The organism is Bdellovibrionota bacterium, from assembly GCA_035292885.1.
GTDB lineage: Bacteria > Bdellovibrionota_G > JALEGL01 > JALEGL01 > DATDPG01 > DATDPG01.
Genome location: DATDPG010000014.1, coordinates 1 through 41,797, shown reverse-complemented (window position 1 = coordinate 41,797; position 41,797 = coordinate 1). Strand labels below are relative to the sequence as shown.

Genomic DNA, 41,797 nt, shown 5'->3' with positions numbered 1-41,797 from the left:
AAACCGAAGCGAACTGATCGGACACGGATATTCCCCTGCTCCCCATCCCCGCGATTGGAGAAATTCTTACGGCCTCCGTGGACCGCCTCGCTTACGGCGGCGACGGAGTCACCCATCCCGGAGGATTCACCGTTTTCGTCCCTCGAACCGCTCCGGGAGATCTCGTCAGGTTGCAAATCACGGACGTTCGAAAGCGGTACGGCCGGGGTCTGGCTCTGGAAGTTCTTCGGCCTTCCGCGCATCGTATCGAATCGAAGTGCCCGCACTTTGACCGTTGCGGCGGATGCCACTATCAACACCTTCCATCGAATTTCGCCGCAGAACAAAAAGTCGATCACATTCGCGACGCTCTCGAAAGAATCGGCCCCGGGAGGCTCGACGTCCGACCGATTCTCTCTCCGAAAAAACTCTGGAACTATCGCAATCGCGTCACGTACCACCGCTCGGCCCGGGGATCTCAGGGATACATTTCGTTTCGGAACCGCCGGGAGGTCCTCGACATCGATTCCTGCCCGATCGCCCAAGACGAACTCAATGATCTGTGGCGTTCCGTTCGGCATGCGCTTGAGGATTTTTCCGCCGACAAATTGCCCTACGTTACGCTCCGCCGCGCGACGACCGGGGCATGCGCTGTTATCCTCAGCACGACGGTCGATTCGTCGGATTCAGACTTGGCAAAAAGGCTGTCGACGATACCCAATATCCGTTCGCTTTATGTCACGCGGATAAAGGCAGGGAGCTATTCGCCCTTCGGCGATGAAATGATCCTCGTACATGGGAAAGAAGGCATCACCGAAGAAATCGGAGACGTACAGTACTTGGTGCGACCCGACCTTTTCTTTCAGATCCATTCAGAAATCACCGAACAGCTCGTCGCACATGCCATCGAATGGGCCGGCGAACGAGCGATCGACTCTATATTGGATGTCTACTGTGGCGCGGGTCTGTTTACTTTGGCGCTCGCACGGAAAGGAGTTCGAACGTTGGGCGTAGAAATCGCCCATCACTCTATCCGCAGTGCACAAACGAGCGCACAGGCCAACGATCTTTCCGATCGGGCACGCTTTCGAGCGGGACGAGCGGATACGATCCTTCTCCGTCTGCATCGGGAAGGCGAACGATTTCCGGCGGCCATTGTCGATCCCCCCCGAAAGGGCCTTCACCCCAACCTTATCGCCTCGTTTCCCTCCCTCGGCATTCGGAATCTTCTTTATGTCTCTTGCTCGCCGGCCACAATGGCGAGAGATCTCAAGGTGTTGCTCCAATCGGGATTTCAGGTTCGATGGATTCAACCGTTCGATATGTTTCCCCAGACGTACCATGTCGAAATCTTGACGGCCCTCGAAGCGCGCTGAAAAGAACGGCAACGTCACGGTTCTTGAATCCACGGCACCCCCTCGTTCATTCAAAACAAACCTTGCCCCCTCGGAAGGAAAGGATAAGAACGCGCACGTGAGCCGGCTTTTTGAAGACCTTCCTCTCGATTCCCGTCTCCTGGATGGGATCCGCGACATGGGATACCGGGAAATGACTCCGATCCAGGAACAGGTCATCCCCCTTGCCCTGGAAGGTCACGATCTTTTCGGCGCGTCGCAGACCGGGACGGGAAAGACCGCGGCCTTTTTGATTCCGTTGATCGACCGACTGTTGCGCCTTCCTGAAGGCGTGACCCGGGCGCTGATCGTGACTCCCACGCGTGAATTGGCCATACAAATCGACGAACAGCTGACCGGCCTGGCTTATTACACAGGTGTGTCGTCCGCGTGCGTCGTCGGAGGTTTGTCGTTCGGTTACCAGGAACGCGTGATCCGCGAGAAGGTCGAAGTGCTGATCGTCACGCCGGGACGGATGCTCGATCATCTTCGTTTCGACCACGTCGACTTCGGTTCGGTCGAGGTGCTGGTTCTCGACGAAGCCGACCGGATGCTCGACATGGGTTTTTTGCCCGACGTTCAAACCATTCTTTCGAAACTCCCGACGGAGCGCCAAACGCTGCTCTTTTCCGCCACGCTCAGTCCCGAGGTAAAAAAACTGGCCCGGCAATTCATGCGCCATCCGAAGGAAATTCAGATCGGCCGGCAGATGCCTGTCGCGTCCGTCCGGCAAAGATTCTTCGAGGTATCGCCGACCGGCAAAGAAAGTCTCCTGCTCCGCCTCCTCCGAGCGGAAAGGATGGAATCGGTCTTGGTGTTCGCCCGGACCAAAAACGAGGTGCGCCGTCTGGATCGAAAACTGCACAACGCGGGCGTGGCTTGCGATGCGCTTCACGGGGACCGGCCGCAGGAAGAACGCGTGGAAGCGCTGGAACGCTTTCGGCGCGGCGAAATCGGAGTTTTGGTGGCCACCGATATCGCCTCGCGTGGTTTAGACATCAACGACGTCTCGCATGTGGTCAACTTCGACATTCCCCGAGACCCGGACGATTACCTCCATCGGATCGGCCGGACGGCCCGCGCAAAAAAGGAGGGAGACGCGATCACATTTGTGACGCAGTACGATCTTGAACTGCTGCAGAAAATCGAGAAGGCCATACATCAAAGAGTCGAGTTGGAACGCGCACCCACCCCGGGTCCACGGGACAACCGGAGACGCCGCTGGCGCTAACCCTCGTGTCCCGAGTCCGAGATAGCTTGATAACAAAGGACGCCGATGCGACCGGGGGGCCGGGCGGAAGGTTGGCCCTTTTCTTTTTACATAGAGGCATCCGCTTGCCTAAAGTCTTGAAATACAGCATAATTGCTGTATACATGCCGAATGCCCATCTCGGGAAAGAAGGTCATCAAAATCCTGAGAAAGCGAGGATGGGTCGTGAAAAGCCAGCGAGGTTCTCATGTCAAACTGGTTAAGGAGGGAAAAATGACGGAGGTGCCTGTCCACGCCAACCACGATTTGGGAATTGGATTGGTGCGCGCGATAGAAAAACAGACGGGAGAGAAACTCTTATGATTCGGTATCAAGCAAAGATCTATAAAGATGGCACTCGTTACTCCGTTGAATTTCCGGATCTCCCGGGGTGCTTTAGTGACGGAGCGACCAGGGATGAAGCTCGCCGAAATGCGCGGGAAGCAATGAGCCTATATCTGGAGGAAGCGCGTGATCCGAAATGGGATCTGCCTCGTTCGAAGGTTCGACGAAGCAAGCGGTATGAGTGGGTTACTCCCTATGAAGATGTATTAATCCCGTTGCTGATACGCCAGGAACGCCGGAGGCATGGACTTACGCAGAAGGAGCTTGCTAAACGGATCGGCATCACGTTTCAACAACTTCAGAAGTTGGAAACTCCGGGTAAATCAAACCCGACCGTCAAGACTCTTGTTACGATCAGCGAAGCTCTGGGAGAGAATATCGATATCCGCCTTGCGGCATGAAAAACCTTCTGGATCGAGTCGGGACGTAGCGGCGACTGACTATCAAGGCATGTCGGACTCGCGATAGTATCCCCCATGGCCTCCTATGATGTCGTCATCATCGGCGCCGGCGCAGCCGGAATGATGTGTGCCATTGAAGCTGGTAAGCGCGGGAGATCCGTAGTTCTCCTCGAACACTCCGGCCGGCCGGGCCGCAAAATCATTATTTCCGGAGGCGGACGGTGCAACTTCACGAACACCGGCACGGTGCCCCAGCGGTTCGTCTCTCAAAATCCTCGATTCATGATCTCCGCCCTTTCCCGTTATACGCCGGCCGATTTCATTCAGCTGGTCCGGAGGCACAAAATCGCCTTTCACGAGAAACATTTGGGACAGCTCTTTTGCGACGGCCTCGCCGATCAAATCGTAAACATGCTCATCCGCGAATGTGATACCGCCCACGTCGAGCTCTTTCTCGATTGCCGCGTGGAAAGTGTCACAAAAACATCCACGTTCCATTGCGTGACGAGTCGAGATGAATTTGATTCGTATTCCTTGGTGATCGCCACCGGCGGCCTCTCCTTTCAACGGATCGGCGCCGGCGATTTCGGGTATCGCATCGCCCGCCAGTTTGGACTCAACATCGTGGACACCGCCCCGGCGCTTGACGGTTTTGTTTTCGCCGAACCGGAACGGACGCAATTCGGATCGTTGGCCGGCGTTTCCCTCAATGCCGAAATTCAATGCGACAAATCCTCTTTTCGTGAAAGTCTTCTTTTCACTCACGTCGGTTTCAGCGGCCCCGCCGCTCTGCAAGCTTCTCTGTATTGGCACACCGGTGACGTTGTCAGCGTCAATTTCCTGCCCAAGATCCGCGCCTCCGCCTGGTTGATCGACCAAAAGCGCAGAAATCCGGACGCACGGGTGAAACGTTTGCTTGTCCCTCTCCTTCCCAACCGTTTTGCGGATCTCTTTTCCAACCAGTATCTGGCCGACTCGGGGCCGATCGGATCCATCGCTGACTCCAAACTAGAGGCTTTCGGTCGAATGCTGAATCGATGGGAATTCATTCCCAAACGAACCGTCGGTTACAACAAGGCGGAGGTCACTCGAGGCGGCGTCGATACGAACGAACTTTCGTCCAAGACGATGGAATCCAAGAAGGTGCCGGGACTCTATTTTATAGGCGAAGTCGTGGATGTGACCGGCTGGTTGGGCGGGTACAATTTCCAGTGGGCCTGGGCATCCGGCTGGGCGGCGGGTCAAGTCGTGTAGGTCAACTCTCTCACCGGTTTTTCTTCTTAAGCCGCGCCAGCATTTCCGAAACAAGGCCTTTCTCGGATGGCTCCGCTCGAGATCGATACGATTCCAAGGCCCTCACGGATGCGGCTCCTCCGATCCGGCCGAGCGCCTCGACGGCAAACCGCCGAAGCTCGGGCGACTTCGACTTTTGGAGAAACCTCCCGAGGGCCGGCGCCCCTTTTTCACCCCCCCGAGCCAGCCCCTTGATGGCGGAGGCCACGATAGCGTGGTCATCCGAATCCAAAAAGCGGATCAAGGCTTTCGTCGATGCCTCATCATGAATTCGCCCAAGAACAAGCAGTGCGCGCGATTGTCGGGCGCCCGTAGAGTTTTTCGCGACCTCTGCGAGGATCTCGCTCGCTTTAGTTTTTCGCCAAAGCTCGAAATTTTCGTGTGAAGATTCACGTTCGCTCCACAAGGAGAGAACGGCCAAAATCATCTTGCGCTGGATTCTTTCGTCGATCTCCGGTTGGACAGCCGCCTGGACAAATGGGGCAACCAATTGCCGGTCGTCGATTTCCAAAAACGCATCGATGATCGAAGTGAGCTCAAGCAATGTGCTGGAAAGCGGCCGTAAAACGGGGCGAAAGCGTTCGGGGGACCGTAACGCCAGAAAAGCCTTCAGCGCCTCTCGACGCACCTCTTGACCGAACGACTCCGTCAACGCCACGCTCGCCAAGAACGGTATGGATTCCTCGGATTGAAGCAGCCCCACGTGCCGAAGAATTTTCTGCTGAACATCGGACGTCTGATTCTCAAATCCACTGGTGAGGACGTTTAAAGGATCCGGAGAGGAAGCGGATTGGGTTTGGCCCGGCAGTTCCACGATCAGTACCGCCGCCAAAACCCAAAGACCGATTTTCATTCTCAAGGGGAGCACTTCAGATCTTGTACGATTCACGGCTGCGACAAAAATACCATAGATTTTAGCAAGATAGAGTTTTAGCTGTTTGGCACCCGGCTTGCGCTAACGCGCTCTCGATGCAACACCAACTTCATATCCTTCGATTCCTTCTCAGCGCCGGCCTGGCCGCTTGGAGTTCGAGCGTTTTTGCCGGGCGCCCGATCTCCATATCTCCAGGTCACCAACAGGTGATTCAGGCTCCGGGAGTCGTTCGCGTCGCCATCGGAAATCCGGCCGTCGCGGACGTCAAAGCGTTGCCGGAGGCCAAACAGGTCATCGTGACCGGTTTAACCGATGGGACAACCGACCTCATTATCTGGTCCGAAGGAAACAAGAAAGAGACTTACTCGATCCAGGTGAAGAGCGGCGTCCGTAACTTGGAGCCTGAGGTCGGTGCGCTTCTGAAAGGGATTGAAGGCATCCGCCTTCGAGTAAATGGCGGTCGCCTGATCATTGACGGACAGGTCTTTCGTGGCGAGGACCTCGACCGGATTCATAAAGTTCTCCAAATGTATCCCGCCGTCGTCAACCTCACGCGCGTAAACCAGAATGCTCTCAAATATCTCGGCCAAGAAGCCGACTCGGCGCTCGATGCGGCCGGTTTTGAACATGTAAAGATTCGCGCTGCCGGCGACACGCTCTACCTCGAAGGTGAAGTATCCAAGAAATCGGATGCCGAGCGGGCGGAGCGAGTGGTCTCTTCGATCTATTCACGCGTCTCTAATCAACTGACCGTCGGCGTTAACAGTGTTCCGCTCGTACTCATTGATCTCAAAATGATGGAAGTCCGGAGCAATTCGCTCGGCGAAGTGGGGGTTCGATGGCCCGATCAGATCAATCTAAAAGGGAGTGGCTCGATCGGCACGGGGTCGATGTCGAGTACAACGCTCGGGTTCCAGGCCGAGGGCTCTCTTCGCATGCTCATGGAAAAGGGATACGCCCGAATGCTGGCTAACCCGAAGCTTCTCTGCCGAAGCGGGACACCGGCATCGTTCATGGCCGGCGGAGAAATTCCGATTCGCTTGGTTTCTGAACGGACCGCCAACATTATCTTTAAACAATACGGCGTCAGCTTAAATGTCACTGCACAGGCGGACCAATCGCGAAAAGTTTCTCTGGATATTGAGGCGAAAGTGAGTGATCTCGACTCGGCCACAGCCATCGACAACATTCCCGGCATCGTCGAAAACAACGTCAAGACTGCGGCAAATCTCCGCCTCGGTGACACCATTGTCCTCGGAGGTCTTATCGGAAACCGGGCGCGAAAAAACATTAAGAAGGTTCCCCTCCTCGGACACATCCCGATCCTGGGAGAGCTGTTCAAGAGCCGCTCCTTTCAGAAGAACGAAACGGAATTCCTCGTCTTCCTCACACCCCTTCCCGCCGACCCCGGAAGCTTTACGCACGAAAAACAACTTCGTCACATGGACGAAGGGATGCAAAAGAAGAACAAAGAACTCGAACTGTCGATCCTGGACTGACATGTCGTCAACGATTCCCCAAGAGATTCGCGACCGCGCCCGCGCTTTTCTCCACGAACACCTTTTGGAGATCATCGATCTCCGTCGGGCCGATTACACCCAACTTCGCGGCGCTTCCCTTCGTCGAAAAGTGGAAAATCTCGTCCGGCAATGTCTGGAGAAAATGCATCAGGATTATCGACTGGCGGATGACGCCGCTCTCGTCCAGGATATCGTGGACGAAGCGGTGGGCCTGGGACCCCTGGAAAATCTTCTCCGAGATCCGAGCGTGACCGAAGTGATGGTGAACGGTCGAACCGCAATTTACGTTGAACGAGGCGGAAAAATCGAGCGAACGCCGTTTCAGTTTATTTCCGACAGCTCGCTTCGCTCCGTCATCGATCGGATCGTCTCTCCGCTGGGCCGGCGAATTGACGAGTCTTCCCCGATGGTCGATGCGCGCCTGGCGGACGGATCACGCGTCAATGCGGTCATTCCTCCTTTAGCGCTCAACGGCCCGACGATCACGATTCGAAAATTTTCGAAGGTCCCCCTCTCCGTCTCCCGATTGATCGAGTTCGGATCGTTGACGGATCAGGCGGCATCGTTTCTGAGCGAATCCGTCCGCATCCGGAAAAATATCCTCATCGCCGGAGGGACCGGTTCCGGAAAAACAACATTACTGAACGCTCTGTCCGGATTTATTCCGCGGCACGAGCGCATCGTGACGATCGAGGACGCCGCCGAGTTGAAGCTTCCCCAAGATCATGTCGTCTCGCTTGAAACACGACCCGCAAACGTCGAGGGCAAGGGCGAAGTGGCCATCCGCGATCTGGTTCGCAATGCGTTGCGTATGCGACCCGACCGAATTGTGGTGGGTGAATGCCGGGGAGGCGAGGCCCTCGACATGTTGCAGGCGATGAACACCGGTCACGACGGCTCCCTCACCACCGCTCACGCGAACTCTCCCCGAGACGCCCTGCTTCGACTGGAAACCATGGTCTTGATGGCCGGATTCGATCTGCCCTTACGGGCGATTCGGGAACAGATCGCGAGCGCTCTCGATCTCATCGTATTTCAGGCCCGCCTGGCGGACGGCACGCGCCGCGTAACGCATGTTACGGAGGTGTGCGGGGCCGAAGAAGGAACGATCCTCACACAGGATCTCTTTCTCCGGCAGCACGGCGACACGACGCTTCGCTGCACCGGCCGCGTCCCCCGTTTTCTCGGTCTCGTGGGGTCAAATGACCGCGAGATTTTTCTGAAGATTCTGGACCCCCTAGGGAAGGCCGCATGATTCCTCTCGGTTCTGTCTGTTTGTTCTTCGCGATTTTCCTGGTCCTGCCGCCGGTGATTCGCCGCCATGAAACGAACTTTCGGCGAATGGAGTCCGAATGGCTGAAAATGGTCCGACAGGGATTGGCCAACGAATTTCTTTTCATCGAACCGCACACGTTCCGGCAGCGAACTCGATGGATCGCTTTCGCAGGTCTATTGGCGACGCTGCTCTTCCGTTCGCTTCTCCCCTTAGCCGTCTGCCTGGCGTCTGCGTGGCTCTTGCCTTATCTCTTCCTGCGGCTGCTCCAGCGACGGCGTCGTGCGCTCTTTCATAAACAGTTCTCGGTCGTGTTGCCGCAGCTTTCCTCGATTCTGCGCGCAGGACACACGTTCGAGCGCGCCGTTGAGGCTCTGACGCGCACGCAACCCCCGCCCCTTAATCAAGAACTGGAACTGGTTTTGAAGGAGTTGCGCCTAGGCGTATCCATGGAAAGCGCCCTGGAAAGCCTTCTCGAACGTTTTCCGAGCCGCGATCTTGAGATCGTAGTTCGGGCGGTCGGCATTTCCCGCCGAGTCGGTTCGAACCTGGCGGAAGCCTTTGACCGTGTGGCGGAGATGATTCGCGCGCGATCGGCCCTTCGCGACCGCCTCTCAGCGCTCACCGCACAAGGGAAAGTACAAACGTGGGTCGCGATCGCCATGCCGATCGTTATGACCGGGGCCTTGCAGATGATTGCGCCCGGTTATCTTAAGCCTTTATTGACCACGACAACCGGCCACCTGCTTCTCGCGCTCTGCGCGATCGCCATGACGCTGGGTGGATTTTGGATCCATCGAATTTGCCGAGCGGAGCTCTTGCGATGATGGAATGGGTCGGAATAGGCTGCATTTTCTTTGCGCTGCGGTATCTCTCCGTACCTACCTCAGGTTTTCTCACGAACTTTTATCGGTCGGTGGAGATCCACAAGGAACGCAAAGAGAAACCTCGCTCCGTCTCCGCTTTCCTTCCCGCGCTCTATGCTTGGGCCGTCCATAACGTTCATCAACGATTTCCGAAATCATCCTTGGAGACGATCGGTAAGACCCTTGAGCGGGCTGGACTATCCTCCTCCTCGGCCGGATCATTTGTCACAACAAAGATTCTCTTCTGTCTCGGCGGAATGATTCTCGGCTTTTGCCTTTGGCTCGCAACGGATCTCCCCGTTTTGCTAGTTGTGCTTCCTTTGGCCGGCTTCATCTGGCCGTCCATGCGAATTCAGGCGGCGATCCGAAAACGACAGCGGGAGATCGTCCTCGCTCTTCCTTATTATCTCGACCTACTGACTTTAGCTCTGGAGGCCGGACTCGATCTCGTGGCAGCCGTGGAAGAAATCATTCTTCGAGACTCGAATCATCCCTTGCGCGACGAACTTGCGATGACGCTGAAGCACGTGAAAATGGGCAACACTCGATCGCAAGCGTTCACGCGCCTTTCGGACCGAACCGGTGTGGAATCGCTAACGTTATGGGCTTCCGCGATCCGGCAATCGGAAGAATTGGGGTCGAGTCTGGGCAGCCTGCTTCGTCTTCAAAGCGAAGCGCTCCGAAAAGATTTGGTGCGTCAAGCCGAAGAACAGGCGCAGAAAGCTCCGGTCAAAATGCTCCTTCCTCTGATTGGATTGATCTTCCCCGTGGTCTTTATTTTGCTCTTTGCCCCCATCGGAATGCGTTTATTTTCAGGGTCTTAACCCGCCCCCTAGCCAAGACCCGACTAATCCGCTATATTATTGATATTATTCGCCTTTCGTAGAATCAAATCATGGATAGCAAAACCCTGCACTTCGTCGATCCGGTCAGTCATTTGCCTCACTACGTAGCCCTCCTGCCGGACCTCGAGCAGTGGCTACGGGACGACCTTGCGATCGGGATGCTCTATCTCAACATCAACGGCCTCGACCGGGTTGAAGAAGCTCACGGCCCGAAGGTGTTCGACAAAATTCTTCGCGACATCACGAAATTATTGAAGCGAATGCAGGGATCCATCGTCCGGAAAAACGACCTGCTTGCGATTTCGGACATCGGCGGCACCGGCTTCATGATCTTTCTCTCCGAAAAAAGAGATAAACGGGAGACGGGCAAACTTCAAAAGCACGATGTGGAAATGGTCGCCGACCGCGTCCAGGAATATCTTTTCCCGCAGGTTTTCGCTTTGCTTTATCACTACACGAAGGAAAAGCCGCGACTCCTGATCGGCTATTCGTTTGTTGTTCACAACCCGTTGATTCGGATTCGGCGGCTGCTGCATCGGTTGATCGATGAGGCACGGGAAATGGCTTATCTGCAATCTCCGCGTACGGAAATACGGAACAAAGAGAGACTACAGCGATTGATTCTGTCCGAGGAGGTGACGACGCTTTTTCAGCCGATTGTGAATCTCAATACCGGCACAATCATGGGATACGAAGCCTTAAGCCGGGGTCCCGCCGGGACCGTTTTTGAATCCCCCACCCTCTTGTTCACCCTGGCGCGGGACGCCGGACTGGTGTTCGAACTCGATCGCCTCTGCCGGAAGATGGCGCTCCGATCAGCGGCTCCGCTTCCCTCCGACTGCAAACTTTTCATCAACACGATTCCCCATACGATTCACGACCCCGAGTTTCGAGGAAAATACCTGGAAGATCTTCTCCGGGACGTGGACAAAAAACCCTCCAATATCGTATTCGAGTTAACGGAGCGGGCCGCCATCGAGAATTTTTCATCGTTCCGCGAAGCGATGCGCTATTACACCGATATCGGCATGGCGATCGCCATTGACGACGCCGGGACCGGCTATTCGACGCTGGAAGCGATTGTGGAACTTAATCCGCGGTACCTTAAATTCGATCTGTCCATGGTCCGCGGAATCAACCGAAGTCCAATCAAACAAGAAATGCTCCGCCTGCTTTGCGCTCTGGCCAAAAAAATAGATGCCATCATTATCGCAGAAGGGATCGAGAGCCGTGAGGAACTCGCTTTTTTGATGAAAACAGGCGTCGCCTTTGGGCAGGGATTTTATTTTTCCAAATCGATGACGGCTGCGGATCTTGTAAAAGACGGTTCGCAGAGTCAGGTTCGCCGAAACCGCTCCTTGCTTTCAGACAAGATTCGGATGGACGCTTAGACATTAGGACCCGTGACAAAATAAGGTAGACAATTTTTGCGCAACGGATTTTGAATCAGATCGAGGCGTGAGGACGAAGCGCTAGCCAGAGGCACTAACGCGAGGACGAACAACGAAGAGCTGGTTCAAAAGACCAAGCAAAAATGTCTAGGTTATTTTGTCACGGGTCCTTACTTCGGCGCGGGAAGATCTCGGCTTTCGCGCAGAAACCAATCCCTCTGCCGTGAATCCCACGCCCAGTTTTGAACTTCTTGGCGATATTTCAGGTCCTGATCGGATATTCCGTAATAGCTGAACTCGACCAGGATGCTCGCTTTGATCTCTTCGGGATCCACACCAAGGTCGACTATCGAGTAGTCCACGATTCGATTCCGGCCGATCTTTTGCAGCAAGTCCTGAATCACCGATCGACGAACATCTTCGGCGATTAACGTGCTTGCCGCCGTGATGCTGGACCACCGAAGCGCCCGATTGTAGGAATCGGCCCGCTCGGATAATTTCTGAACCCTCGGCTTTCCGCAACTCGCGGCAAAAACGAAAAGAACGACCAGGAATAGAAACGATTGCCGCATCACGAACTTCACGGCGCTATTTTACGCAATATTAGTAACCTAAGTGACGAAAAACATCGCCCACTTGGGAATACGAGGATCCCCGGAGCTGCTGACCAAATCGGTTACAAGCGAATTGCTGGAACGGTCTTAACACTTGGCCGCCGGACCGGGTGAGACCCCGTTTATACCGATCGGCCACCGAAAGATACGAATCGATCTTCGTCCGACCTAGGACGGCTGCGACCGCTTTCATCCCCAGCGGCTTCAAAAGGCCTTGTTTCCAGAAATTCGTCCAACGGTCGGCAAACGTCCCGCTGTCACCCAGGAAAAGATCGAAAACATTGCTGATCAAGTTAGCGGTCGTCGGTTGCTGCAGGCTGTATCGGGCCAGGAGGTAGCTATACATACCGGTGTCCGGGTAGTAATTGCGAGGCAACATTCCCGAGGAAAAGTTGTCGTACCTGTCGTAGTAGGGATCGTATCCACGCGACCCACCGAACTGCAACGATGAACGCGGACCAAAATCGAAGCCACCGTTGACTGATCCGCGGTTGATCCCTAATCCCGAAAAATCCCGTGTCGAGACGTGAGTAGAGGATGGAGGAAGTGCCAGCGCCGGCCGGGCGATAACCCCTGCAAGGCCGATAACCAAAAAGAATGTTCTTGCCTGATATCTGGGGTCCATTAAATTCATTCTACCGCAACGAGCGTGCCAACAACGCCTACGAAAAACTGACGGTAACTTCTTGATATCATTTAATATTCTGGTCACGCCGGAATTCGATCTATGCCTTTCTTGGCGCATGAGAAATCTTTCGGCATTCACCCAGCAATTCTTCTGCCGCGTGGAGGGAAGGGTTGATGGCCTTGGCTTTCTCCAAGGCGTGTATTGCTTGATCGACCTTACCTAATTTAAGAAGCGTTTTCCCTAGTCCGAGTTGAGCATCGGCGAACTGCGGTCGCAGCCGAACCGCTTCGGAAAACTGTTCCTCGGCTCCCTCTAGGTCTTCTAAGCCGTAGAGCAGATCGGCCAGGCCCAGACGGGCCTCGACGTAGTTTTGGTTGAGGCGAATCGATGTCTGCCAAGCCCGACGAGCGTCCTCGAAACGGCCGCTTGCCCGTAACAAAACGGCTACATGGTGCTGAAGATCGGGATATTCCGGATGCTCACGTACCAGGCCTTCCATTTTCTTTAGGGCCTGGCCGACATCTCCGCTTTGGACAAGCGCCGCGATTAAACTCTTGTCCAGGTCGGGAACTGTAGGAAGGGTCCCTTCGGCACTCCTTTCCTTAAGAGCGCGGATCAGCCCGATTGCAAACGCAACCACGATCCCACACAACAGACCCGGGAAGAGATAGATCACGGCCCATGATGGCCAGATCACGATCGACGCACCCAGATTCCGCTGCGGCCCCCTCGTTTCTCCGCAAGTTCCAATCGCTCGAGGGTAATCCCCCGCTCCAGCGACTTGCACATATCGTAGATCGTGAGCGCGGCCGCCGCCGCCGCGGCCAAGGCTTCCATTTCAACCCCTGTTTTCCAGGTCGCGCGAGCTGTCGTCCTCACTTCGATTTCCGTCGGACGATGGCGAAGCGTGAATTCCACATCGACCGATTCCAACGGGATCGGATGGCAGAGCGGAAGGATCCTGGACGTTTCTTTGGCCGCCATGATTCCGGCCACGCGCGCCACCGCGAGGACGTCCCCTTTCGGCACCTCGCCCCTTTCAATGGATCGGAGAGTTTTCTCGGAGAGCCTCACGACACCGTGGGCCTTCGCCACTCTCTCGGTCACCTTCTTAGGCGCGATATCGATCATTCGTACCGTGGATAGCTGCGAACGTGAGGATCGGGAAGATTTCACGGGGACGTATAAATTACCATGCTGTAAACAAAAGCCCAACGTGCTGCGGCCGGGCCTCTTTTCTAGTGCGTACGGCCCAGTTCGATAAACGCTGCATAACCCTGTCGAATTTTGGACTCAGACTCAGACACCGAGGCGATGACATCTTTCCTCACGTCATCCGCGCTCTTAACGATGCCATCGTCTCTAATTCGAAATGACGCCGGGCCCGTATCCGGACCCATGATCGACACGCGAGCTTTTCCGCTGGAATCCTTACGCGAAGAGCCGATGTCCACTTCGATCCGATACTCGATATCCGCATTCTGATCGCCGGCGAACAACCCGCCGACGGCATAAGTGTTGAAATCCGCCAAAACCACACCGTCTTTTTCGTCCAAGTTTTCCAGCAGAACGACATTTGCGGGGGATCGGAAGCCGGAAGAACATTCTTCATCGGCGCTTGAGACCGTACGACTTACGGATTTTCCTCCCTTTCGAGTCTTTGCTTGAGGAGGCGTTTTGTCCGGCTCTTCCGTCCCGTTATCCTTTCCGTTATCAAACTCATCTCGCGGAATGTCTTCGCGAGTCCGGCACGCATAAGTTCCTTCCAGAACTTCGTTTGGATTTAAGGCCTTGGTAAAATGCAGAACGACCATGTCTTGCGGCCAGATGGGGTCTTCTCGGACGATCAACTCCGCTTGAACCGGTTTCCCCGGCGCCGCAAAACTGAACGAGGAGCTGGATTCGGTGGTAAACGTCGTGCTGCCGGTCAGGGCCTCGTTTCCGCCTTCATCCTTCACCGTACCGGCCACTTCGAAACAGTAATCCGTCCCCTCCTTCAGCGGGGAGCGGGAACCGGGGGGGCCATAGGGAATAAAGTACACTTCGGTAACAACCCCTTTCTGCGTACCGTTGCTCGAGGGTTCATCGGAAGGAAGCGTCCGCCACCAAAGTCTTCCGGGAGTGGCGGATCCCGCAGTGGATTGTGTTTTGGTCTTCTCCTTCGAGTCACCGCTCTGCGAACCGGAACTGTCATTCGAAGAATCGGACGAGGATGACGAATTCTGTGAATCGCCCCCAGATCCGTTCTGGTCCGCGCATTCCGTAAATCGGAAATTGTCCGTGTTGATGTCGCTGTCTCGAATCGCGGAGTCTCCCGTAAAGGAAACAAACCCTACGGCATTCAGGGGCACATCAATCTCTCCGCTCTTCGGCAAGAACTGAGGATTCAGCGTCTTTCGACAACCACTCATCGAGAGAAGAACCGATGCGAATACGATCCATCTTCTGATCTGTCCCAGGGTCCTCATCCGGATCTATTCTAGTGGCAAAGACCATGCCCTTGGAACACAAGTCTTTTCAGTAAGTTAGCTCTGGCGAAGTCCCGGCCATGAGGCGGGAAACGAGGGCATCCGCGCCCCACCCGAAACGAACCTAAGGGTTTGAAATCGCCTGCCGGATCGCGTCTAGGGTGGGAGGACCTGAATAAAGTTTGCCGTTGATGAAGAGCGCCGGCGTTCCGCGAATCTTGAGCTGATGCCCCTCTTGAATATCCTTCCTGATCTCCTTTCGAGAGAGGTCGTCGTTCATGCAGCGATCAAACTTCGAAAGGTCGAGCCCCAGCTCCTTTGCGAAGGCGTAAAGCTGCCGATCGGGAAGATCCTCCTGTTTCGAAAACAGGAGTTCGCTGTACTCCCAAAACCGATCCTGAAGACTGGCGCAAAAAGCCGCGAACGCAGCGTGACACGCATATAGATGCATGCCTCCCGACGGGTTGCAGCTCTTGTCGAGGGGAAAAAACTTATAGACCAGGCGTACCCGCCCGCGCATTTCAGACTCAAGCTGCCGCAAAAACTCCCCCACGACTTTGCAAAAGGGGCATTGAAAATCAGCAAATTCCACTACGGTGATGGGGGATTCTTTTAGTCCCAGAGAGCGGCGATCTTCAGACGCGATCGAATGCTGTTCCTCGGACAACAACGAGGGTTTCGGAAACAGACGAGGCAACGCGATGATCACGAAAAGAAAGGCGGCCCCTGGAATCCAGAGCCACGGACTCTTGTGCGCTCTGCGCAGATCGTAGCGCACGAGATGCCCCCAGGGCTGGCCGATCCCCTTCATCCACCGCCACGTGACGATCCAAAGAGCGATGTTCACCGCATAAAGCAGCGTGCAAAACGGGCAAATTGCCTTCAACACAAAAGCCGAGAGCGATGCAAAGTATACGGTCACGAAAAGTCCGCCCCACGACATTAATCTCAAATAAGCCGCGGGACGGGTGGCATCGGCTTCTGCGCGCTTCCAAGCCGCCAAGACCACGGTGAGCATCCAGGAATAGAAAATAATGCTGAAGGCGGGCACCGGAACGGAGAGAACTTCCGAGTACGCACTAAAGTGCAAAAGGTCGCAATTGATGAATGAACTGACGGCGCAGGCGTTGGAAAGAGACCCGGTCGAAAGATGCAGAACAAGCAGCCAGATCGAGTCGAGGATTCCGACGGCCGACAGTGCCAGAATCCAACGGATATTCTTCTTTGTCGTAGCCGGCGCGATCATGATTCTCTATTTGTTCTCCAGCGGTCTTATTTTGGCAAGTTGTTTGGAAAAGACTTCCGGTTCGGACGTGGGGAGTGAACAGATCTGTTTTTCGCACACATACGCCATTGCTCGCTTCCCCTCCGTTGTGCGATTTCGGGACCAAGGAACTATCTTACCTAGGTCGCTTTGGCGCTGTCCTTCTTCCGTATTCGCAATCACGCGATTCGGGATGTAGGTCTTGCGGAGGCGGTCGATCAGCGGGTTGTCTAAGGCCCCCGTCGACGAAGAAACGATCAAAATCTCTTTGGGAAGATCGTAATGATAATCGAGCACCGTCAACAAGAGGGGTGCGACGTGGGGCGCATTTTCGAGGATTCGAGACATCGCCTGCAAGACCTTCCGGGCGTGCTCCCCGTACCGCGCCTCCGTCGCGAAAGATTCCAATCGCAGGAGGTTCAGAGCCGCCACGGAATTGCCGGCCGGCTCGGCGCCGTCGTAATACGGCTTTTCTCGAGCAATCAGCGTTTCGTGATCACGGCTCGTCATAAAAAACCCGCCGTTCATTTCGTCCCAAAAATGAGAGAGCAGATATTCTTGCAAAGCGATTCCTTCCTTCAACCACCGAACTTCTCCGCTCGCTTCGAACAGTTCGAGAAGCCCGAAAATCAGGAAAGTGTAGTCATCGAGGAATCCGTTCATTTGGGCTTTTCCACGACGACAACTTCGTAGAAGTCGTCCGTTCTCCATGAGCCTTTCGAGCACGAATTCCGCCGCGCGTTTCCCTTGGACGATATATTTCGGTTCCGCCAAGACAAACCCGCCGCGGGCAAACGCGCCGATCATCAGGCCGTTCCATGCCGTGAGAATCTTGTCGTCGGTCAAAGGAGGAATTCGCTTCTTCCGAATTCGATAAAGTTTCGTCCGACTTTCTTCCAGACTTCGTAGCGCCTCGGCCTCGGAACGACCTTTTTTCGCCGCAACCTCATGGAGCGGTATGCCGATGTGAAGGATGTTATGGCCTTCAAAATTCCCACGCTCGGTCACATCGTAGTATTCACAAAAGATCTCCCCGTTCTCTTTGCCCAAATGTTCGAAAATTTCCGCTTTCGACCAGAGGAAGAATTTTCCTTCTTTTCCTTCGCTGTCGGCGTCCGTCGCCGAATAAAAGCCTCCTTCCGAGTCCGTCATTTCCCGTGACACGTAATCGAGCGTCTCTCGCGCAATCCGCTCAAATTCTTTTTCTCCCGTGAGCTGAAAGGCTTCTAAATAAGCGATGACGAGTTGGGCGTTGTCGTAGAGCATTTTCTCAAAATGCGGCACCAGCCAATGGGGATCCACCGAATATCGATGGAATCCCCCGGCAAGCTGGTCGTACATTCCCCCGCGTCCCATCATCCGAAGCGTGTGCAGCGCCATCTCAATCGCCTTCGGCTCGTTCGCGCGAACGCCGTAATGAAAGAGAAATTCGATTGATACGGGACGCGGAAATTTCGGCGCATGACCCCATCCCCCTAACGAGGGATCATACTGGCCGGCGAACCATCGGAACGCCTCGTGCAATACGGCCACGCCGGGAACCGCGCCGCCCGGTTCGGGAGCGATTTGAGCAGCCACCGCCTTGGACAACTCGGAGGCCTGCTCCGCTACGTGATCCGGTTGGTCTCGATACACCTGATACAATCGCTGAAGAAGACTTAAAAAACCCATGCGGGCGCCGCGATCTCCATCTCTGGACGGAAAATATGTGCCTCCGTAAAACGGCTTTTTGTCGGGAGTCAGCCACATCGTCATCGGCCAACCACCCCCGCCTGTCAGCGTCTGAACGGCGTTCATGTAAACAGCGTCGACGTCGGGTCGTTGCTCGCGATCGACCTTGATCGGCACATAGTGATGATTGATGAAACCCGCGATTTCGAGATCCTCGAACGACTCCTCTTCCATCACGTGGCACCAGTGGCATGTGGCGTATCCGATGCTCAGGAGAACCGGACGACCTTCTTTTCGGGCGCGTTCGAACGCTTCGTCGCCCCACGGATACCAGTCGACCGGGTTGTGAGCATGCTGCAAGAGATAGGGGCTCGATTCGAGCGCAAGCCGGTTCGTAAATTTCGGCGTACCGTCCGCGTGGTGATGTCGGGTGCGGGTCATATCATCTCTAGTCGGTGGATGCCGATTCTTGCCGATACGCTCGCACCATCTGGTACGCGCCGAATGTCACGAGGGCCGCCGCCAAATACTGTCCCGGCGTCCACCCGAAGTAACGCGCGTCCGGCCGCGGAACGTCCACGGCTCTTAAGTGATCGAAGAAAAACCGCGGGATGCCGTACAGAATCAGAACGAGCGCGTAGAAAAATCCGGGAGGTCTTGGTTTCGCATTTTTCCGCCCCAAGAAATAGACCACACCGGTCATCGCCATTGCCAAAAGTGCATCGTAAAGGCCGAGGTCGTGCCTCGACCCTCCCGGATATTTCACCGCCAGGAAGAAATCGGTGAGGCGCCCCGGGTGATCGTGGGCCGTGTAACAGCCGAGCCGCCCGCAAATCCATCCGGGTGCCATGCCGAACATCAACGCATCGGCGTATGGGTAAAACGGTATTTTTTTTCGGTGGAAGTAATACCAAATCGCAAGACCCGCACCCAGAAAACCACCGAAGGAAGAGATTCCGGACCATACCTGAAAAATCCGCCAGGGCTTTTCGATCAGTTCCTTCGGAAAGTAGGCGACGAGATGCATCAAGTGAGCGCCGAACATCCCGCAGAGGATCGCCAAGAGCGCCGCGTCGTGAATCGGCAACGGACTGAGGCCCATTCGGACCGCCCGCCGAGCCGCCAGGTGCGATCCGAGAAGAAATCCGGTGGCAACCAGGACGCCGAAAATATCGATTTGCAGGCCGAGGAAATGAAACCGGGGGATCTGCAGATAGGGCATCACCAGCGAAAGTCTACAGCATCTCCGGTGATGGCGAAGAATGTTTTGTCTGCCTTCAGTGAACTGGGCTTAGTACGCGCGTCGATACAGAAACGAGATCCGGCAAATGTAAGGATAGTCGCCGCTAAAGCCATTGATGGTAAGGCCCGTGACGCCGGCCGGGATCCATAGGTCCGTGTGCGGATTGGCTATGATCCTATCGTACATTACCCCGTTACCCGGGTACCAACTGTCACCGCTCCACGTAAGCAGATTATCGTAGACAGAAAAGTGGGAGTAGGTACCGTACGATTTTCCTCGGATTATGATTGATTCGACTTTGCACTCATGGGGCGGGTCGAGGGCACGGGGGTTCATAGCGGACACCAGTAGGGTCATGACGTCCGCACCGATCTCGTTACAATTGTAACCTCCGGTTGCTGTATCCAAGTTACCCTTGTATGCGATAGCGGGATCGGCCACAGTGGGCGATGTGGGAGTAACCAGCGGATCAGACGGTTGGACTTCCTCGCCGTCCGGGTTCATGTCGCAATCCGTGTCGGGATCCAGCGGATCGGCTGCCCAGAGCACGATCTCGTTGTAGTCGCTCAAATTATCGCCGTCGGTGTCCCATTTCCGGGCATCCAGATGAATGGGTTTTCCATTGGCGTCGATATGGTTCGGGTCGGCATAAGTGCACTCATAGTAGTCGTTCGTGGCACATAATTTCGGGTCAGCACCTTGCGGGCAGTCACCATCCGTATCCATCTGAAGCGGATCTGACTGACAGGATTGCTCTTCGATATCGCTCAATCCGTCGCCGTCAGTGTCGCTCCGAATATACGAAAAGCCGCCGGCCAGCACGGCCTGGCAACCATCCGGATTGACGACCACCAGATCCACCGAACATACGGGCGCCGGGCATTTTGAATCCAGGTTCGGGACTTTCACGATGATGTCCGTCGAACTGATCCGCCCGGCAAACGCCAGATCTGCGAGCTCACCTCCGATCGAGACTGTCGTGGAGTGAGAAAGATCTATGACGAAATTCTTTCCGCGGATTTCAACGGCATCCCCGTTTGTCCCCGCCAATGCGGGCAGCGGATCGACCTGCGGTCCGTTGGTGCAATTTGTCGTCGCAGTATACGTAAACGCACCGGTAAAGATTACGCTATCCCCAGCATCGTTCTCGAGCGTTACATCCGCGGCTCCGGCGGTTCCGGCCGGAACCGTCACGACAACGGACGTGTCCGCGACGGTCAAAATAGCCGCTTCATTCGGTCCAAAGAAAACGTGAGTGACTTCAGAAAAGCCCGATCCATTAATCGCCACGACTACACCACCCGCCCCGGCGCTCGGATCGATGTTCGTCACCACCACCTTATCCTGGAATGGGATTCCCGTGGTTTTTCCAGCGGAACTACACCCCGAAAACAGCGCCATCAGACCGATAAAGTTGATCGCAATGTACGAATTTCTTAAACCACCGTAATTCAACGAATACTCCCTAAGCTGATCACAGCAATGCCCATGCCAGGGAGTTTCAATTGAAATTACAAGTACTTAAACCACTGATGCCAGCTTACTACGCAAGGAGTTTAGACTTTTTGATAGCGATGAGCAGGATCTCGGCGTCTAGTGTCCCGAGTCCGAGATAGCTTGATAACAAAGGACACCGATGCACCCGGATGGCAAGGCGCGACGACGATGGCGTACTTGCAGGGCCGCACGCTGAGGAGGAGCAACGCAGCCAGCCGGGATGCAGCGGCGGCCGTCTATCAAGATATGTCGGACTCGGGACACTAAAGCTTCTCTTCGAGGCCGGCGAGAATGGAATCAATATCCTCGTTTTCCGGCGTTTCGGACCGCTCAAAGGGTTGCTCCGCGGGTTTCTCTTCCGCCAGTTCCACTTCAGGGATGAGCGGCGGTTCCGCCAATGGATTTCCGAACGATACCTCGTCCACGACGGTGACCGGTTGATCGCTGCCGACAACCCGGAGCTCACGTTTTTGCGCAACGGAAAGCCCAAGATCCACGGCGATGTTTTCGATGATCTCCGTCCGAATCGTTTCACTCTTCAAGATAAATCCTTCAAACAACGCATTGTCGGCCAGCGTGTTAATCAACCGCGGAATTCCCCTTGAATATTGATGGATGGCATCAATGGCGCTTGCATCGAAAATCGCTCTCGTCGCACCCGAAAGATTCAAGCGGTGTTCGATGTAGCGACGCGTCGATTCGGAATCAAAGGCATCCAGTCGGTATTTGAACGCCACTCGTTGTTGGAGAGGAGGATCGAGTTTCAGGGTGTCTTCGATTTCGGGAAGACCGAAGAAAATAAACGTAATCAGCTTTTTATCGGGGATTTCCAGATTGAGTAGGCCGCGGAACTCTTCCATGATCTCCCGCGTCTGTAACATCTGCGCCTCGTCGATCAATACGACCGCTTTTTTGCCGCTATCCGCGATTTGAAGCAGCCGCCGATAGAGCTGACTCAAAATCTGAAGCTTGGTCTCCGCCGGCTTTTGAACTCCCAATTGCTGGGCGATCCGCCGAAGCAGCCACTGAGCACTAATCGAAGAGTGAATGATCACCAATAACGCAGCTTCATAATCACTCTCCGGAAGGCTATCGAGCATCTTTCGCGCGAGCGTCGTCTTGCCGGCGCCGATATCTCCGACCAGGACGGCCAGACCCTTCATCTGATCCGTCACGCGCCGGAGACGCAGAAGCGCCTGATCATGTTGCTTCGAGTGAAAATAGAATCGGCTGACGGGAGCGTTCGAGAAAGGTTCCTGTTCGAGGCCGTAGTACTGCAGGTAACTCATTAGATGTACGAGATTTTAGTCTTCTTGGCGCGAATTTTCACCTGATCTTCTTTTTCGCCTTTTTCCGCCGCGACCTTAGTTGGTTTGGCTTTAGGTTCCGCCGGCTTTTCCGGCGCGGAATGCGGCGGCGCAGACGAACCCAAATCCGCTTCGAGTTCCTTGGCGCGGCGACGCACATCGCGAAAAGCAGGGTCTACATCTCGAATACGAGCGAAGAGTTTGTATCCCTCCGTCAAGTTTCCGCTGGCGATGTGCGCCTCGGCCAACTCGTAATTGAGACCCAATGCCTCCACCGATTGCGGAGAGATCTGAGCCAACGCTCTGCGATAATTCTCGATCGCGGCGGAGAAGTCCCGTTTACCGACAAGGCAGAGACCGATCATCGAAGCGCAGTGAACGCTCATCTTTGGGTCGTGGAAAGCCACCCGAAACTCTGCAATCGCTTCGTCCAAAAGGCCCATTTCACGATAAGCGATCCCCAGATTGTAATGGGTCTGGTAATCGTCCTTCGCCACGGTGCGCGCGACGCCCTTTTTAAATTCCGAGATTACCTCTTCGGGACTCAGATATTCTTCCTCGTCCGGGCTTTTCTTTTTGTCCAGCGCCGCTTCAAGGTCTGAAATCTCGTCCTGCAGTTCGCTAGAGAGGTCGAAGAAGTCTTCCTTCGGAGCTGCCGATTTTGCTTTCTCCGACAGCACGCGCATCGTGCTCTTCGATTTCGGCTGCGAGACCTCGTCGAGCTGAACCTTCGAGGGCCGCGCTTCCTTTCGGCGTTCCGGTTCCGAGGATCCCGGTCGAACGGAGGACCGGGCGGGTTTTACGCCGCGTAATTCCGCCAATCGTTCCGCTGCGGGGGAATATTTCGGATCCTGGGAGAGAATATCTTCGTACAGTTCGATCGCCTCATCGAGGAGACCCTGTTGGACAAAATAAGCCGCCTCTTCCATGTCCGTCGTAAAATGATCTTTGCGTTCCGCCGAGGAATGGCGGAACTGCCGCGTCTCTTCCACCACCGGCTCCTCGCCGCTTTCCTCTTCTTCATCTTCCGGTTCCGGTTCCGCTTCCGCGGCCGCACTTTCAATCTCGACGGCTTCCGCTTCTTCGGCCTCTTGCACTTCCACCACCGCCTCGTCTTCAACGACCGGGGCCGGCTCTTCGGCCACCGGCGCGGAAGGTTCGCTGGAAATCTCAAAGGACTCGTCGGGAAGGTCAAAGTGAATCGCCGCATCCACGTCTTCGGTCGGGACCTCCGGTGGAGGCACCGGTTTCGCCGCAGCGGGTGCCGAGACTTGCGGCTCGAATACGGTCTTTTCACCCGGCTCCTCTCCGCCGTCCTCGACGATTTCTGAAGCGTCCAAATCAAACGAGGGTTCTCCGGCCTCGGAAACCGGTCGCTCGAACTCGCTTTCCATGTGCGCCGATGAAACTTCCGGGGATGCTTCCACCGCCGGAGCGGCCGAGGCCTCATCGTCCACGATCTCCAGCTCAATAGCATTGCTGATTTCCGCTTCTCCCATGTCCGCCGGATTCAACGGCGCTGCTTCGTTCTTCGTCGATGGCGCCGCAGCTCCGATACCGAGCGAAGCCATTTCGGCTCGCAGCGTGTTCACGAGTTCATTTTGTTTCCGGGATTCCGCGGTTTTCGCTGCGCGATTCAAAACCTCGCCAAGCGCATTGACATCCTTGCTGGTGAGATAAACGGAGATCAGTTTTTTCCGTATGGACTCGTTTTCTGGGTCGCTCATCACGATTCGCACCAGCGTTTCGCATGCCTTGTCGACAAGGCCGTATTGCAACAGGACATCCACTTCGCCCAAGACTTTCGTGGAATCGACCGGACCCGCCGCCGCAGGCGGCGGCGCCGGTTTCGACGCTTCGGCCCGTAGAGCCGTCGAGGGCGCTGAGGGAATCGATGCGGCTGCGGCCGCGGCGGAGACTCCCAACGCGCGGAGTTTCGCCATAATTCGGTCGCGCTCCTCCAGCATCCCCTTCGCGTCTAAAACCGCCACGAGCTCTTTGTAAACCGATTTGGCCTTTTCCGGCTGCTGCAAGTCGAGGAAACTTCGAGCCAGCAGCTCCAACGTGGGAGGATGTTTCGGATCTTGCTGGAAAAGCGCCTGCAACTCCGTCAGCGCCCGTTTAGGTTCGGCGGTCTTGAGATACATCTCCGCCTGTTCCAACTTAATCGTCGAATCCGCCATCCCCAACGAATCCATTTTTTCGAACACGCGCGCGAGATCCTGGAAGTTGTTCTTTTTTCGAAGATCTTCGGTGACGGCCTTAAACTGATCCGTGGCGGCTTCTTTGTGCCCTTCGCGGGCGTACAGTTCCGCCAGCTTGATCTTGCTGGACGTATTTTCCGGATCCAGCTCCGACATTTTCCGGAGAACGTCGAGGGACTCCTTTTTGAGACCTTTGTTTTCGTAATGACGAACGACGACCTGGTACTGTTTCATCGCCTCGCTGTTCAAGCCGAGCTGTTGATAAAGCTCGGCCAAGCGGATGTAGACGGTAATGAGACCCGGATCGAGTTTAAGAATTTGTTTGAAAACGGCGACGGCTTTGAGAAAAAATCCGTCTTTCGCATAGTGTTCGCCGACCTTCCGATACGTGTCGTTGGCCGCTTCGATGTTTCCAAGTTTGGCTTGGAGGTCTCCGATCTTGAGAAGCGTACGAATATCGGTCGGGTCGTTGTCGACCACCTCTTGGTAGTCCTTGATGGCGTCGGCGACCTTCCCCTTTTGGAGAAGTTTCTGCGCCTTGGTCAGCGATTTATTTCGGTTAAACGCCAAGTTACATAGACCCCTGCGGTCGTGAATCCGCCTCCCCGGCGGTGTGAACCTACCAGGCCGGCCTTACGGACCTCAACCTTTCTATTATAGGACACGAGCGCAAACAAAAGTATCCCCTGTTATGTAAATTTTAATACTTTAAATTCAATAATTTAGATAAAAACGTTACGCTCGTTGTCCCACTCCGGAACTCCGGGTTCGATAGAATGCGTTGGTGCAGCGGAATGTTCGAATGAATCCCTTCAATGAGGAATTCGCGCAGAGCCACCTCCCCTTTGGCAATCGCCTCCGGCCGGTCTACACCATGAACGATCAGCTTGGCGATCATGGAATCGTAATATGGACTAATGGCGTAGCCGTCGTACGCACCCGAATCGACCCGAATGCCTCGCCCTCCAGGCACGTGATAGGCCGTGATCTGGCCCGCCGACGGATAAAACTTCTCCGGGTCTTCGGCATTGATTCTCATCTCCATGGCGTGCCCCTGCATCCGAATATCTTCCTGGCGAACCGGGAGCGGATCCCCCGCAGCCAGCCGAAGCTGGAGCTTCACCAGATCGATTCCCACCACTTCTTCCGTGATGGGATGCTCAACCTGAATACGGGTGTTCATCTCCAAGAAATAAAACCGTTTTTGCGGATCCATCAAGAACTCGACCGTTCCGAGATTTCGGTAACCGATCGAACGAATCGCGTCGGTCACAATCTTACCCATATCCCGCCGAACATCGGCCGGCACGGCCGGAGAAGGAGACTCCTCCAACACTTTCTGATACCGGCGCTGGATCGAACAATCTCTCTCTCCAAAGTGAACCACATTCCCGTTTCCATCCGCCGCCACTTGAAACTCGATGTGCCTCGCTTCCTCCAAATATCGTTCGATGTAGACACGGGAATTTCCAAATGCCGCCTGCGCTTCCGATTTAGCGGCCTTCAGCGTGTTCCAAAGCTGTTCCATCGAGCGAACGACCTTGATGCCTTTTCCTCCTCCTCCCGCCGTCGCCTTTACGATCACCGGAAGGCCGATTTCTTGGGCAACCGACGCCGCTTTGGCGGCGTCGTCCACGTCCACTTCGATCCCAGGCATCATCGGCAAGCCCGCCTGTTTCATGGCCTCCCGGGCCGACAGCTTGTCACCCATCGAATCGATGTTGGCGGCCGTCGGACCGATAAACGCCACGCCGCATTTTTCGCATACGCGCGCGAACTCGGCGTTCTCCGCGAGAAATCCATAACCCGGGTGAATGGCGTCGGCATTGGTGACTTCCGCCGCGGCCAAAATTCTCTGAACCGAAAGGTAACTTTCCCGGCTTTCGGCCGGCCCGATACACACCGACTCATCCGCCATCTTCACGTGCAGAGATTCGCGGTCGACGTCGGAATGCACGGCGACCGTCGCGATTCCCATTTCCCGGCAAGCCCGGATGACACGAAGGGCGATTTCCCCCCGGTTGGCCACAAGAACCTTACGAAACATAGAGGCTCAGGTGACTTCGATCAGAAAAAGCTTCTCCCCGAATTCCACGGGCTGGCCGTTTTCGGGATAGATCGCCACGACCTTCCCGTCAAAATCGGATTCGATTTCGTTCATCAGCTTCATCGCTTCGATGATGCAGAGAATTTCCCCCTTTTTCACCACCTGTCCGACGGTGACATAGGGATCGGCGTCCGGCGACGGAGATCGATAGAACGTTCCCACGAAGGGTGAGGTCACCATTTCTTGATTGCTCTTCTTTTCGGCGGCCGGGGTTTTCGTTTCGGGGACGGAAGTCACGCCGGCCGGAGTCGGAGGGAGGGGGACTGGAACGTGGGGAGCGGCCGTGGGCGGAGCGAAGTGGACCGGCGCCACGACCGGGTGGGAGGGTCCCCGCTCGATTCGAACGCGGGTTTCCCCGTGAACGATTTCCACTTGCGAGAAATCGGTTTTCTCGACCATCCGGAAGATCTCTTTGAGTTCCCTCAAATTCACAGGGGTGTCTTTCTAACGACTGAGAAGGGTTTTGTCCACCGCCAATTAAGGGGAATTTACTAATAGTTTCGTTGTCTTAGAGTGCCGCTTCGATGATAGGTGCTGTTCTTCGTAAGATGTAGCGGCTCTTGCCGAGATTCGCCTCCGAAGAAGTGGCCAGAACGACAAAATAGTTTTCGGAAACGACACGGAATAACAGCCTCCGCGTCCCCATCGCCACCGTCAGTTCGGATACGGGCCCCAAGTTCGAACTTTGGCCGATCTTGATCATGTCGAGAAGCAGGCGACTGTATTCCACCAAAATGTCTTGCGACACACCTTCGGCGCCGTCGGTTTTTGATTCGGCGACCGGAATTCCGTCAAAGCCCATCAGCACCGCGGCCTGGGAACCATCGACATCTCTTAACATCGACTTCAATCCTTCCTCGAAATTCATGCCGCCCTCCGCTTTCGTTCTTGGATACGTTTCAACAGGTCCCGTAACGTCGAAATACGGTCCCTTCGGATATCGCCTCCCGCGGAGGAGCGGGCGGAAAGGTTTTGCTCCAATTCCTCGATTTTGTTTTTCCACTCGGGATTCCCCGGGTCCCCGTGGGAGACATCGCGATAAATCTCAAGCGCTTGATCGATATGTCCCTGTTTTCGATACAGCTCCGCCAGCGTCGCGGTCCTCAATTCCGAAGCCGACGAGGCTGCGCCAGGCCCGGGACCGACCGCCACAGCCGCTTCAACAGGGATATGTGTCTCGGGCGCAGGCGGAGACGGTGTCGTTTTCGCTATGGCTTCGAGTTGCTGGGCGGCACGCGTATCATTCGGATCCAACTTGAGGAGCTGTTTGAGAACCGGTGCGGCGCGCTCCGGCAGTCCTTTTTGGAGATAGAGTGACGAAAGAATCCGATTCGCCAGGACGTTGTCGGGGGAAACGTGGAGCACCGCCTCCAGAAGACTTTGAGACTCGTCAAGTTCTCCGTTTTCAAACAACGCCCGGGCCAAGGCCATCTTGCCCGAAAGGTAATGGGGGTGATGGCCGACGCCTTCGCGCGCCACGGCGATGGCTTCGTCGTACTGACCTAATCTTCGATAGGCGTCCGAGAGGGGAACAAACGAACGGGACTTTGGATCGGCGGCAAGTTGCTCGCTGTACTTCTTAATCTCGGCTTGAACCGCCTCGCTCACGCGGCCCACCTTATCATGTTTATTTCTGCTGGGTGAGCGTTACCGATACCGACGTTTGCTGAACGCCGATATCGGCGGTGATGTGGTCCGTGTATGAGGATAAACCCACGTTTGCCGGAGCAGGCTCCAAAACACACAGCTGATAACTGCCTCGGTCGCCCGTCTTGAACACCGCCGGCTGTGAAACGGCTTGAAGACGGGCGGGATCGCAGATCGTTATATCTTCCCCCGGCGCCCGGTCGAAAAATTCGCAAAACTGGCAAAATGTCTGGACCTGAATCCCATTCGCCGGTTGCCCCAAGGAGTTCGTCACGCTGAACGTAATCAAATAGTACACATCCTCACTGGTCGTAGCGCTGGCCGGCGTACCCATAGAGATCGATGACCCCGATTCCGCGTTAAACCCCTCCGCTGCCTGGTTGCATGACAATGCAGGCAACATAGCCGCCAGAAGAACCCCAACCAAACCTGTCTTTTGCAACGTAGCCGTCATTGTATCTCCCTCCTACCCGCGGATGTCCCGAACCGCTTCCCGTTCGTCGCCCACGATTCGAGGCGTCACAAAAATCAGGAGCTCGGTTCTTCGAAGCTCTTTCGCATAGTTCTTAAACAACCATCCGATGATCGGAATCTTGGACAGACCCGGCAAGTCATCCTGCGTACCGCCGGTTCGGATGGAGTAGATTCCCCCCAAGACCGTCGTGTTTCCGCTCTTAACCAACACCTCGGTATTGGCCGAGCGTTGATCGACCAACGGGTTCCCTTGAACCAACTGAGCGAAGTTCGGTTCGTTTCGCGTGGCGTTGATCGTCAGCAGAACGGACCCGTCGTTGGTAATGTGCGGCGTGACCTGTAATGAGGTCGTGGCGCTTTCGAACCGCACGTTGGAGCCGGCATTCGCCGTCTGCGTCAGGAACGGAATTTTTGAACCCGCCTGAATGTTGGCCGATTTATTGTCGAGCACGGTGATCTTCGGGCTCGATATCAGCTTGGCCTGGCCTTGTGTTTCCAAAACACCCAGCGCGAGATCGAGATCGAGAATGTTGTTGATGCTGCCGAAGCGGATCCCGATACCGGAATTTACACCGAGGGGCGATGGGTAGTTGAGGGCGACCGGAAGTCCGGAGAAGCTGGTTCCAAGTCCGTTGGCACCGCCGACCAAATTCGCGGAATTCGGGAAAAACACGCCGGACGGATTCCCCGTGGCGGCCGTGAATCGCGCCTGGCCGCCCCAGATAATACCGAAGGAACGCGTGTAGTTCGTATTCGCCTCGACGATTCGCGCCTCGATCGAAACCTGCGGGGTCTGCGTATCGAGAACTTCCACCATCCGCTTCGCCTTTTCCAGATTCTCTCGAATGTCCTTGATGATGAGCGTATTGGTCCGGCTGTCGATATCGATCATGCCACGATCGCTCAGAACACTTTTCACCTGGCGTGTGAGTTCGCCGGCCTGCGCGTAACTGACCGGTTTGAAAAGTACGTCCAACGGCTTTGAAGCTTGGGACGCACGGGCCGCGGCGGCGGCCAACTCGCGCTCCTGGCGCAACTTATCAGCCGGGGCGATCCGAACGATGTTGCCGTATTTTTCGAACCACAAACCCTTGGTCTGCAGAATAATGGCGAACGCCTGATCCCACGGCACGTTGTCGAGGCGAACGGTGACGCGCCCGCCCACTTCGTCCGAAATAATCATGTTCAGTTTGGAAATATCGGCCAGCAGGCGGAAGATGCTTCGGATCTCCGCGTCTTTGAAATCGAGCGAGATCTTGCGGCCGGTGAACTTTTTCCCGGCAAATTCTCCCGCCAAGATCTGCCCCATGGAACTGAGAGGTTCACCCGAAGAGGTCGAATCACTCAGAAATTCTTCTTTCACGTAACGGTAATTCTTCGGCCGGAGGTCCTTTTGCTCCTGAATCGGCGTTACTTCTTCCGAGCCGAGCATTTTTTCTTTCCGAAAACCGGCAACATCCACAGCGCCCGCACCGGTTGCCTCACCCTCCGTTTCCGGTGCTGCCGAAGGCGCCTCGGTATTCGTTTCGTCCGCCGGCGGCGGAGGCGGGGCGGCCGATTCGGATTTCGCCACAGTGGGGGTCTGCTTGCGGAGAATCTGATCGGGAATATCGACGTCCACGAAGAGGCTATTCCCCTCTTGGCTCACGCGGTACGGGACCTGCTGTTCCAACGCAATCGTCAGTGTCGCCACTTTGGTCTTTCGGTTTTCCTTGGGCGAGATACTCATGATCGCCGTCTGAAACTCCGAAGTATTGAACTCTCTCTTCAAAATGGATTTTTGGAGCCGGGCGTTCTGGACCTCAAGAACGATGGTCCCCGGCCCTTCCTCGCGCGTCGAATAGTCCGAGGTCGGCTCGCTGAGCCCGATGATCAGACGAGATTTTCTTTCTTCCTTCATTTGCTTGAACCCAAGGCCGGTGATCATCACCGGCTTCATCGGCGCCGAAGGAACAGGAGCGGCCTCCATCGAAGGCGCGGCCGTTTCGGCGGCCGGAGTCTCAGGCGCGGCCGCTTCCACGGAGGGAACGCCTTCCGTCGCTGGAGCCGCTTCGGGTGCGGACTCGGCTGTCGGTGACGGCGCTTCGGCCGCCGCCGTGGCCACATTCATAACCAATGAATTCCCGGAACGGTCGATCGTGTATGCCGGTTTGCCGGTTCCACCCACATCGACCACCAAACGGACCTTGCCTTTGGTGGGCCCCAGTCTCAGCTGCTTCACTTCGGGGGTCCCGAGCGTAATCGTTTTTCCCCCTTGGTAGGCGTTCTTTAAACCCCTGAGATCGACTACGATCCGCGAAGGATTCGTCAGTACACGATCTTCGTAGTCGGCGATCGATCCGTCTCCCACCAATGTGACCGTCGTTCCGCTGCCGCTCGAGGCATATTGAACATCGAGCAATTTCGTCGCAACCGTCTCGGCTGCGGGAGGCGGAGCTGCCACCTCAGCCACTGGAGTCGGTTCCTCGGGCGTCGGAGTGGCCTCCAGGGCCGGCAAGGCTTCAAGCGGAGCCGGAGCTTCTGCCACGGGCTGTGTTTCCGCCGAAGTTCCCGTCTCCGGGACAACGGGCAAGCCAGCTTCCGCTGTTGCCGAGGCGCTCCCCCCGGATTTTTGAATGCTGACGGTGAGTTTGTTCCCCTCCGCGCTGACCTGATATTCGGCCGCTTGATCGAGATTAACCACAATGCGGCTTAAGGAACTGTTCGCATCGTCGAATTGGCTCACGCTGATCTGCTGAATCCCGCCGTTCTTGACGTCGATCGGCCCCTGCACCGAGCCGAGAGTCGTATCGGTTAAATCCACGATGATTCGGTCGGGATCCGTCAGTTTAAAAATGTTGGGGGATACGGGCTGGGAGCCGGAAATGACCACCGCCGCCGTTTGACCGCGATCTTCGACTTGAATGGAGGACAGTTGATTTTTCTGTGCGGTGCCCGCAGTAAGTTCTGCCGGAGTTGTGGGCGCCGGTTTGGACGCGCATCCCGTCCACACGAGTAAGCAGATCGACGCGCCTATGAAACGCAGCACGTGGTTCGACATCTTTTTCCTTCCTTCCCTGTTCATCGCTGTCCCTCTAGCTGCAACTGCAATCGTTCCTTTTCACTTTCACCTTTCGGGCGAATCTCCAATAACGACTCCCGGACAACCAGCTTTCCGGTCGGGTCCCGGTATTCTTCCTCGACGAAGATTTCTCGGCGTGTAATCCGAGAGATTCGGCCTCGATGGGTCCCCACCCGCATGTCTCTCCGAACAATGTAACTCTGTCCATCCGGAGCTTGGACCAAAGCGCGGGGACTGGCTAGTCCCCAAATGATGGCGGTTAATTTCAACTGTTCCAAACCGTAACGTTCCAGCGGCGAAGTCGGTAACGTAATGTCTTGCACCAACTCCCCGGCGTAGGCCTTGAACGGATCCCGTCTGCCGACCGGATTGTACGTGTATTCTTCTCCCGCCTTCCCAAAGATAGAAGGAACTTCCGTCTTCTCCGCAGGCGCAGGCGCCCCCGGCGCGGCCGTCACGGGAGGGGGTGTCGCCGGGCCGCTCCGTTTTCTCTGAATTTCCGGCTCACCGCAACCGGCCAGGTTCAGTCCGACGATTGCCGCGGTCAGAGTGGAGAGTCCTCGACAGCGAAATTTCATCGGCCACCTCGGAACATGAACGTCGTCGCCCGGCAGTCCAGGTCAAGCTCGACCGTATTGCCCGCCTGGCGAATGCCCGAAAACACGATATTTGAAATGTTGATGATGCGGCTCAGCTTGCCGATCTGATCCAAGTACGTAGCCAGGTCATGATAGGTTCCCGAGAGCTTGAGGTCCATCGGAATCTCGCTGTAGAATCCGCGGCTGGCCTCTCCTCCCGGTCGAAAGTAATTTAACTCGATATTGGTCTTCTTCGAAAGAATCGAGAGCTGCCTGAGAATCGCGTGGATGTTCGCCTCGTTCGGAAGAAGGGCCACAGCCTGTTTTAGCTGTTCGTTGAGAATGTTCACTTCCTCCTGGAACTTGGGAAGATTGGCGGCGATCGCCTCGTTTTCAAGGAGCTTTACCTGTAGATCCCGGGCCTTCGCTTCCAAGGCGTTGTACGCTTCCTTCTTGGGGACGAGGAACACTTGGTATTCCACGGCTACGATGACCACCAAAATCACCACCAGCGTGATCAGTTTCGCAACCAGCGGGAGTTTCGCGAATTGATCGAGAAACTGCTGCATTACGCCTTCCCACCCGTGGGGACGTAATTCACGCGGCAATTGATATTGAACCGTTGGACCTTCTTGCCCGCTTCGTCGACCTGCTGCACTTGAATCAGCTGAACGTTGTAGAAAAACTTCGAACCCCTGAGGTTATCAATGAAATCCGCGACCGTGGGTCCATCGACCGCCACGCCTTCAAGGGTGAGCTGTTTTTCCACCTCCCGAAAACCCGTGACCCAGGCTTTGCGGGGAATGACGTACGTAAACTCTTCCAGCATTTTCACCGGGCCCGATCGCTTGTCGTTCAGATCCTTGATCGTATTGATTTTCTGATTGAGATTCGCCTTGGCCGTCTTGAAGTTGTCGACTTTCACGATAATAGCCTGGAGCTGTTTGATCTTGTTGTTCAAATCGTCGATTTCGGCCTGTTTCGCGGCGATTTTCCGTTCTTCCGAAGCGTTGATCCACCAACACGCCATAAGGGCGAGCGCGATCGCGACCGCGCCGATGGACAGTTGTACGATCACGCTCTCCTTGCGCCGTGCGGCTTTCGTGGGGAGCAGGTTTATGCGAATCATTTGTCCCCCACTCGCCGTAGGGCTAACCCCACCGCGACCGCCGCCGCCGGAGCCACATCCGTGATGTGCTCCACATTAAAATTCTTCTCGTTGATCTGAACGGCGTGGAACGGGTTGGCGATCTCGACCGGAATTCCCACCTTCTGTTCGATAATCGCGGGGAGACCGGGCACCTTCGAACTTCCGCCGGTCAAATAAATCTTTGCGATCTTGTCATCCGCCGCCGTCGCGGCGAAAAAGTCGAGGGACCGCTGAATTTCCGCGGCCATCGTTTCCGACACCGAACGAATAATTCCCCCGACCTCCTGAGGAATAACGGCCTCCGTCGTCTCGGTCGGACCGCCCAACTCACCGCCCAACTTCAACGACTCAGCCTCTTCCCGGCTCACGTTGAGTTGCTTCTGAATTTCTTCCGTGAATTGATTGCCCCCCATGGAGATGTCGCGCGTGAACGTCGAGATCCCGTTTCGAAGAATGTTGATATTGATCAAACTCGCGCCGATATCCGCCAGAACGACCGTTTCCTGTGGAGCTCCGTAGTTCGCTTCGAACATATTCTCGATGCAAAACGCATCCACATCCAGGACGAGCGGCTGCAAACCAGCCTCCATTACCACGGCCGTATGGTCGTTAATCATGTCTTTCTTCGCGGCCACCAGCAACACTTCCATCTGTCCGACATCCTGCTCGTCGTTTCCCAGGATCTGAACATCCAGGTTCACGTCGGTGATATCGAACGGAATGTACTGCTCCGCTTCCCACTGAATCGACTCCTCCAATTCCTGTTCGGTCATTTGGGGCAATTTGATCTTCTTTACGATCACCGAGTGGCCGCTGACGGAAATCGCCACGTCTTTTCTTTTAAGCTTTTCCTGGCCGATCAGTTCGGTGATCGCGTCCACGACGGCATTGGAGTTCATAATGGCGCCGTCCACAATCGCTTCCGGCGGAAGCGGAACCATCTTGAAATGGAGAAGTTCCAATCCTTTTTTCGTCTGCTTGAGCTCCACCAACTTGACGGCGCTAGAACCGATATCGAGCCCGACGAGACTTTTGTTTCGGCTGAACACTTATCCCCCTACGCTCAGAATACCTTATCTTTCTCGGCCAAGGTTAAACCCAACGCCTTGATGATTTTTCGTTTGGTCGCCATTCGGCACAACTTACCGCCCTCCACCCGATCCACCGTCAGTACGGAGAGACCGGCAGCTTTGGCGAGTTCAGCTTTACTCATGAGAAGCTGTTCTCGAAATTTACGAACGTTATTTGAATTCTTGCTGGGCACAACTCTCCTCGGTACGCGATTCTTGCCGCGCTCCGGACCACCCACACAGGCATTCTGGGATCAAATTAACAGGTCGGCGATGTGTAGGTTATCTGAAATGATATGCGAACGTCAAGTAAATTGGTTATACTTATATGTCAATTAATGATAACTTTGCTTAATTATGCATTGCGGCAAAAGCGAGAAAAAGAGAAATACCAATCACTTGACCAATTCCCGGCAATCAGTTGAGGTTATCTAGGATGAACGAACCCAGTCCGGCAGTTGAAGACGCGCCGTCCGGGGAGTGGGGCTTCTGGCAGCGTCTTCGAAGGCGTAAACTCCGCAATTACCTTTTTCTCGACAAGAAGCTGCAGTTCAATTTCGCCCTTCTGATTCTTCTCGTCTGCGGCGTGAACGCCCTCTATTTCACGATCCTGATTTATTTCTATTCGCAAGAATCGTTCATGCGGTTGGCCATCCGGATTCCGGATTACGCCCTGACGGAAGACGTTTTCCAAGATAACTACCGCCTCTATCTCAACACGATCGTCTTCGTCGGACTTTTCGAAATGGTCATGTTCCCGCTCTTGGGGCTATTTTTCAGTCACCGCATCGCGGGCCCTCTCTACGCCATGTCCAACAAGCTTCAGCAGATTGCACGAGGGGAAGTCCCGGGCCAGGTGCGCTTGAGACGGCACGATCTGTTGACGCATTTTGCGACCCACTTAAACGCCGTGATCGAGACCCTCGGTACTCAACGGCAAGAGATTGAATTGGCGTTACGCGATATCTCCGCCGGAAAAACCAGCCAGGGGACGGAGCGCCTGCGAAAAATCACGCAGACAGAACAACCACCTGTGTCTGCCTCGCCACGTGCTGGGCCGCCCGAAGACTGAGCGCGCAAAGCTTTTCGTGTTGACGGCCTGAAATCAAATCGAGAAAGAGCGGCAGCGGCCGTTCAGCGGCTAAGAGCTGCCAAAGTGTGAACTGTACGGCGAAGAGAAGCGCGGCTTTCGCGGATGGATCCACCGCGGGCCAAGCGACCAATTTTCCGTCCGACGTCTGAAACGCCGTGAGTTTTCCATGGGCGACTTCGATCCCGGCAAACCGCTTGTCGGTGAGAATCGTCAGATTCGCCGCAACTCCCTGTTGCACACGGCGAAGGAGCCCGGCGACCGGGCAATCGAAAAGTTCCGCCGCGAGAACAACGAGACGATTCACGTCATCCGAAGCGGGGGTCGACGGTTGCTCATATTGCGGCGGAACGGTATCGGAAGCGAGCGTGGCCTCCAGGTCTCGAATCTCTTTTTCCAAAGCGTTCGGATCGACGGACGCGGGTGGCAAATTTTGCAACGTCGCCTGGATAGCCGCGATCTCTTTAAGATGCTTGTCTTTTTCTTCCATCAGTTTTTCCCGCGGCGTGGTTGTCTCTGCGGCGGCAAGTTCCACTTCCACCGCTTTTCGTTGCATCTGCAATTCCTTCCGCCGCATTAGCATGTCCGAAACGTCATGTGCGTCTTTAATCCGAACCGTCTCCAGAAGTTTCCGCACCGGCCCCGTCTCGATTTCAAATCGCTTGTCGATGCCGGCTTTTTCAGCGTCCAGGCCGCGAATTTGCTGCATCAGAGAACGAATCTTTTCCTTTCGGCGCAAGCCTTCCCAGAGCCCCCACGACATGGCACCTAGACCGAGAACAAACACCGCCAAGAGGGGCCAGAGCCAAGGTCGAAAAAACGTGGCTCCGATGAAAGCAATCAATGCAGCCACCACGCCTCCAATAGCTACCGGCTCGTTCCAGGGCGGGCGGTTCGGCGTACCATTCAATTGTTCCGTCCACTCTTTCGATTTTTCTTCGAGCGTTTGAAGATCGGTCCCCCGTTGCTCCTGAACTTTCGCGTACCGGTCCAGTTTCTGAATCACTTGTGGCGTGAGCACCCCCGGCGCATCAAAGACCGCGTATGCTTCGTACTCCTCCATTATCTTTTTCAAGTGTGCAGTGGGTTCTTCAAACCGACGGAGTTGATCTTCGATTTGAAAAACGAGCGCCTGAAGTTCGTCGATCTTCGCTTCCCGTTCGTGAATCGTGCGAATTTGGCCCTGTTCGGCCCGCAATTCGGCCAACCGAGCTTGCGGATCGGGCGCCTCGAAGGCCCGTTCCTTGGCCAGGTGACGTTCTGCCGATTGCCACTTTTGCTGCTCCTCCGACGACGACGCTCCATGCCTGGCGACCAAGAGCGAACGAAATACGCGCTGTGATGGGATTTGCGCCGCACGGGCCAGCGTGGCCAGAATAAAATGCGGATCTTTGGAGATTTCCGTGAAGTGATCTTTTGTACCCTGGTCCAACTGGGCGAGGTTCAAGGTTTTGCTGACGTAGTCGCGGGTAAGGCGGTAGGTCGTTCCCCGCGCCTCAAACGTAATACCGGCGCGCTGAGCCTTTCCGGGCCCCAACGGCGTGCTCTGGTTTTGGGACGGATAGAAAAGACTCGCGACGACGTCGACCAAAGCCTCAAGACGAAAAAGGTCCCCCTTCTGCTTCCAGGGATTCAATCCGGGCTGGAACGGATACCGCAGAACGCCTTGAGTGCCGGGAACTCCTTGAAGAATCAGCTCGATCAGTTTCACGATGGCCGGCGAACCCTCCTCGCCGTCCGACGATTATAATACAGGTGTGCCCTGGGCTTCAGCAGAAGCTGTTTTCAAGGTGTCGGCGGCTTCCGGAGCCGGAGCCTTCTCCGATTCCTTTACCTTGTCGGTCCGGGTGGCATCGGCAATGACGGTGTCTTTCCCCTGCTTTTTTCGAAGGTAAAACAGTCGCGCTCGCCGCACATCGCCCCGATGCACGACCTCGATCTTGTCGATGGCCGAACTTTGAACCGGGAAAATTCTTTCCACACCGACCCCGTACGAGACCTTCCTGACCGTGAAACTCGATCCGGCTCCGCTTCGATGCTTCTTGATCACCACACCCTCGAAGACTTGAACACGTTCCTTTTCACCTTCGGTGATTCGGACATGCACTTTGAGCGTGTCGCCGACTCGAAACTCGGGAACCTTTTTCTTCGGTTGTAATCCATCCAATAACCCTCTCGTATTCATAACGCTCTCCTCACCTCTAATCTGGATTTTTCCCTTTTTCCGGCGACCGAATGGTCTCCAAAATCGATCCGGCCAAAATCGCGGGTCTTCGTTCCAGGGTCCGTTTCAACGCCATCGCTTTTCGCCAGCGCTCAATCTCACGGTGATTCCCCGAACGCAAGACTTCCGGAACGGCTTTTCCGCGAAATTCCGCCGGCCTCGTGTATTGCGGATACTTGAGAAGCCCCGACGTAAAAGAGTCGGTGGCGACCGATTCCCAGCTTCCGACGACACCCGGCACCTGACGGGCCACGGCTTCCAACAAAACCATGGCCGGAAGTTCTCCGCCGGCCACAACGTAATCCCCGATCGAAAAGGTCTCGTCGACCCAGCCTTCGACAAAACGCTCGTCGACTCCCTCGTAACGGCCGGCCACGACCACCAACTGAGGAACTTGGGCCAGTTCCGAAACCCAGAACTGAGTCAGAATCCGCCCCTGAGGAGAGGCGTACAACACCTTCCGCCCCGGAACCGCGGCGATTGTTTCGACCGCCCGAACCAGCGGTTCGATTTTGAGTACCATGCCGGGGCCTCCTCCGAACGGAACGTCGTCGACGGTCTGATGCTTGTCCTCGGCGTACGCCCGAAGATCGTGAACTCCGAATTCAATCCGTCCGGCACTCTCGGCCCGTTTCCAAATTTCGCTGACTCGAAGGGACTCGAAGATCTGCGGAAAGATCGTGATGACGTCAAACTTCATTCGAAGTCTCCGGCGGATTCGCCACGATTCTTCCGTGATCCATATCGACCTTTACGATGACATCCTTCGTGGCCGGAAGAAGAATTTCTCCCGAGGCGGCGTCGACGACGTAAATGTCGTTGGAGGCGGTCGGCCAAATTTCACGAAGCGTCCCCACGACTTTCCCGGAAGGGGTCACGACCGGCAGACCGATCAGATCCACGCAATAGTGCTCTCCCGCGGCTAGCGCAGGGAACTTGCTTCGGGCGACAAAGATTGTCTGGTTCGTCAGCCTCTCGGCGTCATTCCGAGTCTCCACACCCTCAAAACGCACGACGATTCGGGAGGCTTGAAGCGACACATGATCCAGTACATACGATTCCGTCCGTTCCGGCGACGTGCCGATTCGAACGTCGTCCACCCGTGTCAGAATCTCGGAGCCGGGGTTGAAGAGTTCCACACGCAGTTCTCCATGCAGGCCCTTGGCCCTCCCCACTTTCCCGACCGGGACCCATTTCGAGACGTCCGACGTCAATCCATGATCTCCAGAACGATCCGTTTGTTCTCTTTCACGCCCGCGGCGCTTAGAACCGTTCGCAATGCGCGCGCCGTGCGTCCTTGTTTTCCGATGATTTTTCCCAAATCTTCCTGATTCACCCGTAACTCGAAAACCGAGGTTTGCTCGCCCGCCACCTCGTTGACGTTCACGTCATCGGGATGGTCGACCAGGTTCTTCGTGATGAAGACGATCAAGTCTTTCAACATGGCATTTCACCGAGACTCGGTTACGCCTTCACGGGCGCCGGAGCCGGAGTTCGTTTGATCAATCGGGCGACCGTAGCCGAGGGCCGGGCACCCTTGCCGACCCAATATTCGAGCCGCGCCCGGTCGAGCGTCAGGTTTTCACCTTCCTTACGCGGATTGTACAATCCGACCGCTTCAATCACGCGTCCGTCCCTCTTTCGGCGTTCGTCCGCCACAACGATTCGGTAGCTCGGATGTTTCTTTTTTCCTGTTCTCGTCAATCGAATGGTCACTGCCATAGACTCTTCCTTTCTCTGCCTATTTTGGGAAAAGGCCGCCGCGGCGAATCCCCGCCGCTCCTAGCCGCCCGATTCGCGACGCGACACTTCGCGCCGCCAAAAATTGTTTCAAAAACCGATTCACTTCCTTAACCGACGTCCCGCTCCCCGACGCAATCCGCTTCCGCCGGCTGCCGTCGATGATCTGATGATTCGTGCGCTCCCGCGGCGTCATCGATCGTATGATCGATTCAAAAACTTTGAACTCTTTTTCCGGAACCCCACCCGCCAGCGCCTGTTTCATTTGCGCGCCGCCCGGCAAATACTCCATCAACTGTTCGAACGACCCCATCTTCTTGAGCCCTTCCAGCTGTTCGGCGAAATCGGCGATCGTAAACTGATTCTTCCGAAGCTTTTCGGAAAGTTTGTCGGCCTCGTGAAGATCGAACGCTTCCTGCGCTTTTTCCACCAATGAAACCACGTCGCCCATTCCCAATATGCGGGAGGCCATGCGATCCGGATGAAGCGGCTCGATTGCTTCCACACTCTCGCCGGTCCCAACAAACAGAATCGGCTTTCCAGTCGTCCACCGGACGGAAAGCGCCGCGCCGCCGCGGGCGTCGCCGTCCATTTTCGTCACAATCACGCCGTCAAAACCTATTTTCTGAACGAATGTCTCGGCGCTACGAACGGCATCTTGCCCCGCCATGGCATCCAGAACGTAAAGCACGCTGTCGGGCCTCGCCGCATCCCGCACGAGTTTTAGTTCCTCCATCAACGCCTCATCGATGTGAAGCCGGCCAGCTGTGTCGATGACCAAGCAATTGGCTGCGATTTCCCTCTGTTCCACGGCTCGTCGTGCCGCACGAACAATCGCGACCGGGTCCGTCTCGTTCGAGGCAAATACCGTCAAGCCGTTTTTCTGTCCCAACTGGATCAGTTGTTCGCGCGCCGCGGGTCGTTGCGTATCGGCCGGTACCAACAACGGCCGCTCGCCGCGCTGATCGCGGAGAATTTTTGCGATCTTGGCCGCCGTCGTCGTTTTTCCGGAGCCTTGTAGCCCGGCCATAAGAATCGTGAGCGGCCTCCCCTGGACGCGGGGGATCTCGGCGACCTGTCCGCCCAAGATTTGAACCAGCTCATCGTGAAGAATTTTGATGAACTGTTGACCTGGTTCGACGCTGTCCAAAACCTCTGTACCGAGCGCGCGCTGACGCACGGTATCGATGAAGGATTGAACGACGCGGTACGAAACGTCCGCTTCTAAAAGGCTTTCCCGGACCTCCGCCAGAGCTTCGGAAATGTTCGATTCCCGAATCTTTCCGAGACCGCGAAGAGTACGAAATGTCCGCCCAAGGCGTTCTTGTAATCGATCAAACACGTGGAACTACCTGAAAAGATGGTTAAAACTCCCACTGGGTTCAAAGTTTAAACGCGGGTTTATAGTACATGCCGAGCGGCAATGTCAACGGGAAACCCCGAAAACCGACAATGATCTAGGGGGGTTAAAACAGTTACTCCCAAACCGTCCCCCGGTAATGCCGGTGAATCTCGTCGTCCTTGGTAACCAACCCCGCGTTTTGAACGCGCGCTTGCCCAACAATGATTCGATCAAACGGGTCGCGGGTCCACGATTCCTCGAGTGCATGCGCGATCACCCGATCAAACGCCAAGCCGCATATCTCCAATCCGATTCGAGCTTCGAGATCGGTGAGAATCTGGCGTGAAGAAGCCCGGATTCTTCCCAGTTCAAACAGGTACTGAACTTCGAGGGCGCAGACGGGAGAGGCGAGAAGATTGTTCCTTTCCATCTCGTGCCGAGCCTTGGCGGGGATGCGATCCACCTCGCCCGAATAGAGCCACACAATCACGTGCGTATCGAGATAGATCACGAACGTTCGGGCTTCCACTCGCCGGACCAATCCAGATGCACCATATCCTCTGGGTTTCCCTTGATGATTCTCCTTTTCGGAAGGCTCGCAAGCTTGCTTGGGGGTTCCAAAGCGGAAATCCGAAGACGCTTGCCCCGCCGAACGATCTCCAAAGGAATGCCTGTCTGCAATATGCGATCGAGGAGCCGGTAAATATTCTGGCGCAACTGTGAAGCCGCAATAGCCTTCATGTCTTCAATAGATTACCCAAAATCACGTACGAATGTCAATATCATGTCGTACGTACGTATATAAGACCGCAATACGCAATCTTCGGGCATCATCGAATAATAATTCTAGAACCGGTCTCATAAATGGATTCGTCGCGAGACCGAGCGAAAAGCCCGTGATCGAGGCCGCAGGGTCAAAATGCCCGGAAGCGTACTTGAATAGGTACGTTGAGGACATTTTGACCCGAGAACAAAGAGCACGGGCTTT

General features: G+C 55.5%; 43 protein-coding genes. 11 read left to right on the top strand and 32 right to left on the bottom strand.

Annotated elements, in window-relative coordinates; all coding sequences use genetic code 11:
* The first annotated feature begins 29 nt into the window (after nucleotides 1-29).
* The 5 genes from rlmD to VI895_00810 all read left to right on the top strand — a co-directional run bounded on the left by rlmD (nucleotide 30) and on the right by VI895_00810 (nucleotide 4,622).
* Nucleotides 30-1,355 carry a 23S rRNA (uracil(1939)-C(5))-methyltransferase RlmD gene (gene rlmD / locus VI895_00830; protein HLG18343.1) on the top strand — a complete coding sequence of 442 codons (1,326 nt, stop codon included), beginning with the start codon at nucleotides 30-32 and terminating at the stop codon, nucleotides 1,353-1,355.
* 97 nt (nucleotides 1,356-1,452) lie between these two features.
* Nucleotides 1,453-2,604, top strand: coding sequence for a DEAD/DEAH box helicase (locus VI895_00825; protein ID HLG18342.1), 1,152 nt, complete (start codon nucleotides 1,453-1,455; stop codon nucleotides 2,602-2,604).
* 150 nt (nucleotides 2,605-2,754) lie between these two features.
* Nucleotides 2,755-2,946, top strand: a complete 192-nt coding sequence (locus VI895_00820; protein ID HLG18341.1) for a type II toxin-antitoxin system HicA family toxin — start codon at nucleotides 2,755-2,757, stop codon at nucleotides 2,944-2,946.
* Complete coding sequence (locus VI895_00815; protein HLG18340.1) at nucleotides 2,943-3,368, top strand: helix-turn-helix domain-containing protein; 426 nt, start codon at nucleotides 2,943-2,945, stop codon at nucleotides 3,366-3,368. Before VI895_00820 ends, VI895_00815 begins: the two co-directional genes overlap by 4 nt.
* Nucleotides 3,369-3,443: 75 nt before the next feature.
* Entirely contained in the window at nucleotides 3,444-4,622 is a 1,179-nt protein-coding gene (locus tag VI895_00810; GenBank protein HLG18339.1) for an NAD(P)/FAD-dependent oxidoreductase, read from the top strand.
* 10 nt (nucleotides 4,623-4,632) lie between these two features.
* On the opposite strand, the gene VI895_00805 is transcribed toward VI895_00810, so the two are convergent.
* Nucleotides 4,633-5,514 carry a HEAT repeat domain-containing protein gene (locus VI895_00805; GenBank protein HLG18338.1) on the bottom strand — a complete coding sequence of 294 codons (882 nt, stop codon included), beginning with the start codon at nucleotides 5,512-5,514 and terminating at the stop codon, nucleotides 4,633-4,635.
* 116 nt (nucleotides 5,515-5,630) lie between these two features.
* Between VI895_00805 and VI895_00800 the strand changes: the two genes are divergently transcribed.
* From VI895_00800 to VI895_00780, 5 genes are all read left to right on the top strand, one after another.
* Complete coding sequence (locus tag VI895_00800) at nucleotides 5,631-7,034, top strand: pilus assembly protein N-terminal domain-containing protein (GenBank protein ID HLG18337.1); 1,404 nt, start codon at nucleotides 5,631-5,633, stop codon at nucleotides 7,032-7,034.
* Nucleotide 7,035: 1 nt separating this feature from the next.
* Complete coding sequence (locus tag VI895_00795; GenBank protein HLG18336.1) at nucleotides 7,036-8,310, top strand: CpaF family protein; 1,275 nt, start codon at nucleotides 7,036-7,038, stop codon at nucleotides 8,308-8,310.
* Entirely contained in the window at nucleotides 8,307-9,155 is an 849-nt protein-coding gene (locus VI895_00790; protein HLG18335.1) for a type II secretion system F family protein, read from the top strand. Before VI895_00795 ends, VI895_00790 begins: the two co-directional genes overlap by 4 nt.
* Nucleotides 9,152-10,018 carry a type II secretion system F family protein gene (locus tag VI895_00785; protein HLG18334.1) on the top strand — a complete coding sequence of 289 codons (867 nt, stop codon included), beginning with the start codon at nucleotides 9,152-9,154 and terminating at the stop codon, nucleotides 10,016-10,018. Before VI895_00790 ends, VI895_00785 begins: the two co-directional genes overlap by 4 nt.
* A gap of 71 nt (nucleotides 10,019-10,089) precedes the next feature.
* Complete coding sequence (locus VI895_00780; protein ID HLG18333.1) at nucleotides 10,090-11,430, top strand: EAL domain-containing protein; 1,341 nt, start codon at nucleotides 10,090-10,092, stop codon at nucleotides 11,428-11,430.
* Between the two features lie 170 nt (nucleotides 11,431-11,600).
* Here the strand turns inward: VI895_00780 and VI895_00775 are convergent, their stop codons facing one another.
* From VI895_00775 to VI895_00670, 22 genes are all read right to left on the bottom strand, one after another.
* The gene (locus VI895_00775) at nucleotides 11,601-12,014 is read right to left on the bottom strand and encodes a hypothetical protein (protein ID HLG18332.1); all 414 of its coding nucleotides are present in this window, start codon (nucleotides 12,012-12,014) and stop codon (nucleotides 11,601-11,603) included.
* 19 nt (nucleotides 12,015-12,033) lie between these two features.
* Nucleotides 12,034-12,669 (bottom strand): hypothetical protein, encoded by a 636-nt coding sequence (locus VI895_00770; protein ID HLG18331.1) that lies wholly within the window; start codon nucleotides 12,667-12,669, stop codon nucleotides 12,034-12,036.
* A gap of 100 nt (nucleotides 12,670-12,769) precedes the next feature.
* Nucleotides 12,770-13,369 carry a tetratricopeptide repeat protein gene (locus tag VI895_00765; GenBank protein HLG18330.1) on the bottom strand — a complete coding sequence of 200 codons (600 nt, stop codon included), beginning with the start codon at nucleotides 13,367-13,369 and terminating at the stop codon, nucleotides 12,770-12,772.
* Nucleotides 13,366-13,803 carry a cyclic pyranopterin monophosphate synthase MoaC gene (gene moaC, locus VI895_00760; protein HLG18329.1) on the bottom strand — a complete coding sequence of 146 codons (438 nt, stop codon included), beginning with the start codon at nucleotides 13,801-13,803 and terminating at the stop codon, nucleotides 13,366-13,368. The genes VI895_00765 and moaC overlap by 4 nt, the downstream gene beginning before the upstream one ends.
* A 107-nt stretch (nucleotides 13,804-13,910) precedes the next feature.
* Nucleotides 13,911-15,083, bottom strand: coding sequence for a hypothetical protein (locus VI895_00755; GenBank protein ID HLG18328.1), 1,173 nt, complete (start codon nucleotides 15,081-15,083; stop codon nucleotides 13,911-13,913).
* 181 nt (nucleotides 15,084-15,264) lie between these two features.
* The gene (locus VI895_00750; protein HLG18327.1) at nucleotides 15,265-16,386 is read right to left on the bottom strand and encodes a thioredoxin domain-containing protein; all 1,122 of its coding nucleotides are present in this window, start codon (nucleotides 16,384-16,386) and stop codon (nucleotides 15,265-15,267) included.
* 6 nt (nucleotides 16,387-16,392) lie between these two features.
* The gene (locus tag VI895_00745) at nucleotides 16,393-18,516 is read right to left on the bottom strand and encodes a thioredoxin domain-containing protein (GenBank protein ID HLG18326.1); all 2,124 of its coding nucleotides are present in this window, start codon (nucleotides 18,514-18,516) and stop codon (nucleotides 16,393-16,395) included.
* 7 nt (nucleotides 18,517-18,523) lie between these two features.
* Complete coding sequence (locus VI895_00740; protein ID HLG18325.1) at nucleotides 18,524-19,297, bottom strand: prolipoprotein diacylglyceryl transferase; 774 nt, start codon at nucleotides 19,295-19,297, stop codon at nucleotides 18,524-18,526.
* A 69-nt stretch (nucleotides 19,298-19,366) separates the two neighbouring features.
* The gene (locus VI895_00735; protein HLG18324.1) at nucleotides 19,367-20,719 is read right to left on the bottom strand and encodes an IPT/TIG domain-containing protein; all 1,353 of its coding nucleotides are present in this window, start codon (nucleotides 20,717-20,719) and stop codon (nucleotides 19,367-19,369) included.
* A gap of 359 nt (nucleotides 20,720-21,078) precedes the next feature.
* Complete coding sequence (locus tag VI895_00730) at nucleotides 21,079-22,104, bottom strand: AAA family ATPase (GenBank protein HLG18323.1); 1,026 nt, start codon at nucleotides 22,102-22,104, stop codon at nucleotides 21,079-21,081.
* Complete coding sequence (locus VI895_00725; GenBank protein ID HLG18322.1) at nucleotides 22,104-24,896, bottom strand: tetratricopeptide repeat protein; 2,793 nt, start codon at nucleotides 24,894-24,896, stop codon at nucleotides 22,104-22,106. Before VI895_00725 ends, VI895_00730 begins: the two co-directional genes overlap by 1 nt.
* Before the next feature lie 130 nt (nucleotides 24,897-25,026).
* The gene (accC, locus tag VI895_00720) at nucleotides 25,027-26,373 is read right to left on the bottom strand and encodes an acetyl-CoA carboxylase biotin carboxylase subunit (protein HLG18321.1); all 1,347 of its coding nucleotides are present in this window, start codon (nucleotides 26,371-26,373) and stop codon (nucleotides 25,027-25,029) included.
* Between the two features lie 6 nt (nucleotides 26,374-26,379).
* Nucleotides 26,380-26,865: an acetyl-CoA carboxylase biotin carboxyl carrier protein gene (accB, locus tag VI895_00715; protein HLG18320.1), complete on the bottom strand. Its 486-nt coding sequence runs from the start codon at nucleotides 26,863-26,865 to the stop codon at nucleotides 26,380-26,382.
* A gap of 76 nt (nucleotides 26,866-26,941) precedes the next feature.
* Nucleotides 26,942-27,301, bottom strand: a complete 360-nt coding sequence (locus VI895_00710; protein HLG18319.1) for a hypothetical protein — start codon at nucleotides 27,299-27,301, stop codon at nucleotides 26,942-26,944.
* Nucleotides 27,298-28,041 (bottom strand): tetratricopeptide repeat protein, encoded by a 744-nt coding sequence (locus VI895_00705; protein HLG18318.1) that lies wholly within the window; start codon nucleotides 28,039-28,041, stop codon nucleotides 27,298-27,300. The genes VI895_00710 and VI895_00705 overlap by 4 nt, the downstream gene beginning before the upstream one ends.
* 19 nt (nucleotides 28,042-28,060) lie before the next feature.
* On the bottom strand, nucleotides 28,061-28,534 hold the full coding sequence (locus VI895_00700) for a hypothetical protein (protein ID HLG18317.1): 474 nt from the start codon (nucleotides 28,532-28,534) through the stop codon (nucleotides 28,061-28,063).
* Nucleotides 28,535-28,546: 12 nt separating this feature from the next.
* Nucleotides 28,547-31,594 carry a type IV pilus secretin PilQ gene (gene pilQ / locus VI895_00695; protein HLG18316.1) on the bottom strand — a complete coding sequence of 1,016 codons (3,048 nt, stop codon included), beginning with the start codon at nucleotides 31,592-31,594 and terminating at the stop codon, nucleotides 28,547-28,549.
* A gap of 20 nt (nucleotides 31,595-31,614) precedes the next feature.
* Nucleotides 31,615-32,193: a pilus assembly protein PilP gene (locus VI895_00690; protein HLG18315.1), complete on the bottom strand. Its 579-nt coding sequence runs from the start codon at nucleotides 32,191-32,193 to the stop codon at nucleotides 31,615-31,617.
* Nucleotides 32,190-32,762, bottom strand: a complete 573-nt coding sequence (gene pilO, locus VI895_00685) for a type 4a pilus biogenesis protein PilO (protein HLG18314.1) — start codon at nucleotides 32,760-32,762, stop codon at nucleotides 32,190-32,192. The genes VI895_00690 and pilO overlap by 4 nt, the downstream gene beginning before the upstream one ends.
* Nucleotides 32,762-33,322 (bottom strand): PilN domain-containing protein, encoded by a 561-nt coding sequence (locus VI895_00680; protein ID HLG18313.1) that lies wholly within the window; start codon nucleotides 33,320-33,322, stop codon nucleotides 32,762-32,764. The genes pilO and VI895_00680 overlap by 1 nt, the downstream gene beginning before the upstream one ends.
* The gene (pilM, locus tag VI895_00675) at nucleotides 33,319-34,392 is read right to left on the bottom strand and encodes a type IV pilus assembly protein PilM (protein ID HLG18312.1); all 1,074 of its coding nucleotides are present in this window, start codon (nucleotides 34,390-34,392) and stop codon (nucleotides 33,319-33,321) included. Before pilM ends, VI895_00680 begins: the two co-directional genes overlap by 4 nt.
* 14 nt (nucleotides 34,393-34,406) lie before the next feature.
* The gene (locus VI895_00670; protein ID HLG18311.1) at nucleotides 34,407-34,607 is read right to left on the bottom strand and encodes a helix-turn-helix transcriptional regulator; all 201 of its coding nucleotides are present in this window, start codon (nucleotides 34,605-34,607) and stop codon (nucleotides 34,407-34,409) included.
* Between the two features lie 242 nt (nucleotides 34,608-34,849).
* Between VI895_00670 and VI895_00665 the strand changes: the two genes are divergently transcribed.
* Entirely contained in the window at nucleotides 34,850-35,485 is a 636-nt protein-coding gene (locus VI895_00665; GenBank protein HLG18310.1) for a hypothetical protein, read from the top strand.
* Here the strand turns inward: VI895_00665 and VI895_00660 are convergent.
* The 9 genes from VI895_00660 to VI895_00620 form a co-directional block, all read right to left on the bottom strand.
* Nucleotides 35,424-37,214, bottom strand: coding sequence for a hypothetical protein (locus VI895_00660; GenBank protein HLG18309.1), 1,791 nt, complete (start codon nucleotides 37,212-37,214; stop codon nucleotides 35,424-35,426). The two genes, VI895_00665 and VI895_00660, sit on opposite strands and share 62 nt — an antisense overlap.
* Before the next feature lie 33 nt (nucleotides 37,215-37,247).
* Nucleotides 37,248-37,688, bottom strand: coding sequence for a 50S ribosomal protein L19 (gene rplS / locus VI895_00655; GenBank protein HLG18308.1), 441 nt, complete (start codon nucleotides 37,686-37,688; stop codon nucleotides 37,248-37,250).
* Between the two features lie 16 nt (nucleotides 37,689-37,704).
* On the bottom strand, nucleotides 37,705-38,427 hold the full coding sequence (gene trmD / locus VI895_00650; GenBank protein HLG18307.1) for a tRNA (guanosine(37)-N1)-methyltransferase TrmD: 723 nt from the start codon (nucleotides 38,425-38,427) through the stop codon (nucleotides 37,705-37,707).
* The gene (gene rimM, locus VI895_00645) at nucleotides 38,417-38,941 is read right to left on the bottom strand and encodes a ribosome maturation factor RimM (GenBank protein ID HLG18306.1); all 525 of its coding nucleotides are present in this window, start codon (nucleotides 38,939-38,941) and stop codon (nucleotides 38,417-38,419) included. Before rimM ends, trmD begins: the two co-directional genes overlap by 11 nt.
* Nucleotides 38,938-39,171, bottom strand: coding sequence for a KH domain-containing protein (locus VI895_00640; protein HLG18305.1), 234 nt, complete (start codon nucleotides 39,169-39,171; stop codon nucleotides 38,938-38,940). The genes rimM and VI895_00640 overlap by 4 nt, the downstream gene beginning before the upstream one ends.
* Nucleotides 39,172-39,191: 20 nt before the next feature.
* Nucleotides 39,192-39,449 (bottom strand): 30S ribosomal protein S16, encoded by a 258-nt coding sequence (gene rpsP / locus VI895_00635; GenBank protein ID HLG18304.1) that lies wholly within the window; start codon nucleotides 39,447-39,449, stop codon nucleotides 39,192-39,194.
* Between the two features lie 19 nt (nucleotides 39,450-39,468).
* Nucleotides 39,469-40,809 (bottom strand): signal recognition particle protein, encoded by a 1,341-nt coding sequence (gene ffh, locus VI895_00630; protein HLG18303.1) that lies wholly within the window; start codon nucleotides 40,807-40,809, stop codon nucleotides 39,469-39,471.
* A gap of 133 nt (nucleotides 40,810-40,942) precedes the next feature.
* Entirely contained in the window at nucleotides 40,943-41,338 is a 396-nt protein-coding gene (locus VI895_00625; GenBank protein HLG18302.1) for a type II toxin-antitoxin system VapC family toxin, read from the bottom strand.
* Nucleotides 41,317-41,550, bottom strand: a complete 234-nt coding sequence (locus tag VI895_00620) for a type II toxin-antitoxin system Phd/YefM family antitoxin (GenBank protein ID HLG18301.1) — start codon at nucleotides 41,548-41,550, stop codon at nucleotides 41,317-41,319. The genes VI895_00625 and VI895_00620 overlap by 22 nt, the downstream gene beginning before the upstream one ends.
* Nucleotides 41,551-41,797 lie beyond the last annotated feature (247 nt).

Coding starts and splice junctions, on each gene's coding strand:
- VI895_00735 (HLG18324.1), bottom strand. CDS start 20,719: ATGGCGCTGTTTTCGGGGTGTAGTTCCGCTGGAAAAACCACGGGAATC.
- VI895_00755 (HLG18328.1), bottom strand. CDS start 15,083: ATGAGTGGTTGTCGAAAGACGCTGAATCCTCAGTTCTTGCCGAAGAGC.
- accC (HLG18321.1), bottom strand. CDS start 26,373: ATGTTTCGTAAGGTTCTTGTGGCCAACCGGGGGGAAATCGCCCTTCGT.
- VI895_00800 (HLG18337.1), top strand. CDS start 5,631: ATGCAACACCAACTTCATATCCTTCGATTCCTTCTCAGCGCCGGCCTG.
- VI895_00795 (HLG18336.1), top strand. CDS start 7,036: ATGTCGTCAACGATTCCCCAAGAGATTCGCGACCGCGCCCGCGCTTTT.
- rplS (HLG18308.1), bottom strand. CDS start 37,688: ATGAATACGAGAGGGTTATTGGATGGATTACAACCGAAGAAAAAGGTT.
- VI895_00700 (HLG18317.1), bottom strand. CDS start 28,534: ATGACGGCTACGTTGCAAAAGACAGGTTTGGTTGGGGTTCTTCTGGCG.
- VI895_00740 (HLG18325.1), bottom strand. CDS start 19,297: ATGCCCTATCTGCAGATCCCCCGGTTTCATTTCCTCGGCCTGCAAATC.
- VI895_00620 (HLG18301.1), bottom strand. CDS start 41,550: ATGAAGGCTATTGCGGCTTCACAGTTGCGCCAGAATATTTACCGGCTC.
- VI895_00780 (HLG18333.1), top strand. CDS start 10,090: ATGGATAGCAAAACCCTGCACTTCGTCGATCCGGTCAGTCATTTGCCT.
- trmD (HLG18307.1), bottom strand. CDS start 38,427: ATGAAGTTTGACGTCATCACGATCTTTCCGCAGATCTTCGAGTCCCTT.
- VI895_00745 (HLG18326.1), bottom strand. CDS start 18,516: ATGACCCGCACCCGACATCACCACGCGGACGGTACGCCGAAATTTACG.
- VI895_00665 (HLG18310.1), top strand. CDS start 34,850: ATGAACGAACCCAGTCCGGCAGTTGAAGACGCGCCGTCCGGGGAGTGG.
- VI895_00810 (HLG18339.1), top strand. CDS start 3,444: ATGGCCTCCTATGATGTCGTCATCATCGGCGCCGGCGCAGCCGGAATG.
- VI895_00790 (HLG18335.1), top strand. CDS start 8,307: ATGATTCCTCTCGGTTCTGTCTGTTTGTTCTTCGCGATTTTCCTGGTC.
- moaC (HLG18329.1), bottom strand. CDS start 13,803: ATGATCGATATCGCGCCTAAGAAGGTGACCGAGAGAGTGGCGAAGGCC.
- VI895_00640 (HLG18305.1), bottom strand. CDS start 39,171: ATGTTGAAAGACTTGATCGTCTTCATCACGAAGAACCTGGTCGACCAT.
- VI895_00690 (HLG18315.1), bottom strand. CDS start 32,193: ATGAAATTTCGCTGTCGAGGACTCTCCACTCTGACCGCGGCAATCGTC.
- VI895_00770 (HLG18331.1), bottom strand. CDS start 12,669: ATGGACCCCAGATATCAGGCAAGAACATTCTTTTTGGTTATCGGCCTT.
- VI895_00680 (HLG18313.1), bottom strand. CDS start 33,322: ATGATTCGCATAAACCTGCTCCCCACGAAAGCCGCACGGCGCAAGGAG.
- VI895_00750 (HLG18327.1), bottom strand. CDS start 16,386: ATGATCGCGCCGGCTACGACAAAGAAGAATATCCGTTGGATTCTGGCA.
- VI895_00815 (HLG18340.1), top strand. CDS start 2,943: ATGATTCGGTATCAAGCAAAGATCTATAAAGATGGCACTCGTTACTCC.
- VI895_00785 (HLG18334.1), top strand. CDS start 9,152: ATGATGGAATGGGTCGGAATAGGCTGCATTTTCTTTGCGCTGCGGTAT.
- pilQ (HLG18316.1), bottom strand. CDS start 31,594: ATGTCGAACCACGTGCTGCGTTTCATAGGCGCGTCGATCTGCTTACTC.
- VI895_00820 (HLG18341.1), top strand. CDS start 2,755: ATGCCCATCTCGGGAAAGAAGGTCATCAAAATCCTGAGAAAGCGAGGA.
- VI895_00730 (HLG18323.1), bottom strand. CDS start 22,104: ATGAGTTACCTGCAGTACTACGGCCTCGAACAGGAACCTTTCTCGAAC.
- VI895_00805 (HLG18338.1), bottom strand. CDS start 5,514: ATGAAAATCGGTCTTTGGGTTTTGGCGGCGGTACTGATCGTGGAACTG.
- VI895_00710 (HLG18319.1), bottom strand. CDS start 27,301: ATGAATTTCGAGGAAGGATTGAAGTCGATGTTAAGAGATGTCGATGGT.
- pilO (HLG18314.1), bottom strand. CDS start 32,762: ATGCAGCAGTTTCTCGATCAATTCGCGAAACTCCCGCTGGTTGCGAAA.
- rpsP (HLG18304.1), bottom strand. CDS start 39,449: ATGGCAGTGACCATTCGATTGACGAGAACAGGAAAAAAGAAACATCCG.